This is a genomic window from Rouxiella silvae (assembly GCF_002093625.1).
Taxonomy (GTDB): Bacteria; Pseudomonadota; Gammaproteobacteria; order Enterobacterales; family Enterobacteriaceae; genus Rouxiella; species Rouxiella silvae.
Genome location: NZ_MRWD01000045.1, coordinates 1 through 48470 on the forward strand (window position 1 = coordinate 1; position 48470 = coordinate 48470).

Sequence of the window (48470 nt, forward strand, 5' to 3'; positions counted from 1 at the left end):
ATCTCCTCAGGGGACATAATCAGTATGCCGGAAGATCTCTAAAAGTGAATGGTTCGCTTAAGAGGGATGCTTACACAATGACCGAAATCCATTTGGAATAGGCCGCAAGTACTATTTCACGAACCAATTCCGCATCGTTTTCTTCCGCGCGGCGGAACCCAACGGTGATGTCAGGCGATTTACTCATATAAACTCCTTGAAACTCGGCTGCCACTAAATATGTGCAACATAGCAGGCTGTACAGCTTTTTGATTAATTAACACCGGATTGGCGCCACCAGTTTGACGTTGCAACTGCAAGGTTACTGACACTGGATAGAATAAGCAAAGTGTACAGTTGGAGGGAAAAGAGGTGGGAAAGTATGTTACCGGCCTAGCTGTTAGGATTGACTTGATAATTGAGATCTCACCGTTTGAATCAAATTCAACTGGTCTGCAATGTCCGCTCTTCGCTCAAAGCTGCCCCTCAGCATTTGTCTGCTTAAAAATAGTCTTAGCATGGCTTATTTTGGCTTTTCCAAACGGATCCCTGCCTCAACGAAAAGTAGCCGATTTGAGAACATACCAGCGATATCAAATAGGCGGTTCCGAAGACAACCCACTTTTGAGCGTTCAGGCGCTTTTCTTAAGAGAAACTTTATGAAGGATGAATGTGGGCTAGTTTGACCTGCTCCCCGCTGATTAGTACAACCCGATTTTAGTAATGTCTTCGTTTTGACCCGCTCCAGTGCATCTGAGGGGGCGAAACGGCTCGTATACAACTTACCTTTACCAATGCCCACTCAGTCAACCTTCACAGTTTTGCTGTCCAGAAAACTATCATCGTGAGCGGGAAAGGGTATGATTAAATAGAGGTTTTAAACACATTTAACTTAAAAAAGCTGCAATATGGATAGCGTTTAAGAGAGGAACAGGCTTAAGAGCAGGATACGTTGTGAAAGTCACGAGGCTTAAATCTAACGTCTTACTTGTATTGTGTTTATGAATACTGACTGTGAAGATGACGTACAACGAAAAAAGGGAACCTGTTTAAAGGCTCCCTTCTTGAAGTTTAATGCTTGACCACAACTCAATGTTAATTTGAATTTTGATTTTCACACCAACTTTCTAACGCCAGTCAGAAGCTTTCTCTGACCCACGCTGTATGAATGATGGTGCCCGGACTCGGAATCGAACCAAGGACACAGGGATTTTCAATCCCATTGTTCGAAGGCAGCAATTCATCTACAAATGTCAATTTATCAGAAAGTTGGCATAACTGCATGTGATGTACTCCAATTCTTTATTGGAGTTACTAATGATAATTCTTCCTGTGGTATCCACTAAAGGTGGTGAAGGAAAATCGACAAAAGCGGCAAATTTAGCCGGATTTCTTGCTGATGCAGGCTTAAAAACCCTGTTAATTGATGGGGATTACGCTCAACCTACCGCGAGCAGCATCTATGCTCTTAAATATGAAGCTCCGTACGGTTTGTTTGAATTACTCATGCAATCTGTCGACCTCAACCAACCTCATCAAATAATCTCTCGCACCGTCATCGATAATCTTGACCTTATAATTTCCAATGACCCTCTCGGTCAGTTGAAAACAGCCATGTTGCATGCAACTGATGGCAGACTTCGCCTACGTAACGTACTTCAGCATCCTCTATTCCAAGATTACGATGTCATCATCATTGATTCGCAGGGTGCTCGCTCTGTGATGCTCGAGCTGATTTTACTTGCTGGCACAGAGTCAGCTTTAGGTATAGTCGTTCCAGTTCTGCCGGATGTTCGTGAATTTCTGCGCGGCACGATCACCATGATGGAACAACTTCTCCCACTTACGTCTTATGGGATCTACCTTCCAAAAATCCTGATTCTTATCAACCGTATGAATTACACAACCCTGGCTAAAGAAACCCTTGATTCGTTGAATGAAATTATTAGCCAAGGAAAATACAGTGAGAGATCTGCAGACCTCCCCATCTTTGTACTCAAAACCCAAATTTACGATCTGGATATCTACAAGCGCGGTCACGCCGTTGGTCAACCAGTTCATCGGCTGGAGAGAAATACCTCACGAAAAAGTGATAGCGCAGCCAAAACCATGCACGACCTTGCCTGCGAAATTTTTCCGCAGTGGCAGAGCAGATTTAGAGTTTTGCTCGCAAAAGGGGCTGCACATGTCTGAACCCCAAAGCACCTACTCTCTCGAAGCAGAGCAAAGCGTCCTTGGTGGCTTAATAATAGAAAATCATCGCTGGGACGACATAACTCACGACCTCAGTGCTCAAGACTTTTTCTGTTCGGCTCATCGTGTAATTTTTAATGCCATCGCGAAACTAGTCAGCAGGGATCACCCTTTTGATTTGATCACGCTAAATGAGCAGCTTATTTCACAAAATAATCTTGAGGCCGTCGGCGGATTTGCCTATCTGGCCGAGTTAAGCAAGAACACTCCCAGTGCGGCGAACATTAAGGCCTATGCCTCTATCGTGGTGGAAAAGAGCCGGCTCAGGCAACTGCAGCAATTAGGTAAAGCCCTCTATAAAGATGCCGTCAGCCTGGAAGCAGATTTTAAAACGATAACTGAACAGGTGGAGAGTAAGCTTTTTACCCTTTCAGAAAGTGGAACAAAACACTTACATCACGAGGTTAGCGTTCTTACTGCTCTGGACAATTTGATTGGCCATCTTGAGGTCGTCAATGGTGGTAATGGAGTAACCGGCACGCCAACCGGATTTTGTGAATTAGATTTGATGACCTGCGGATTACAGCCAGGAGACTTAGCGCTGTTGGCGGCACGTCCTGCAATGGGAAAAACTGCACTGGCGCTGGCGGCATGTTTGGGCGCTCTGCGTGCAAGCCCCGATAAAAGCACTCTGATATTTAGCATCGAAATGCCTACAGAACAGCTGATCATGAGGCTTGTATCGATGGAAAGCCGAGTCGAATTGTCGCGTCTTAGAAGTGGTGAATTAGAGGATGAAGATTGGGCCCGTATTTCTCAGGCAATGTCCGACTTTGCCCAATGGAATAATAAGCTCATCATCGATGACAATAGCTTTCAGACCCCCTCCTTACTTCGATCTCGCGCCCGACGCTATGTGCGAAAATATGGGCAACCCTCACTGATCATGATTGATTATCTGCAGCTCATGCGTTCGCCGGCTCAAGAAAATCGCACGCAGGAAATCGCTGAAATATCCCGCAGCCTCAAAGCACTGGCTAAAGAACTTAAATGCCCTGTTCTCGCGTTATCACAGCTTAATCGGCAGGTTGAGAGCCGTATCGATAAACGACCAAATAACGGCGACCTGCGTGACTCGGGCGCATTAGAACAAGATGCAGACCTCATTATGTTTATCTACCGCGATGAGGTCTATCACCCCAATAGCCATGACGATGGCGTGGCAGAAATCATCATTGGCAAACAGCGTCAAGGGCCTACTGGAACCACCAGACTCCTCTTTGATGGCAGGTATACACTATTCTCGAACCCCTCAGAAAGTAGCTCGGTTAAGAAGATGAGGGGGAATAACGCATGAATATGAAGAATCAGGATCTAGGATCAGCAATGCTTCAGCGCGGCCGTTCTTCTCCATCCGAGACCTCACAAGTATTACAAAACGTTGAATTACCGTTGCTGCTCACTCTGGATCAAATTCGGCCCAATCCCGATAATCCACGCACCTCTCGCAATCCAAAGTACGACGAAATTAAAGCGTCAATAAAGGCCCGAGGACTAAGCTCAGTCCCAAAGGTTACACGCGACCCAGAAGGTGATGGGCACTATATGTTCAGCGACGGTGGGAATACGCGATATCAGATACTGCTAGAGCTTTGGCAAGAGACTGCCGATAACCAGTTTTTTCAGTTTCACTGCATATTCAAGCCGTGGCCTGGAAGACTGCAATGTATTATTGGTCACTTGGCTGAAAATGAAGCTCGCGGCGATCTGAGCTTTATAGAGAAAGCATTAGGCGTTCTCAACGCTCAGAAAATCTATGAAAAACAGTTCAAAGAAACTTTGTCTTTCCGAAAATTAGCCACCGTATTAACCGAGCAGGGATTACCGACCCATTACTCTGTTGTTAGCAGAATGACGGATACCATTAATTATCTCTATCCGTATTTACCCACGTTATTGTCGGATGGTCTTGGGAGGCATCAGATAGAACTCTTGCTCGGCCTTCGCAAGGATGCTCAAAAAACGTGGTTGAGCTATCAGACCGGATCTAAGCAAGGGTCAGTTGAACGCTTTTTAGTGGTTTTTGCCGAATGCTGCAGCCAGTTTGATTGCCTTGAGACCTGGTCTCTGCCTATGTTTATTGACGAATTCATTGGGGCTCTGGTCACCGCTTTTCCTCATCCCTCTCTAAACTATGAGCGCTGGTTGCTGGAGCTGAGTCCTAAAGAGCGCAATAGGCGGCAAGTTCTGCAAGACGACAAGCTGCTGCCGGCGATTGAAGACACTGCAACGACTATCAATCTCACGCTGCCAGCAGAAAAAAACCAATTAACCAAAAGTCAGCCCACACTTACCCTCGTCTCATCGCCTCCGGTCATTATTCCCAGCATTCATGAAGAAAATATTCAAATAGATAACGATTTGGCCGTTATCTCTAACGAATCAATCGAAGAACATTGTGACCAATATGCATTTGAAGATTTTCTATCTGAAACCTATGCACAAGCAGAATTAGAGCCTGTTGGCGATATCTGGACAATATCACCGCTTCAGGACGATATTGAGCACCTGCAGGCCATGAGTTTTCGCCTGTCCTTCGAGCTCGCTGAGACTTTAGGCGTCGAGTCCGAGATTTTACCCAGCAGTGAGTCGCAGCATTCAGCAGGCTTTTACCTCCTTAATCCACCAACATCTTCCCCCTTTCCCCAACTCTTATTTTCTCTTACCTGCCCCGCGAGCCCGGCACCGCCTGTCACCCTCACCCAATTTTTCATCGGCACTGACGAAGCTACGATGCTCAGTGATGTGCAAGCCATGAAGCTTATGCGACTGGTTCGTATTCAGCGCCGCCTGCAGCAACTTCAAATATCCGTAATGACACGGAAAAAAGAGAACGTCAAATGAGTGGGAACATAGCGCAGGCGACTAACAGCCTACTGACACAATTAGTTTTAGACCTCAAAAGCGGATATCTGCGTCGATGTGAATCGCTGGGACTTAAAAGGGATCACATGCAAATGCTGCTGAGTTTGACGCTAGAGGATTTGCATTATCTCAGCAACAGCCATGTGTCAGTTATGACCTTTAATATTGACTATGCCATTCTCGAACGCATGATGCAGCAATCACGATTGGAGTTAAAACGGCTTGAAAGCATTGACCGTGCGTTGTCTCTCGGCTCGTCTATCGAACTCATGCAGCACTATTTTGGACTGTCTACTGCCGAAGTGGCAGCACGCAGGCGCATAGCAGGAATAGAAGTGCGAGCAGGCCGTATTCACGTACTGAGCGATGAGAAAGATGCCGAGGTTTGGAAACTCTGGCAGCAAAACAATAGTTCCGACGTCGATACCAGCCAAGGTCTCGCCTCCATGATGCAAATAGCCGAACAAATGGACGTCTCATTAACAGCAACTTGGCACGCCATTCACAACTGGCATCGCACGCAAAATGACGAGCCGTCTATATCAGCAGTCCGGATCGATAAATCACAGTGATGGAGACTACGATGAAGAATAAATTAAGGGAGATCGTTCCAGGATTTATAGCCTCCCCTTCGATTCCAGAGACTTATCGAGTAAAAGCCCTAACGCAGATCCAAAAGTTTCGCCGCGGCATGAGGAATTACACCCGTCTAAAAGACAATGGATCAGGGTATATCAAAATCAACGTTGGCCTTTTTTGGCGACTTTTAAGTCGTAACGACGGACTTACATGGGAACTCATGCACCATGAACGTTACAGCAGTCTGATCCGTAAGCTGTGAGCTTATATTCTGCACTCGGCATTCTGGGTGCAGTAATAAACTCATCGTGTGATGTCATCAAAATAGTGACAAGGAGTCACAATGAATTTTCCAGCTGAAAGCCTAATTCAAAGAACAGTCGCCATTATGAATGCAAAACTCGCCGAGCGAAGGCTGGATAATGATGTTACTCAACTTCGAAGCGGGCTGCTTTATTTAGGCAATGTGCATGATGCCATTCCTCGCCGCCTGTTGCTTGATGCACGCCTTTCTCCATTAGATAAAATGGCCTGGATGATGATTCGCCTCTACGCACAGCAAAATGAGGGGGCAGTTTTTCCGAGCTACGACGACTTACAACTCCAGCTCGCTTCACCCAATAGCGGCAAGGCATCGCGAGAAACAGTAAGTCGCGTACTGCTGATGCTGCGAATCACCGGCTGGCTAAGTTTGTGCAAACGCGTGCGTGACGATCATGGCCGCGTGCGCGGCAATATTTATGCTCAACATGATGAACCGCTGACGCTGAAAGACGCCGAGCTTTTTGACCCCAATTGGTTAAACACCGTCGCCGAGGCATGTCGAAACAAGAATAAAACTATTAGCCTGATGGCCGCCGCAGTTCTGCAAGAAATTAGGCTCGATCCACTAATGCGCCATCATCATAGCCATATCACCCTGATTGAAGCGCGACTCAATTCGCCCCAAACACCGCAGCATATGGCAAAGAAAATTGCTGTCAAACAACTGAGTTCGGATGCCGAACCCAGTCTCAAATTACTGAGTTCGGAAAGCGAACCATGCAGCCTTGATTCAACTAAAGCCCCGAATTCGGAAACCGAACTAAGTGCTAAATCAGCCAGTTATAACAGAGTTCGGGATCCGAACGGTTACGTACGTTCTCTTTCATTAGGTATAAATAAAAATACGTACGTAGTTGGGAAAATTACTCTTCCAGAGTCATTGAAATTAACCAGCGACGACAGGGAAATGCTCGAGAAGCAGCTGTCAGCGTTGCCGGAAAAAGAAAGGGAACAGGTTTTATCGAATTTGAACAATGTGCTCGCCGCGGGGCGGTTAGCGAATCCGGTCGGGTGGCTGTTGGCGATGATGAAGAAGGCAAGAGACGGTCTACTGTTCATCTCGCCAATTTTAAATGCTGGAAAACAGAAGATGACTACGAAAGAAAATATTTATGAAAATAAATCCCATAACAAAACCTCTTCCCCAGAAATGATAAGTAAGGTTCTTGAAGATATTCGTAGGAAATTGGCAGTGAATTAGTTAGTACGATGGTTTTGATAAAATGGAAACTCATTACAAAGAAGTACTACTTCTGGTGGTTGGCTGGCTACTAAAGTAGATTTATTAATCTGCACGCAACTCAATATGAGATGATTATGCTCCTCAGACTGTCCGCATGGAGCGAGGAGCGGAAGTTCGCAGTTGTTCTCAAAGTCAACGGAGGAATATTAAATTAAATGAACTTGTCATTCATAAAACTACCGCATATTAAATTTTGCATGTGTATATTAAATTCCCACCTTGCAAGATTTCTCTTTTTTTTGTGCGTATTAAGTGGAGGCTGTAGCCAATAAATTAATTGTGATTCAATACTATCTAAAATATCAAGTGCAAGTTGTTCAGGCTGTATCCAATCAAGAGACATATATTCGTCATCAATATAAAACCAAGCGGTGCATCTGTAGATATGTTTTGACTTGCTTTGGTACTCAGGTGCATGTAACTTCAATGCTGCGCTATGACCCCCATTGAAGCGCGATGTATTTTTTGTCTTTCCAACATAGACCAGTTCTTCATCATCTCCATCACCACAAGATATAAGGTAGATGGGGAGTGATGGTAAGGGGGCTTCTCCCAATTTAGTTAAGATTTGTTCCTGCTCCCATCCGTCAAGCCATCCGCCTTCAAGCCCACTAATGAGTTTACTAGCACTATTTAAGTAGGACTGAGTATTTGCTCTGACGTCTTTAAAGCTCAACCACTGCATACTCATTACCAAGTGAAGGGGTTCGCATTCCTCGATTGAAATCCAACAGGGCCAATCTGGGTTGGGGACATCTATGTGTCCCGGGTTATAAAAACGCGCTGGTATAGGATGACGCCGGTCAAGCCACCCTCTCAAGGGATTGATCATTTATTCTATATCTCAATCTTTATTAAATGTTAAAAGAAACTAGACGAGTTTGTATCTTGTAATCTAAATGCTATTTATTGAGTATGTCTAACAAATTATATTGATACAGCTTATCACGTGTAATGTCCGTTTCTGGCACGAGGCGGACAGCCAACTGAGCCGTACGTCTGCTGTGAGCGAATAGCGGAAGTTCGCAATTGTTCTCACAACTTGTTAAGCCATTACTGACATTACGACATATTAATTAACGGGGGTTAACGTCAAAAGCGATACTGAGGCACCCTGCCAGCCGACACTACTGCTATGAAGCTCAAGGTATTCAAATCGGACTCGACTGTGCCTCTGGCCATATGATGGCTTGTGCGACAATAACATCCTGACCATTAAACGTCGCGGCTGGGGAACCATAGAGTTGATAACCCAGCGACAGCGCTTCTGAAACACGATGACAAAATTTATCATCATCCTTGCCTGTCAGAATGCGATATCGAGGGAGCCCATCAGGCGGTAAATGCAGGCCATCATTTTCTATTTCCGGATTTATCATCATAAGTAAGCCTATCTCAGCGAGTGCTTTTGTCATTTTCGCAATTCTTATCTTCTGGAAGCAATTAAACCATACGCTCCTACTAATCAGATCACAGTGGATTTATTTATATCAGGAGGCGCTCATGGACATGGCAATAAGCTCTTTTAACCATGCCCGTCCCTGAGGCCAGTCACTGAGTCCGCTGGCTGCGTTGATATGCCCTCGCTCACCGATATTGACCAGACTACTGCCCCAGGCATCAGCACATAGCTGGCTGTAATGGATATCAGCATAAGGGTCATTGGAACTGGCAATCATTATGCTCGGAAATGCGAAACACTTTTCACTAAGGGGAACACTAAACCCCTTAGCCTCTTCTGGAAAAACATTGCGTGTGGGATGCCGTGCAATTTTTCCGCACGGCGTCAGAGTAATGTCGCGTGCTGCTGAGCCCCGTGGTTAGCTGTACTGAATAATCGTGAAACCTTCTGCGGCCACAGGCTCAGTAAAATACTGAGATATCAATTCAAACTGCTCATCAGTGACCTTAAAGCGAGCAGTACCTGACTGATTACGGCTGTGCAACCGGGATTTGCATACATCACTGGAGACATTGAGATAATGCAGACGATGATCTGCACATGACCCATTGATGATGCTCATCATCCATTTGCGGTTTGCCACAGTATTGGCGGGGAAATCCAGGACAACGGATATCCCCGCGTTGAGCAATGAAATAACATGCGGCTTTATGGCGTTTTTAAGCCTGGCAGAGCAGCGAATGTAATCTTCTACCGTCTGCATTTCATCGTTATAAAGCTGAGATAGCCACTGGTCTTCGCTGATCACCACCGTGACAGGTGATGTTGCCAATTTTAATGCAAGCGTCGATTTCCCTGAGGCAATTTTTCCACATAAAATATGCAGGATGGGTGGGCTTTTTTGTACAACGGTGTCGGCGTTGGCTGCGTTTGTCATTATTCACCTCACAGGTTAAGAGTTTGCATTCAGGGCATCAAATTTAAAACATTGCATTGATTTCAGAATATGGCGCGGCATTTTCCATCAAGGGCGCCATGGCATCATCTTGTAAGAATCCGCTGACGAGCTTTGCGTTATGCGCCCATAACGTTTGCGGTAACCACGAACCCACGCTGAGACGGCGCACACCCAAATTGGCTAGTTCATCCACGGGCGGAAGGCCTGGCCAGACGACAACATTGAGCAGCAATTTACTGCTGTCAGCAATAGCTCGCATATCTTTGGCATCGGCCAATCCAAGGACGAAGAGTCCGTCAGCCCCGGCACGTTGGTAGACCTGTGCACGCGCCATGACTTCAGCGGCTTTATCGTCCTGAGAAACCAAATTGCGTGCATAAACGTCAGTACGTACATTGATATACAATGCCACACCCCGCCGGGTGCTCTCTGTTCTTATAGCTTCGACCTTCTTGCACAATAAATGCGGATCTCCCGCACCATCCTCAATATTGATACCGACCACCCCTGCATCGATCAGTCGCGATACGGTTAAGGCCACCGTGGAGGGATCATCACTGTATCCGCTCTCGATATCTGCGGTGAGGGGCACCGAAATGACCCGCGCAATAGACAAAGCCCGCGCGACATACTCCTCCACCGGAAGCGCATTGCCGTCGCGATACCCCAGCGACCATGCCACGCCCGCGCTTGTTGTGGCAATCGCCGCTGCGCCAAGGTTCTCGATCAACCTTGCGCTGCCTGCATCCCAGGCGTTTGGTAATCTCAGGGGAGCGGCGTGCAGATGAAGGGAGTGAAATGCGGATTTTGACGGCGTATTCATGATGTTTCCTCAAAAAAGAAACATTCTAATCATGCTAAATTTGCTTGATAATAGCTCAGAATGACATTCATCAATTCTTTGAGAGCAATAATGAACCCGCCTTCACTGCACCTGGTGCAAGCTTTTATAGCTGTGGTTGAACATAATAGTTTTGCCCGTGCCGCAGACGCGCTCAGTATTACCCCCTCATCAGTCAGTCGTTTCATCAAAACACTCGAACAGCAGTTAGGCACAACCCTCCTGAATCGCACAACGCGCGCGATGTCTTTGACCGAGACCGGCAAACGCTATTTTTCCGAATGTAACCAAGCGCTGGTGCAGCTTAGAAATGCCGCTGAAATGGTGAGGGACGAACAAAAGCTTCCCTACGGTTCACTGATAGTCAGTGCCCCCATTGCTTTTGGTCACACTCATGTGGTGCCTTACCTAGCTGACTTCCTGGCTGCCTATCCGCTCGTGCAACTGGATTTGCGCTTGAGCGATGACTACGCGGATTTGATTACTGACGGCATCATGTTGGCGCTGCGCATCGGCCGCATGAAGGATTCGTCGTTAGTGGCTCATAAAATACTCGCGAACCGCCGTATCTTGGTTGCGGCTCCGGCATATATTGACAGGCGTGGAGCTCCCACAACATTGGAAGATCTTTACCAGCATGAGTGCATCGTCTCGTCGGCCAGTCAAGATGGCATGCTCTGGCGGCTATTTTCTGCGGGAGAGGAGCGCACGCTGGCCCCCAAAGGCCCGGTCAAAGTCAACAACGCCGATGCAGCCCGAAGACTCTGCATAGACGGCCTCGGCATTGCTTTTCATTCAGCGGTTACGATGGAGGCGGCGCTGCACGCGGGTGATTTGGTTCAAGTACTGCCGCGATGGACGGGTCGGGAAACCGGTGTTTATTGTGTGCGGCCAACCCGACGCATCGGGCCTGCCGCTAAAGCCTTTCTTGAATTTATGACCTCATGCTGGCAGCGCTAATCAGAGGTTATATGACAAACAGAGAGCAACACCGTCCTGAAAAATAGGCTGGTTTCGGGGGCGTAGCCATTCCCTTTATCTAACAGCGCCGGCTCTAACCGGAGGGACGCAGACTAAAGGTGACGTTTAGCGGTTTTGGTATGGATGTTTCATGATCAAGCTGCCGCGCATTTTTTTAACTTGTTATTCTATAATGCTTTTTCACCATTATTTCCCTGCCAACCTTTGACCAGTTCAAAGCCAAAGGATTTGTACAGGCAACGGTCTGCGGTCAGTTTATCGAACGTCCAGAGCTGGACAGAAGAGAACCCCTATCCTCATACCCGGCATAGCTTACTCCGTAGGTGGCGTAATGCGGGTCTAGATAACATACGCAGAGCGATTTAACCAGTGTGTTGCATCCATTCGTTGAACTCACACGTCATTGCAGTCATTCAGTTTGCCAGTAATCGACTGCTGCGGCAGGTGCTCATTAAATCGGGTTTTACCTGACTAGTGCCAAGCAGTAAAAGCGGTCCGCTCCACTTTCTGGTAGTGGGTCCGGGCCACGAACCCATCCTAAGGACTCATACAGGTGAACCGCAGCCCCCATGTCGCCCCAAGTATCGAGTTCCAGGTGAGTGAAATTATGGATAACGGCCTGTGCTATCCCCTCGCGCAGCAGCGTTCGGCCGATGCCCTGTCCTTGCATGCTCGCATCGACGTGGAAGCCGAACAGCTTGGCGATAGCCCCCTCCATACGCTGAATTGCAAGGCAGCCGACCAGTTTGCCATCCACCTCTGCCACTAATTCGATTGCGTTAGGGGTGTTAGATTGGCCAAGCGCACCAATGGCAGCATCTAAGGTGTCAAAATCCGCGATTAAACCAAAAGAAGCTAATGATTTCTGTACTACAACCTTGGCACCCGAATTATCGGTAGGAAGAGCTTTACGGATTGACATTGCTACCTCTTGAGTGATTCAGAGCAATGATTCTATGCGAGAGGTCCGCGTCAGTCGAGTGAGCGGCATTCTTCCCATCAATCAATTGAACTCACAGCACATAGCAGACTGTAAAGTAGGAGCTACATTTACATTCAAGATGATTGCTGTCCCGCCTTTACCCGGAGTATGGTTTGCGCTTTCGGTTCACCAGAACCGTTTACTGAAACTGGCACGCGAAGGCAGGAAGATGAGTAGCCGAGACCTGGCTAAATTCACGGATATCCAGTTGGTGATTTTGAAATTTTGTTTTGCCACGTGATACCGCCAGAGGGGCAGGACTTTGGTGATCTGATCCTGATTGCGGCCAAAATTTCGATTTATTCAACAAAGCCATCCGGAGGCGCTCATTGATATGGCAAAAAGTTCTTTCAACCATGCCCGCCCCTGAGGCCAGTCACCGAGTCCGCTGGCTGCGTTGATATGCCCCCGCTCGCCGATATTGACCAGACTACTGCCCCAGGCATCAGCACATAGCTGGCTGTAATGGATATCAGCATAAGGGTCATTGGAACTGGCAATCATTATGCTCGGAAATGCGAAACACTTTTCACTAAGGGGAACACTAAACCCCTTAGCCTCTTCTGGAAAAACATTGCGTGTGGGATCGGGTACCGCAACCAGCAAAGCGCCTCTCACAACCGTGCGGCTATATTGTGCCCAGTTCGCCACCTGCAGGCAGCCAAGACTATGGGCGACCAAAATGACGTCTGGCCCGTTCTTTCTGACGGCAGTTTCTAAATTTTCGACCCACTCTTCGCAGACCGGGTGATCCCAGTTTTGTCCCGAAATGAGGGTCATTGACGCGTCAGTTTGTGTCCATAACGTTTGCCAGTGTCCTGAGCCCGAGTTGCCGATTCCCGGAAGAAGCAATATTGGAGATGTCATGTCTTGATTCCCAAAGAGGTGTTCACATAATGTAGACGAATGACACATCGTTCCTGAATGGCAAGTCATCGAAATACAGCCCGATTAACCGATGATTCATCTACATTTTGTAGCAAAGGATTAGCATGGAGCTTGACAACAAAGACCGGCAAATTTTGGAAGCACTTCAAATGAACGCACGTCAGAGTCTGGCCTCTCTGGGCAAATGCATTGGCCTTTCGCAGCCAGCCATGAGCGAACGGGTCAAAAAACTCGAAAGTGCAGGCATCATTGAAGGATACGGCGCACGCGTCAATTTGCGAGAGATAGGATTGGGATTACAGGCGATCTTGCGAGTACGCACAACCCACCAATACATCAAACAATATCTGGCGTTATTTAACGATATCCCTGAGGTGATAGAAGCTGACAGGATCACAGGAGAGGACTGCTTCATCGTGCGTTGTGTTTTTTCTCAACCGAATGATCTGGAAGCCATCGTCGATGCCTTTGCGGTTCATGGTTCAGTGACCACTTCGTTAGTTCTTTCTAATGCAGTGCGTAAACAGGTGCCTGTACGCCCGAGGTGACCGGCTCACATGTGATCGACATGGCAGGATATTAGCAACGTCCGCTTCTGGCACTTAGCTGCCAGTATCAGAACCAAAGGCAGCTAAGTGCCAAAAGCTGACATCCAATAGCTCTTATAAGCACATTTTTTTCAAGTGCTATCCAACATGAATATTTATTATTGCACGGCCATCGCCAGCCGAATCCCAACTGCAGTAAAGGCCAGCGCTACCCCCCAACGAATGCCGGTCATCACCTTGTGATTTCCTAATACACTATGACTAACAGCCGAAGCAAAAATGCCATACAGAGAAAATACAGGCAGAGTAAACTCGCCGCTGGCAAATTTCCCATCGGAAATATCGCTAAAGCAGCGATTGATAAGCTCAGTATCAAAATAAAGCATCCGCGAGGCTCGTGGACCGCCGAGAGGTGTTCCATCGTGAACTTCCCCCGGGTTAACCGTGCTGATATCACCCGCGTTCGACTCGACATACCCGCGCCCACTCAGGGATTTTTGCCCACCACTGTCCATCAAACCAATGCCGAACTGATCGTGAGTATGCCGCCCAAAAGAGATATCGCTGTTGGCGTTTACCGCCTCGATACCCGCTACAGTAATTGGGAGAAGCTGAATGGTATGTTGACGCACGATGTCAGATTTTTTCCTGTCGCAGTTGGTCGTGTTGCTCGAGCTCATAATCGATAAACGCACCGATCATAGTCCGATAGACCTTTTCGATAATCACTTCAGGAAGTCCTGCTTCAGTGGCCTGTTTACATACCTTGTCGATTACCTGTTGGACGCGGTCTGGAGCACGAACGGCTGAGTGGTCAATTTTGAAAGCTGCTGCAGCTTTAACACATTCGCTGCGTTGCGCGATCATCTTAACCAGTTCACTATCAATTTGATCGATTCGATTTCTAACGTCTTCAATTGACAAAAAATTCATCTTCAGTCCACCTGGCTAGTACATGGGTTTGTTAGGTTACATAAAATTTCGATTAAATACAGTATTGAACCTAAAAGGTTCTAGCTGAGAGGACGATATATCAAGTAAAACTTACCCAGAAGCTCGCTGCTATTGGCATGATGATGAATTGGTGAGTCTGGAGGTCCGCTTCTCGCTCATAGCAGCCCAATAAAATCCTTTTGGGCTGCTTGGTGCCAGGAGCGGACGTAACTAGCACTTCCATTCGTTAATTTTTAGGGTTCAGGTCAGTTGGTTTCCTTTTAAACCAAACTAATGGATTATGGATTCTCACCTTTGTTCTGAAAAGGATTCAAACATGAGTGTTCGCTTTCCACCCAAACTTATACCAGGAGATTTGATTGCTATAACCGCTCCATCCTCTGGTGTTCCTCAACACCTGCACCCCCGGCTGGAACTTGCGATAGGGAACCTTAAGAAAAAGGGTTTCAGAGTTCTCGAAGGAGGGTGCTTGCGTTCGCAGCACAAAAATAAAAGCTCTTGTAAAAACTCTCGAGCAGAAGAGCTAATGTCTTATTTAACTGACCCGGAAATCAAAGCTGTTATGCCACCATGGGGAGGCGATCTTGCCATGGAGTTGCTTGAGTTGATTGATTTTAATCTGTTAGCTCAGTCTGAACCAAAATGGTTTGTGGGGTTTTCAGATCTAAGTACGCTTCATTTTCCACTAACTACGCTTTCTGGTTGGGCAACTTTGCATGGACCCAATTTAATGGATCTTGGTGCTCAAGAGTTAGACTCTACCACACAGGCTGTATGGAATATTTTGGGATCTGCACGAGGAAGTGTAGTTAAACAGAACTCTTCAGAAGCATTTCAAACTGATGAAAATCAGTGGGGGACAGCGACAAATGAAGGTTTCAATCTGACTCAGAAAACGCAGTGGAAACACCTAGATGGCGTTACATCTTCAGCTAGGTTTAGTGGGTGCCTAATTGGTGGCTGCCTAGAAATAATATCCAGATTAGCAGGTACGCAGTTCGGAAATCTGCCTTTGTTTAAGGCACAGAATAGCGGACAAGGAGTGATTCTCTATTTTGAAAATGTGGAAATGGCTCCCTGTGAATTAACGCGCGCACTATTCAGCTTACGCTTACAGGGTTGGTTTAATAATTTAAGCGGTATTCTTATAGGCAGAAGTGCGGTACCCGACGTAAGCGATCCGACTAAACATAACTATATGGACGCCCTAAGGGCCGCTTTAGGAGATATTGCTGTGCCCGTGCTTTATGATGTGGATATTGGTCACATGCCGCCTCAACTTTCTCTGGTGAATGGGGCAAGTGCAACGGTCCTATTCACTGAAAATGGATGTTCAATAACTCAACGACTATAGTAGGAAAAATAATTTTAAACGTAAAAGCGGGCGAGGCTGTGTTTTGCATAAACGTCCGCTCCTCGCTCACAGCGGACAGTCCGTTCGCGACGAGCTGCTATGTGCCAAAAGCGGAAGCCGGAGTGCCAAAGACTCTTAAAGATGATGGTTCTTTTTGCAGGGATGCTTACATTATGACGAGACTTAAGGATATTCCAAGCGTAAGGTGATTTCGAATTACTAATAGGTGACTTTTAACTAAAGATAAGTTATATGTAATATTAAATTTTGATTATCAACTTACTACGTTTATATAGCAAATAATCATAATTTTTAGAGCATATAACATGTCAAAATCTCTTTATTAGAGGGGGTTATGTTGTAAGGTTAATAATTTCTATTAAGTGAATTTAAAATTTAATGGTAAATGTTCAGTGGGAAAAGGTTAGTTATTTTTATGGGAGGAAATATGTCAGAAGATAATTATAATTATGCCATGTATACTTTTCAGGTGGGGACTCACCCTTTTCATGGCGTTGAAATGCTTATCTCGAACATGATAAAAAACTTTAAAGAGGTCACTAGTCATTCGTGTGGATCTTTCAGTACTACTAAAGATAGGATTGGAAGAAATGCAATTAGCGATACAGCGATTGTCATGTCTTACTCGTTACTTGAGGGTTTTTTTGACGAAGAGTATGATTTTTATATAAGTAAAAATAAAAACTCCAAAAAACCAGGGGAGCTAAGTGCTTTAATTAACACTGTGATTTATGATCGAGGTGTTAAAGTGGAAGACTGGAGAAGAAGAAGAAAGGTCATCGATTTGTTTAAGGATGTACGTAATGCTGTTGTGCATAGCAATGGAAGGATAGATGCCTGTGTTTATAGGGGGGGGTTCTTAAAGCTTTTGGGTGTTGATTTATTTGAACATGCTGATGGTTACCTAACGCTGACTTTTGATGCATCGCTATGGCTAATAAATGAATTTAGAAGTATCGCTCAAGAATATGCGGAAGCGGTATTTATGGGAGATAGAGAAATAAAGAGTGACTAGCTTTCATATTTGATGAATTGCGAAACTTAAGCTCTGACCTGCTCCCTGATAATTCACACAAAATACTGTTAGCAATGTCCGATTTTCGCTCAAAGCTGCCTGTCAGGGCTGCTTAAAAAACAGGCTTAACGTAGGATATTTTCCGTTTTCCAAGCGGACCCCTTTAAGGCTGCCATTATATTCAGCAGGAGATTTACCTCCACCGGTTGGCTAATGGTTTCTATTTTTATAATCATTCAATCCAGCCCTCATACGATTTTCCATAGACCTACTGCATCAAACTAGCCAGCTCCGCCTGCTTCAGATAAAAACGATTTTCCCACCGACTAATCGTGACTTTTCTATCGACATAACCTCCATACAGTAAAACCCTTTCATATCGAGACTCAATTTCTGATTGAGCTGAATCCTTTGACTGGCCACTGCAAAAAATATGCGTTTTTGTTGAAAAAAAGCTGATCTACATATTGTGAAATTAAATCCTATTTACAGTATTGACGAATTACTTACACCAACCTAACATAAAAAGCACTGTAATTATGTACAGTACTTTTGCCTGAGATCATCAGACCAAGTAGCGTGCTCTGCTTGCTCGGTAATCACGGACTAATGGATTTTTTCATTTTAACTCAAGGAATTATCATGGCAGATAAGCAAAATTCGCAGGTACAGAACGGCGTCAATGACGACATAACCGAACTTAAATCCCTGACCCAACTTCGAAAACGTGTCATCAGCGATTCTGAACTGGTGTCGATGTCGCAAAATGCATTCAGACTCGCTTATGGCAATCGCGGCGTGCTACTGCGTAACGATGGCAGTGATTTCTCGATGCTGACGACAGAAAACGGTCAGGCTCGTGATGGTAATCCGAACACGCTTCGCCCATTGTCTTTTAATCTGAATACCGGTCGCGTTTCGGTACGAAACGGATTAGATGTAGCCGGAGGGTTGATCACGTCTAACGACGCGGGTATCTCGGCGAGCACCACTGGACCCAATCCAATGATAGCCGGACAGACTTACCTGTCGCCTGCCATCACTTCCGATTTTATCAGCGGTAATGTGAAGACGACCATGCTGATGGGTTCGCGAGTGGTTGCCGGCAAGGAGGATTATGGCTTCGTTTCCTATCGGGATTGGCAGGGCGGATGGAACGAAATTCGAGTCAGGAAAAATCGCGAACTCGAGGCGGGGCAGTACCTTAAGGTTAATCCTGATGGCTGGTTCACCGCGCGCGGTGACTACCTTACCAATAACAACAAAGACCGTACCACCAACGGTTATCGTGTGCAGGGTATTGGCGATTTATTTGCCGACATATATCACTACGAGCGCATAGGAAGTCACCACTTCCTTGCCATGCACGTCGCTAACGGCGGAGGCCAGGGTTGGTACGAGTTCCGTAATAACGGCGATGCGTTTACGAACGGGAGCTGGCATTCCAGTTCAGACGTCAGGATGAAGACCGACATAAAAAAAATTCATAACGCGTTAGAAAAACTCGATCAGTTGCATGGCTATACCTATCTGAAGCAGGGGGTCCCTGAGGCCGGTGTTATCGCGCAAGAGGTCGAACAGGTTCTGCCTGAATCCGTATTACAAACAAGCCTGCGCCTGAATGATGGAACTGAGTTGGAAGATGCCCGGGGAATTAATATCAATGGCGTGGTAGCCCTGCTTGTTGAGGCTCTCCGTGAAGAGAAACAGGCACGCGTTGCCCTGGAAGTTCGCCTGGCATTGCTGGAAACCGCCGCTGCGGGTGGAAAGGAATAACCATGAAAACAAGAAAAATAAAGGGAGAAAACAATGAGCGGATTTGATTATGGTGGCGGGCCCGGCGATGGCACCCCCTGGAGTGAGGAGAGAGGAAAGTTACCTGATCCGGGCGGTGGCAAGGTAGGGAATAGCGGTAATGGTGAATACGGAAGCTCTACGGGAAATACCCTTGCAGATCAGCAGATTTCAGACATTTTAAATGATAAAGATGTTCATCAGAAATTGAGTAATCTGATCGCCGCGGCACGCGGCTTAAATCCATCTGTAACAATGCAGGGAACACTCCTAACGGCAACCGGAACATTGACACTTGCGTTTAACGGATTAAATGTCGAACAGGTGACACAGCTTGGATTGCGTGGGGCAGCCATGGATGTAACCCCTGAAGGGAAGCCTCCTATAGGTTACGGCGATATCGAAACCGGCCATGCTCAGCCCAAGGGAACTCCCATTGCTGGCGGTAACAATGATGTGGGTGCTGACACAATAGGAAAATCCTCTGTGGGGACTTTGGTCTCTGTTGTACAAGGAACAATACCACCAGGCTTTTGGCTGAATAACGGCAAGGTGATGACACAGTTAAAAAAGACAGTCATCACCGGTGGTAACGGTAAAAACGGAACGACGCAAACCAGTGTTGTCACCTATGACAGCGAGGTGCCGCAGCTGACTGAGGCTTACAGTGAAGGGGTAAAACAACGGGCTGAGGCCGCAGCTAAGGCCGAAGCCAGAGCGAAAGCCGAGGCAGAAGCCAGGGATAAAGCAGAAGCTGAGGCGAGAGCTAAGGCGGAGACGGCGAAAAGAGAGGCCGCGGAAGCACAGGCCCGAGCTGAAGCCGAAGCCCGAGTGAAAGCTGAAGCTCAGGCGCGTGCGGAAGCGCTTGCACAGGCAATGAAGAAAGCGGGCATAGAGCCAACACCTAATTGGACGCAAGAAAAAGCCGGCGCGGCTACTGCAGCATTATCCTCCGCGGGGACCCTTGCTTTGAACCGTGCTTCAGGAATGATGCAGCTTGGCATAGCGGGTAAAGGCGTTTTGACCACAACCAGTGAACTGGCTGGTTATATTGCAGGGGCAGTGTGGCGCGGTGCTGTTTCTTTAGGCCGAATTGCGGTAGTTACGCCCGCGGGCGCTGTAATAACGGCAATAGTGGGCGGACTTTGGCCTACTGAAGCAGGAAGTGGCAGCGATAAAGTGCCTGGTCGTGATGTCCCGGCTATTTTTGGGGTACAAGCGGGTCTGATGACGGCTGGGATGGTCAACATTGCACCGGGAATGAAGACGGTAAACTTGCCGGTACGTGGGTCACTGGTTTATGAGGAGGGGCGCCTTGCGGTAAAGTTGGTTAAGACTGGTGGAAGTGTGCCTGCTGAGGTCCAGGTATTGACTGGCGTACGTGATGCGGTAACCGGATTAGACCGTATAACAGTACCTGCAGTTGCGGGGATGCCCTCCAGAACGGTTCTGATTAACCCAGTACCTTTTGGACCCGCAGCTCCGCCAAATACAGGCAATACCGCGCCGGCACCTGTCACGCCCGTACACACAGGGAACACGTTCAGGCAGGCGGACAGTATCGTCACGACAACCCTGCCGATATATGAAGGTGCAGGATTACAGGACTTTATCTACTGGCAACCGGATGCTACGGGGACCGGCGTCGAGCCCGTCTATGTCATGATCAGCGATATCTATGGTGAAACCAACGCCAAGGGAAAGTACAGCGGGCGTGATTATCATACTGAAAAGTCCGGAGGCCCAATTCTAAATCTGGATTGGAAAACTGCGAAGATTGATAGTGTTGGCATTGATAAAGTTAAGTTACATACGAGCCGGTTCCCCCCTTCAGATGGTAACAAAATGATGATCGACCGTTTGGAGAAAATTTTAAATAATAAAATACCAGTGACAGATACAGATAAGCGATTTTATACTCATGAGATTAGAGAGCTAGAGCGATACAGGAATTTGGGTATAAAAGATGGCGAAGTTCCTCAAAGCATTTCGAGGCGAAAAGAACTATGGAATAATACCCATACTGCAACTCTAGAGGATTATAAAATAAACGAAAGAGAACTGAGCCTTTATACTGATGAGGCCCTACAAGCCGATTATGAACAGGAACTTAAAGATGCCTTGGGAGGATAATTCAATGTCTTTAAAAGATATAATCAAAAATGAAAGTGTAGAGGATATATTAACATTTTTAGGACCAACGTCTGACTATCCAAAGTTAGATAAGTTATTTACATACAACCGATATGATGTAATTACCAGTGGAGAACTTTCATCTAAATACGATGAGTTATTTAGAAAAGGTGTACTAGCTGATCAAAATGGGAAAGTCGTAAAAGGCCCAAATTGGAAAACCCCTAAATTTGTTACTGAGAAAAAATACGGTATCGCATAATCGCTAGCGCTATCTGATAAGTGCGCTTTAAGCAACGTCCAGCAAACGAGGGTTTGTTGGACGTTTTCTTTGGCGGTTAGAAAGGGAAACCGAACCTAATTCTGACCAGGATTTCGAACTATTCAACAAAGCGTATAAGCGTATCAATGCTCGACTATTTGGGGTTAACTACATATCTATGAGAAGGATTTTAGATATTAAATGGAGTTAACATGTTTATATCCAGCCACTTTCGGTCGTTGTCGCTTTTACCTCTCTTATTCCTTTTTTCCTGTACGACACAAATCAAAAAAGTACAGAATGAGACTTCTCAGCAGGTCGTATCTGGCGCAACAAGCGTCAATTGCCCTGTAGGTTGTCCTGTGGGCGGCAGTATTCAGACTGTTACCCGCGAAGCTTATACATTGAACAACAATCCTGATACGAAGTTTGCCAACTGGGTTGCCTATACGATAACCAAAACCAGTCAGGCAAGCGGTCGCCCCCGTAACTGGAAACGCGATCCTGCTCTGCCTGAATCAGATACTCTGTCTCCCGCCGCATATACAGGCGCCAACGGTGAACTCGCCGTAGACAGAGGCCATCAGGCCCCCTTGGCCAGCCTGGGCGGTACTGCTGATTGGCCGTCATTAAACTACTTATCTAATATCACGCCCCAAAAGTCAGCGCTCAATCAAGGCCCATGGGCGCGGCTAGAGGATAAAGAACGCGCTTTGGTCAATCAGGACGAGGGCACGGACGTTCACTCAGTGACCGGCCCGTTGTTTGAAAGGGATATAGCGGTTTTACCTGCTGCACCTGCAATACAGATCCCCAGCGGTTACTGGAAGATAATCTTCATTGGCTCTGGGCCGGACAAGGGAAAATACGCCGCGTTTCTGATGGATCAAAGCGTTCCCAGGGCAGCCAACTTTTGTGATTATCAGGTCACTGTCAAACAGATTGAGGCAAAAACCAATCCCAATCTGAATATTTGGTCTTCCCTGCCCCCAGAGATTGCCTTAGGTGTTAAAGAAAAAATAGGAACGCTAGCTAAGGATAAGATGGGATGTCAGTGATGAATTTAGTTATTGGTTGCGCTACGGGGACGGGGAAAACCTCAACTCCGGAAGATTTTTCGGCGAATTCGGATGTTGTCATCCAACCCAGTGCGGAATGGGGACGACACTGGTTCACAGATACAGTGCGCCGACATGTCAAAACAGTAGAAGTAACTCAAATAGAGTGTTGTGATGATGAGCTGAAGAGACTTAGAAACTGGTATAGACCCGAGGTTATTAGTTTGGATCCAATTACTTATGATAAAGATAAATTTAAAAAATGTCAAATTCATGGAGATATTATAATTAATTTGTGTTATGAGGCTTTTCCTTAAAACTAGCATGCTTCACTTGCTACCAGCAGGATTTCGGGATCGAACATCGGAACCATCAAGCCAGTCAATCGGATGAAGGAACAGGATATGACCGACACAACAGCAGTGTTCTGGGGCATAGATAAACCCACCTGGGCGGTAATAGGGGCGATTGCCGCAGTTGCCATTCCGATGATTTACAATATGGTTAACGAAATCATCAAAGCAAGCAGAGAAAGAAAATACGTTATGGTGCAGTTGATTTTCTTGCTCGACAAGTTTACCTCCGGATGTGAAGCTGTGGCCTGGGATGACGGTTTCCCGCCAGGCCACCCAGGAAATGGCGCTGCGCATAAGCAACATAAGTCGCCGAAACTCGGTCTGATCACGGTAAAAGGGGAACTAAAGTTTTTAAAAGCAGCACGACTGCATGAACTCCAGAGCATTGATATCAGACAGCGTCAGATCCAGCAGGAATTACGAGAGGTGGATTGGCAATATGACCACCCTGATTTGAGTAATTATTTTGGACAGCGCCGTAGGCATTATGCCGAACTAGGCATCTTTACAGCTGAGCTGACGAGGAAAATTTGTCGAGAACTCGTCATCACGCAGGATGAGTGGAAGGGTAAAGAAACGCCAGAGGCATCCTGTCAAAGAAGCCTTATAAAGTTGAATCGGCGTCGAGCAGACATGACTATGTCGCGTAAATATAACAAGGCAAAATCGGTGATGAAACGCCAAGAAACGGCAAAAAATGCAAAAAGCAGCAGCGCCAACGACGAATAGTCTTCAAATTTCACTGGAACATCAAATACAAGTTTCATACCGAAATAAAATTAGGAATTAAAGTTGGAAAATATAAGTTGTAAGGAATTTAAAGATGAGCTAACTAAAAATCTTAGGGGTTATGAAGACTCGCTTGGAGATTGTTTAGAGCAAAAAGATGACCTAAATTCGTCAGATACAGACATGCTTGAAGCAACAACATACATAGAGTTGTATTCCATCTTGATAGAAGAATATCAAAGCCAAATTGCCAAACTACCCTGCTAGATATTGAGCCATCACTACGTTGAAATCCTAATAGCCGCCAAAATCTACGTTATCCACGCTGTATTAACCCGCAGCTGTGCGTGAACTGCAAAGTACTTCCCGAGAGCACGTCCAGAGGGCAGTTTGGAGATAGGGAATTCTTGTGCGCTAAAAACATTATTTAACCAATTCATATGGTTAGATTATTTATAAAGTTAATCTAGGTAGCGCGCAAAAAAGCTACGGAGATGTTGTCTTCCAGTGCATTATTGTCGTAAATTAATTCTTCATATACTTTACTCAAAGTATTCTCAGAATGGAGATCATAAATATCATGGTCATCAAGGTGGGACCAAAAGCCATCGGTGCAAATAATCAGGGTTTCACCCGCCGTTTGTTCTCGCTCAAACCACTGGAGCTTATGCTGAAGTGGTCAACAAAAACTGGCCACGGCTTTAGAGTTTTTCCAAAACAATCTTTCTGATTCATTCGGCGTCAAACCACCATTATATTGATGAGGTCTGAGCTGGCTGTAATATCCTGTGATGTAATTCGTTATTGCCGTGCTGGCATGGCTAAAATTAGCGTAGCCATTATCCGGTACCCACTCTGTTTTCAGACTTCTGAAGAACCGTTCCATTGGGCTGTTATCCCAGCAATTTCCCCGGCGACTCAGACTTTGCTTTATCTGATATCTCCACAGTAACTGCCTGAAATTCCTGCTGGTATAGTGACTGCCTTGATCCGAGTGATACAGTAAATTAGCCGGTTTTCCCCGTGCTTCCCAGGCCATCGACAGGGCTTTACCTGTCAGTGCTGAATCAGGGAAAAATGACATCGCCCAGCCAACCGATTTACGGGAAAACAAATCGAGTACTACAGCCAGATAAGCCCAGCGTTTTCCCGTCCAGATATAAGTCACATCACCGCACCAGGCCTGATTAGGCTCGGTAACAGCAAACTGGCGATCCAGATAATTAGGGATCTCAATGTGTTCCTTAGACGCCTTCTTATAACGATGGCCAGGTTGCTGGCAGCTGAAAATATTGAGCGCTTTCATTAGCTTTGTTGCCCGCCAGCGGCTCAGTTTTATACCTTTGGTGGTGACCATCGCGGCAATGCTTCGCGCTCCTGCTGAGCCGTTACTTTCGCGATAAACTTCACGCACAAGGCTCAGTAATGCCACTCTCGTGGCGTCAGGCTTCCTGGGCTGCCGCCAGTATTTATAACTGCTGCGATGAACCCCAAACACGTTGCACACAACGGCAACAGGAAACCGCGCCCTGAGTTTCTCAACTAATGAGAATTGTTCAGGGAGTCTGACATCAAGAGCGCGGTAGCCTTTTTTAATATATCCCTTTCTATTTCAACGCGTTGAAGTCTTTTCTTTAGCTCGCGTATTTCAATCTGCTCAGGTGTCATGGGTGAAGCAGTGGGTGATTTTCCCGCTCGCTCTTCTTTCAGTTGTCGAACCCATTTGTCCATTGTGGATTTGCCGACGTTCATTGCCGTAGCAGCGGCGGCAACGGTGTAATGCTGATCGAGTACAAGCTGGGCAGCTTCGAGGCGAAACTCGGGGCTAAAATTGCGTCTGTTACGTCCGGTCATAATGTCACCTGTTTTTACTGTGAGGTGATGATATCACCTCTATTCAGGTGGCCAAATTCAGTGTGCCACTACACTATGACTGAATCCCATGCAACCTAATCAGTGGTAGAAAGGTCCAGACTACCAAGTTTTCCTTGTTCATATTTCCCTTCTTGATAAATAGTAAAAAGGCTGTTTCGCCTATCAAGTCTGATCAATGAGCTCAAGTTCAGAATCAGGTAGTCGTTTTCCCATGCATTGGAGCTCATTTAATTTCTCGTTGAAGCTTGCCAACTCCTGCTTGGAGAATACGATATTGGTTGCACCAAGGTTTTCATAAAGATGCTTTTCCTTACTAGTGCCAGGTATAGGGATAATCCACGTCTTTTGTGCAAGCAACCAAGCAAGTGCAATCTGTCCAAGCGTGGCCTTTTTGAGAACAGCATACTCTGTAAGGAGGCTAATAAAAGCATAGTTTGAACGCATAGAATCTGGCGAAAACCGTGTACAGTCTGCCCTTATGTCCGTTTTCTCATCAAAACGTCTATCTTGAGAAATTTTACCGGTCAGGAAACCTTGACCAAGGGGTGCCCAGGGAATAAAACCTATTCCAAGTTCTTCACAGACGGGCAATACATCCTTTTCCCATAACCTCGCCCATATAGAATATTCATTTTGGATGGCGGTAACAGGATGAATACTATGAGCGCGTCTGATAGTCGCAGCACTGGCTTCTGAAAGCCCATAATGAAGAATTTTCCCTTCTTCAACGAGTTCTTTCAGTGCCTCAACAACCTCTTCAATAGGTATTGTCGGATCTACACGATGCTGATAATACAAATCCAAATGGTCAGTACGTAAGCGCGTTAATGATTCCTCGACTACTTTTTTGATGTGCTTGGGATTGCTGTTTAAACCAGGATAATTTTCAAGTGTGTACCCAAATTTTGTAGCAACTACGACGCGATCACGAAATGGCTGGATGGCCTCGCCCACAATTTTTTCATTTTCACGTTTGCCATAAACTTCCGCTGTATCAAAAAATGTCACTCCTCGATCATATGCTTCGCGGATCACTTTTATAGCCTGAGATTTATCTGTGGCAGGCCCGTAGCATTGGCTGACATTCATACAGCCGAAACCCAGTTCTGATACCTTCAGGCCGCTTCTGCCAAGTTCACGAGTTTTCATGATTACCTCAATTTGGTTGTTCTAAATTCTTTTAAATAATTGAAAGTGCATCTCTTAAGAAGAATGAAACAATTTCAAATCTATGCAGATATAAAAGTTTAGAATAGTGACTGGATAAAACTATGGCTAAATAGCAATAAGATTTATGAGGTAAATTAATTAATTGACGCCGATGGATACGGACAATTTAAAATAAGAACTGCGGCCATCAGAGGTACGAAAAAGATTATCGCGAGAGCTAGAACTGTCATCATCAGTAGCACGCCGGCCAGCGTTAGCTTCAGGGCTTTGCGTATCATTGCGCGGCGCAAACTATTTTAGATGCGTTAACGGGCACATTATTGAAACTTTTTTCACTAACTAAAATAAAATAGTGAGTAGATTAACGTCAACTGTCATTAAATTTTCTCATATCGGTTATCACAGAAAGACCCTTCTTAAATGTCATGCCGTTCATTAAAGTTACCTTTCACGGCTTAGCCCACCTAGGCCTCTACAATATTTCGTTGAGTGTTTTATTTCTTTTTGAAGCCCACTGTAGAACAGGAAGATTTTTATGCATTGCGCTTTGAAACGGTTACTCATCGCGGCAGATATAGGTTTCCTGATGCCACGTCTACATGCGGCTGAAGAAAAACTCACCCCCCTGTTGCAAATCGATAGTGGGGAGCTAAGAAGTATTGAACAGGAAAACATGAATGCCTACCTTGGCATACCCTACGCAAAACCGCCCGTTGGTAGTCTGCGTTGGATGCCACCGCAAAAAAATACACCTTGGAAAATGCCCTATAGCGCAACAAAGTTCGGAAATTTTTGTGCTCAAAATGCCGAGCTTGGCGTATTTGGTAAAGCGGGTGGGAGTGAAGACTACCTCTATCTAAATGTTTATCGCAGCAAAGATGTAAAAGGGTGCGATAAGAAACTGCCAGTTCTTTTCTGGATCCACGGAGGCAGTTTATGGGTGGGTACCAGCAATGATTATGATCCCAGTATGAATTCGCCGAAAGAACGACTCCGTCATATTTAAAACCGACCACATTCTTTTTAGGAGCTGCCCATGCCTCTGAACTGGCCTACCTTTTCCCAGGATTTCATGGTGGTAATGGCTTGCCTGTGAAGCTGCACGCCCTGCAAACAAAACTTGCGGAGCAGAGCTGGCGCGTTGACGTCAGGCAACTCAACATGGCCGCGATACAACAAATCTGAAGATAACTATATGCGTCTGATATTGCCCGCTGCGGAGATGGGATCTGGCAATTTCAACGAGACTCATTATTGTGCTTTCTGGGGTCAAGCTGGAATTTATTGAGAATTTCAATGCATGAACTGAGAGCTAAAGCCAAATAACATTGCCACTTCGTCGGAACATGCAAGTTGGAGCGGTGTAGTTCGTTAGTACTCAAACAGGTAGGAAATTTATGACCCATAATGTGAATATAGAAGGCAAAGTCATCGTTATTACCGGAGCAAGCAGTGGGCTGGGTGAAGCCACTGCGAGACTGTTGGCCTTAAATGGGGCTAGTCTGGTACTGGCGGCCCGAAGAGAAGATCGCATTCAGGTTCTGGCGGATGAATTAAAGAAAACCAACGGAAAGATCATCGCAGTTAAGACAGATGTGACTCAGTGCGATCAGGTGCAGCGCCTTGTCGATACGGCGGTCAATAAGTTTGGCCAGGTTGACGTCATCATCAATAACGCGGGCGTCATGCCGCTTTCACTGTTAGAAAAATGCGAAGTGAAAGAGTGGGACCAGATGATTGATATCAATATTAAAGGCGTTCTGTACGGGATTGCGGCAGTGCTTCCCTACATGAAATCGCGTAAAAGCGGTCATATTATTAATGTGGCCTCGACGGCGGGCCATCGTGTCATGCCGACATCCTCAGTGTATTCCGCAACGAAATATGCCGTCAGAGTTTTGTCAGAAGGGCTGCGTCAGGAAGTCACGCCTTACAATATCCGCACAACGATCATTTCTCCCGGGGCAAGTTCTACTGGCCTGTTAGACGGGATCAGTGACGGTAATTTGCAGGATACCATCAGGAAAAGCGCATCTGCTTTTTCATTGCCGCCTGAGGCCTTTGCCAAAATGGTTCTGTTTGCGATTGAGCAGCCTGATGAAGTTGATGTTAACGAAATCCTGTTCCGCCCAACCTCGCAGGAAAAGTAGCGGTTCACTTTTTTGAGAACGCAAACCCCTCCCCCCGATGTGTAAAAGCCGGGGAGCATTCGCTACGCACACCCTCTTTATTTAGGCCGCCAAGAGTACATTGCCCGAAAAGTCAGAGAGAATCTGGAGAAATCAATGCCCTATCCCAGCCATGCAACGCCATCATTAGCTGCGTCCACCTCTAGCGTGAGTCATACCAGAGCTTTTTTCCTCAGTATTAGCTTACTGACTGCAGCGATCATTTCAGCACCGGTTAGTGCTAATACTAAAATGCAGCCGGCTCCCCCGGCTCCCATCGTCAATAGTGACAATCACATTCTTAATGCTCGTGATGTGCAGATCATTTTTGTTGATTTACAGCCAGAGCTGATTAAAGGAAGTCAGACGGTAAAACCTGAAGCACTGGCGGGCAATGCCGCCATTCTGGCTAAAGTCGCCAGCCTGACGCACGTCCCAGTGACGTTTTCAATCGTGCCGGTTCAGGGAGAGGCTGGCCACAATATTCCAGAACTGAGCCAGTACGCCACGGTTAACAATACCGTGCCGCGAGTTATGGCTGGAACGTTTATGGAACCCCGACTGGTTTCTGCTCTTGCATCTCATCACCGTAAAACGCTGGTTATTTCTGGCTTCGCGACGGAAGTCGCCGTGCTTCAGACGGCGCTGGATGCACGCAAGGCCGGATATACGGTGTATGTTGCGATGGACGCGACGGGCAGCCGCTCGGGCCGCACGGAAAGTGCGGCGATGCAGCAGATGGAAATGGCGGGTGCCATACCGACATCTGTACTGGCGGTTGCTGCACAGCTTGCCCCTAATTTTTCTAAAAAGCCGGGTTCAGATGTTCTGGCCACATTTGATTCACTCAGTTCCCCTTAAGCGATAATCACAGTCATTACCCTTCGCGGTTTGCCTAAAACCGCTATGCGAATACCCATGTAATCCGAAAGTTATAAGTAAGGAGTATCTAAGATGAAATATCGCAAGCTAGGTAAAACCGGCACTGCCGTATCAGAGCTGGCACTGGGTACGATGTATTTTGGTGAAGAAACCAATGAAACCGATGCGTTTGCCATTCTTGATACATTTACCGACGCAGGCGGCAGCCTGATTGATACCTCAAACGTATACGTCAACGGAAAGTCCGAGGAGGTGCTTGGCCGCTGGCTGGCGGCCCGACCTGCTGAAGTTACAGACCGGCTGGTGATCGCCACTAAAGGCCGCTTCAGCGCCAGCTCCGACGTCAATGACTCCGGGCTGTCACGCCGTCATCTGCAGCGCTCACTGGAAGGTTCATTGAAGCGTCTTGGTTTGGAACAGGTTGACCTTTATCAGCTTCACGCCTCTGACATGGAGACACCCGTTGAGGAAACGCTCCTTTTTCTCAACGATGCCGTACAATCAGGCAAAATTAACTACATCGGCCTGTCTAACTTTACCGCCTGGCAACTCCAGTTGATGATTTCGACCGCTAAAGAGATGGGGTTGTACCTGCCTGTATCGCTCCAACCCCAGTACAGCCTGCTGTCGAGGGAGATTGAATGGGAAATCGTGCCTGCGGCACTTTATAACGGGATCGGTCTGTTGCCATGGTCTCCGCTGGCTGGCGGCTTCCTCGCCGGAAAATATCAGCGTGGTGGCGTTCCGGCTGCGGATACGCGTGCAGGCTCGAACAAAGCACTCTATCAGTTTGTGTCCGGTGAGTATGCGGAATCTGAACGTAACTGGGCAACCATCAATCTGGTCAATCAAATTGCGCAGGAAATGGGCGTTTCATCAGCACAGGTTTCACTGCGCTGGCTGGCCGAGCGACCGGGCGTTATTGCCCCAATTTGCGGCGCACGTACCGTTAATCAACTAAAAGATAATCTGGGAATGGTGAACGTTACGCTGAGCGACGTGGCAATGCATATGCTGGATGAGGTCAGCAAACCGGTTTCAGGTGGCTATCCCTACGGTGAGTTTGGTCAGTGGCAGCGTGAACGCTGGATGCAGGATGGTTCGCCGGAGCCCATACCCGTGGTAACAGCCGGTTCATCGCATCCGTTAGGAAACAAATGACCGCGCTACTAAAAACACGCTGATAACCCACCGTTGGTCCCTTTAGTTGGGGCCAACGGATCAGCACTTCGTCCTATATTTGCTTTCGACGACCTCTAGGCCATATCAGATATCAATCGGGAATAAGCAAAAAATGAAAACCTTTGTCAGTATTGGCACCGGCCCGGGTATCGGTTTTGCTACCGCAGAACGCTTTGCCCGTGAAGGATTTCGAATCATCCTTACCGCACGCAACCTGGAACGTACCACCGGGCTCGCTCAGCGCTTCAGGCGCAAGGCTTTGATGCGGAAGTCTACGCCCTCGACGCCACTGACGCTGATAAAGTTGTCGCTTTAATCGCGGAGATAGAAGCCAGCCATCGTGCTGTGGATGTGCTGCATTACAACGCGGCGAGCTTGCGCAAGGCGACGCTTGCCGTTCAGCCTGTGGAAACCTTCAACAGCGATCTGGCCGTGAATATCGGCGGTGCAATGGCAGCCGCTCAGGCCGTCATGGCTACAATGTCAGCGCGTCAGTCAGGCTCAATTCTTCTGACTGACGGTACGTTAGGTATTAACCCCAGCCCTGGGCATCTGTCACTGAGCATCGGTAAAGCGGGTATTCGCGCACTGACGTTAGGCCTGTTCGATGCCACCAAGGAAAAGGGAGTCCATGTCGCAACGGTTACGGTCGGTGCCTATTATGTACAGCTGGACTCCGGAGAAGCTTCAGAGATTGCTGAAGAGTTTTGGAAATTGCATATTCAGAAGGATAACTGGACAGCTGAAACGATCTATTCCCCTTCAGCAGAATAGACGCACGAGATACTCAGCTTCCAGCATGCCCAGCAGAAAATGGCGATGGGACACGCATCCCGCCAGCGGCAGTAACAGAATTGCCGCTGGCGGGTATTACCGATTTACGTTCTGTTAGTTGTTCATTGCCGGACGAATGCGAAACAGAATTAATGCCGCCGCACAGATAAGCGTGACTGCGCTACCAATGATGGCGCCGTATGCGCCGGTGCGATCAATAAGGAAACCCCCCATGCCTGCACCGACCGTAACAGCCAATTGAATGGCTGCAACCTGCAATCCACCGCCACTTTCGGTCTCGTCCGGTACTGCGCGAGTCAGCCAGGTTGTCCAAGCAACGGGCACGGCACCAAACAGAAAGCCCCACACCACGACTAACAGAGCAACAATGATGGTCGACTGTCCGATCACCACCAGTGCAAAGGCCAGAGCAGACATACACAAGGGCATCAGTGCCAGAGTCATGCGCAGGCTACGTGCCAGCATCATCCCGGCAAAAGATGTTCCGGCAATATTGGCGACACCGAAGCAGAACAACAGTGTCGATACGCCATTAACGCCAAAGCCGGCGGCCTGTTCTAGGAATGGTCGAAGGTAAGTGAAGAAGGCAAAATGTCCGCCGAACACTAATGCCATACCCAGCATACCTGCACCAATTTGCGGCCTTTTCAGCAGGCTGAAAAGTGTGCCTAAACTGGATTGGCTGCGGGGCTGCATCTGTGGCAGCACCCGCCATTGCCAGACTAATCCCACCACACCTAATAATGCAGCTGCATCAAATACGCCGCGCCAGCCGATCAAGCCACCGAGCCAGGTACCCAGGGGAGCCGCTATGGCCATTGCAATCGACACCCCGCCAAAGATGATTGAAAGTGCGCGCGGAATGCTGGCTTCAGGGACCAACCGCATCGCGATGGCCGCCGCCATTGACCAAAAGCCACCGAGCGAAACTCCCAGTAAAACGCGACCGGCAATTAAGGTGGGGTAGCTCGACGAAATGCTGACCAAGGTATTGGATACGATATAAATTAGCGTAAACATCAACAACACCAGACGGCGATCAAGCCGACGGGTTGCCGCTGCAATAAACAGGCTGGCTATCATCCCCACGACCGACGTAGCCGTAACGGCTTGACCCGCCATGCCTTCTGACACATTGAGCGCCGAGGCAATCGGCGTCAGCAGGCTTATAGGCAATAGTTCCGCCGTGACAAGACACACCACGCTAAATGACAGAGAAAATACGGCACTCCATTGCGCATTTGATGGGGCTAATGTCTTTTCTTTTATTATTGAGCTTTGACTCATAATTTACGTCTCTAATGGTTTTGCACTGAAATACGCGGCAGAGCAGTGTGAATAACAACGATCATTTTAAGGAATGCGGTGCCATCTAAGAAGTGTCATACTCAGATTACTGGTATGAGGTAAATTCATAATGAGCACCATAAACTTTAATGGCCTGTCTGTGTTTATCGTTGTTGCACGTGAACGAAGTTTTACCCGGGCAGCGGCGCACCTTGGTATTTCGCAGTCTGCAGTTAGCCATAGCATCAATGCGCTGGAAGAAAGTCTGGGAATGCGGCTGCTAACACGCACAACTCGGGGGGCTGCGCCGACAGAGGCTGGCGAACGGTTATTGTCTAATCTGACACCTTATTATGCCGGGATAGAAGCTGAGCTTTCAGCCTTAACAGCACTTTGCGAGAAACCCTCCGGCACGGTGCGGATCAGCACTCACGACCATGCTGCTACCACCATTATCTGGCCTAAATTGGGTCCGTTGCTGCGGAACTATCCTGATATTACCCTCGAGATCAATATTGATTATGGATTAATCGACATCGTCTCAGAACGTTATGATGCAGGTGTCCGAAACGGTGACCAGATAGCCAATGACATGATCGCGATGCGGATATCCCCCGATTATCGAATGTTAGTGGTCGGCTCGCCTGATTACTTTGCGCAGCATGACGCTCCAATGACTCCTCATGATTTGATAGCACATAATTGTGCCAATCTACGGCTTTCGACTCATGGCGGGATATATGCCTGGGAGTTTGAGAAAGACGGAAAATCCGTAAATGTGCAGGTGCCGGGACAGATGATTTTCAACACATCACCTCAACTCCTCACTGCTGCATTGGAAGGCTATGCTTTAGCGTATGCCCCTGAGGACTTGGTGGAGCCTTATATTAAAGCAGGCAAACTTGTTACCGCTCTCGAAGACTGGAGTCCACATTTTCCTGGCTATCATCTCTATTATCCAAGTCGACGCCACTCTCTGCCTGCCTTTCAACTGGTTCTCGATGCGTTACGTTATCAGGTGGGATAACGGATTACGTGAACACCCATCCAGTACCGACGTCGTCTGAAAACGCTTCAGACTCTGTTTGGATTGAGCACAAATTTCTCGCCGATAGCCCGACGCGCATACTCGCTAATGATATCGGGCCTGCGCAACTCGGTAAACGAAATCACACGCTTGTAGTTGATAGTGAAAGTCGTTTTGATTTCGTTCGCGATGCGTTGCTTCATTTCCCCTACTTCAGCAGGGGGAGCTTGTTGAGTGAAATGAATACTGCTCCCATCGCCCATTCCAGAACGAAGGCGAGGTTAAACCGCCTCTAGCCGTCTAAACCCATCAACTTGCTTGTGCATGCCAGAACCATACCGGCTATAGGTTGCTGCTGATTTATTCAGGACGACTTCATCGCGGCAAGGATCTTAATGAGACTCAGATTTAATGTTGTTCAGGATTGTTGATAACGGCATATTTTTCATGTTTACGCCCGAGCCAGATACTCATGCCCAGCCACAAACAGCTGAAAGGCACGGCGACAATCGCAATACCACTCAGACTTAAACCCGCAGCAATGAATCCGGCATAAGTCCAGCTTGCCAGTTGATCGCCCGCCCGATAGACAAATGTGTCGATAAAGTGTTTAGTTTTATAGCGATCTTCTCTGGAGACTGAGATGAACAATATCTCCCGTGCCGGGCGGGCGAGTGCATAGTTACTGACACGTCTGGCGACCTGAACGGCAATAAACAATGTTACCGAAGAATGGCTAATCAAGGCGGCAAAACCCAGGGCACTAATTAAAGGTAAGGCGCAAAGTGTAAAGGCCACTCCCAGCCATCCCAGTATTCTGCTGGTCAGTAGCAATTGAAACAGCAATGTAAATACGCTCACCCAGAAATCAATATTGGCGAAAAAGGCTGTTCTGCTGTTTCTATCGATGAAAACAGACTCGGCAATACTGGCCTGATGGAAGTAAAGAATGGTGGAGGTGGTGGAGTAAAAGAAAATAAACAGCGCAATAGAAAAGAGGTAAGGAGAGCGAAAAGTATGCGCCACTCCGGTAAAAATGCCACCGCCTATTGGCTGCTGCTTATGGCTGTGCGTGAAATTAATGCCCTGAAGATTATGAGCTTTAGCCAGACGCTGAGAAGCAAAGACCGCGCATTCAATTAACACCATGGCGATAAGTAACAGGCCATTCTGGCCGATCTTATCAACCAACCCTGAAGTTAATGATGATCCGGCCATCCCTCCCAATGTTGCACCTGTTGCCAGAAATCCAAAGAGACGCTTACTCTGCTCAGCAGTGAAAATATCAACGACGAATGACCAAAAAACCGAGACAACGAAGAGATTAAAGACCGAAACCCAGATAAAAAATATCTGTCCAATCCAGACATTCTGTTCAGGTGATGCGAATTTAAGTGCAGCAAGAAATATCAGCAGATGGAGTGAAAAGAAGCGATACGTCAGCTTGATAAATTGCTCCCGACTGCATCGCTTTACCAGCCAGGCGAAAAGAGGATTGACCAACAGCATGGCAAGCAGAGTACCCGTAAAGAGCCATGGGAGATTTTTTACGCCGCCTGCCACCCCGAGCTCATCACGAATGGGGCGCAGGATATAATAAGAGATAAAAAGGATAGAAATATAGAGCCATGACCAAAATAATAATCTGGCTTCGCATGTGGTTACGTGTGTAATATTAAATGTACTACGCGTAGCCTGAATGAGCCGAAAAAAACCAATTCTGTCAGTAGACAAAAGTCGCACCCTCCCTTATGGAAGTTTATTTCAGTCAGCCATTTATCGTAAAAAAATAGCTTTGATGTTACCCAATATATTGAATTATCGCTATGACGTTTAGCGGGCAAATGATATGAGTCAGATTCATAATTAAACTGGCAGGTTCAACCTCTGACCAATTAGAAACCATTGCATTAAATGTCTTTTAATGTCATCAACTGTAAAGAAATCTCAATTTTTATTAATGAAAGCTACTCATGTCTGTATTGCGTTTTTTAGCATAGCGCATATAAACTGACTGATATAACATCAGTTATGAATAGCCCGAACTGGAAAAGAGTTTTTATTTAAAATAAATTTACTTTCATACTGCTATTTAAAATGTGCGAGTTATTTAACTCATGCTATCGGGATGTCTGTATTTTAGGAGGTTGTATGATATTTATTAAACGCGCCAGGCGTTCCTTTGCGTTATTATTTGGTGCCCTTATATTTTCAACAACCAGTCATGCCGCAACGTCTGATGCAGCGCCATTCGGTAACGCTAAAACTCTCAGTGCACGTGATGCAACCCTGGCAGCGGCACGGTGGTCATCGACTGAATTCAATCAAATTATTAAAGCCGATGATCTTCATATTGCGCCCTTTCGGGAAGATGGTATGACCTATGGCACGCCGACATGGATTTGGTGTGTTGAGGTTGACGGTAATCTTTATGTCCGAGCATATAACGGACAACGCTCAAGCTGGTATCAAGCGGCCTTACGAGAAAAAGCGGGGAAAATTATCGCAGCCGGTATGACAAGAGAAGTCAGATTTGAACACGTTACGGGGGCTGTGAATGAACAAATCGATAATGCATATAAGGCCAAATATCAGGGCAGCCGCTACCTCGGCCATATGATCAGTGATGGCTCGAAAAATGCCACCATCAGAATTGTTCCCCTGAACCTGAAAAGTGCTGGCTGATAAATTTCCGCTGATATTTCTCTTCAAATACGGCACCGGTGAACTAAGTCATAGTATGGAGACAAGTGTAATGAACAATTCTGCCGACAGTCGCGCGATTGACAACAGCGATGACCAACCAAACGTCAACGCCCGGCGACGAAACTTGCTCAAAAGTGCGATGACAGCTGCACTTGTCGGCTCTGGAATGGGTGCAGCCTCTTTGATGGCGCCATCTGCCTCTGCGGCCAGCACACCCGCAAGATTAAAGAACCTCGTTGGTCCGATATCCACGAATAACACTATTCCAGCAGTGGGCTATGCCGTATACGCAAGCGATCAGCCAATGCGTGCATTTAAATTTCTTCGTCGTCCTGTTGGGCCAAAAGATGTCGCCATCGAAATACAGTATTGTGGCGTTTGCCATTCAGATATCCATACTGGCCTTGGTCATTGGGGACCACAAAAGCTGCCGCTTATCACTGGCCATGAATTGGCGGGCGTGGTCGTCGCCGTTGGCGGTTCGGTAAGTCGTTACCGTGTAGGTGATCGGGTTGGTGTGGGGTGCATGGTGGATTCCTGCGGCGTTTGCTCAGAGTGTACCGTTGGATTTGAACAGTTCTGTACCAAGGGAACCACCTGGACTTATGGCAGCCCGACCAGCGATCCCACAGGCGTCACACAGGGAGGATATTCAAACGTTGCCGTGGTGAAAGAGCATTTTGTTATTTCAGTACCGGATAACATCGAGCTAGCCGCCGCCGGTCCGATTATGTGCTCAGCAGTCACCGTCTACTCTCCTCTGCGTCACTGGGATGTGCGTCCCGACAGTAAGATTGGCATCGTCGGGTTAGGCGGTTTGGGGCATATTGCGGTCAAGCTGGCGAAAGCAATGGGAGCCAAGGTTATCGTCCTTACTACGTCGTCAGACAAAGTCGCTGATGCTAAAAAGTTTGGTGCCAGTGATGTCATCGTTAATTACGATAAAGCGTCAATGGATAAGTATTCCCGGAGCCTGGACTTTATTTTAGATACCGTTCCCTACAAACATGAGATGGATCCTCTGGTTAGCTTACTCAAACGCGATGCCACACTATGCCTAGTGGGTGTAGGTAAAGCAGACGAGCCCAATCAATTGGCGCCAATCACCAATGTACTTGCAAGAAATTCGTTTGCAGGTTCGTTAATTGGCAGTATTCGGGAAACGCAGGATGTCATCGATTTTTGTTCTCAGCATAATATTAGTCCTGAAGTTAATTTAATTCCTATTCAACAGATCAATAGTGCCTGGCGAGAGGTAATAGATAAAAAAGCACGTTATCGTTTCGTTATTGATATGACTTCACTGAAGAAAGAGATCTAAATTTAATAATTATTGCTGGTCATTAAGCAATTAGCTCCCCGTTTTTGTCAAAAACGACATTTTTAAAAATATTCATTAATCTGGAGATAATGATGGCTCGAATAACCTCTGCGGCACTCTTGATAACCGTAATGGCCAGCGCTTCAGCTATGGCTGACAATAATCCGTCTTCTCAGGATTCGGATAATAAAGCCGTAACTGAGAAAGTCTCCATCAGTAAAAATGGCTCCCGTCCCTGGCTTAAAGGCCCGGAACAAAACTTCACCGGAACCGTCCGCGTTGAACCGCTTTTCACTCAACCGCAATCGCCCGTTCGCACCACGGTTGGACAGGTTAATTTTGAGCCTGGCGCACGGAGTGCCTGGCATACGCATCCACTAGGGCAAACGCTGGTGATTACGTCTGGCTCGGGATGGACTCAGGAATGGGGTGGGGAGAGAAAAACAATCCATGCTGGCGACATCATCCATTGTCCGCCGGGGGTAAAGCATTGGCATGGCGCAACGGCGACCACGGGCATGACGCATCTGGCCATCCAGGAAGGTACGCCTGAAGGTAAAAATGTTGAGTGGATGGAAAAAGTCACAGATCAACAATACAACCGCGAACTGTAAGGGCATCGTTATGCGATTACATGCTTTAACACTCTGTTCACTGGCGCTTTTGCTTAGCGGTTGTGTTCACAATGCAAGTAACAATCAGCCCGTTCCATCATCCCCTTCATTGGCTGAACTGGGCGAGGCGTCGCCTGCGTTAGCGCACTACACACAAAAATACGTTGATGATGATTTATGGAAAAGAACGCAGCTTAGCCCACGCGATCGCAGCATTGTCACCTTAGCTGCGCTGATTGCCCGTAACGATCGTGTTGAATTGCCTTACCATCTCAACCTTGCACTCGATAATGGCGTAAAGCCGGGTGAGATTTCTGAGATTGTCGCGCATCTCGCGTTTTATAGTGGCTGGCCAAGTGCGACATCTGCCGCTGAAATTACGCGCTCGGTCTTTGCACAGCGAGGAATAACCCAAAGTCAGTTACCACCGGTGAATGTCACACTACTGGGTGTAGATGAAAAGGCAGAAACGGCAAGATCGACGCAGGTGGCCAGTAGCTTCAATAGCGTATCTTCTGGCACGGTAGAATTCACGGAGAAAGCCGTATTTGGTGATCTCTGGCGACGTCCGGGACTGACGCCACGCGATCGCAGCATGGTCACTGTGAGTGCGTTAATCACCAGTGGTCAGGTGGAGCAAATTGGCTACCATCTCAATCGCGCAATGGATAATGGCCTTACGCAACGCCAGGCATCAGAAATGCTGACCCAACTGGCATTTTATGCAGGATGGCCAAAAGTGTTCTCAGCTTTACCGGTTGCAAAAAAGGCATTTGAAGCCCGAAACAGTTAAAAAGCAGGCAGGTATTGAGCGCATCAATGCCTGTCTGTTCAGGCCCGATACCGCAAAGCTTCAACCACGAGAGAGAACGCTTTTGACGCGTTACGACGGTTAGGATAGTAAATATGAAGTCCTTCCCAGTAAGGCGTCCACTCTTCCATTACGTTGATTAGCTGTCCTGATTTGATAAATGGCGCGGCCAGTTCTTCTGGTACGTGAGCCAATCCAAATCCGGCGACAGCAGCATTCACGATCTGAAAAACACTGTGAAAAATTATTTGCCCTTCAACCCTGGCCGTCACTTCCCTCCCATCTTTCTCAAATTCCCAGACATAAAAGCCGCCATGTGTTGGCAGACGCAAATTAATGCAGCAGTGCTTGAGTAAATCCGACGGAGAGGTAGGTATAGATTTGCCTGCAAAATAATCCGGAGAACCCACCACCAGAAAACGCAAGTCGGGACCGATGCGCGATGAAATCATACCATTCGCTAACTGCCCGCCCAACCTTACTCCGGCGTCATAACGTTTCTCCACGATATCAGTGAGACCGTAATCATTGACGAACTCAATGTTGATATCGGGATAGGTACGCAGCAAGGGGGACAGTTTTGGCCAGAGAATGGTTTCAATCGCAAAATCCGTTGCTGAGATACGAATAGTTCCTGCTGGTTTCTCTTTTAAATCATGAAGAACGGCCAATTCACTGAAGATGTCATCAAACTTAGGCGCGAGGCTGGCAAGCAACTGTTCACCAATCTCAGTGGGTGAGACGCTTCGTGTGGTCCGGGTCAGCAAACGTACACCCATTTTCGCTTCGAGCGATCGCATGGTGTGACTCAGTGCAGACTGAGATACACCCAGCTGCGCAGCTGCTCGGGTGAAACTTTGTTCACGCGCCACGGTGACGAATGCGACTAAATCGTTGAGGTTATCGCGGGCCATCTTTCGTTACTCCTGCGCCAAAAGGAATGCGATTTAACACCATATTTCTAAACGTGTCCATGAATCAGATAAACGACGATAAAAGTTATTGGTGAAGATTCTTCATGACCGCATTCCGATCCCGGTGCTAATCACTTTGCGTGATTACCGCTACCTTTATGATGAAATCGTTAGCTCCCGACGTTTGAAAGATTGTTGAAAGGAACGTGAATGAAAGCATTGTTAATGGGTTTGTCGATATCATTCTGCGCCGCAATGGCACCGGTGTCTGAGAGACTGGCGGAACAAAAATCGCTGAAAGAAGTGATCAAACCAGTCATCAATAATGACTGGAAAATGGAAGTGATCACCAATGAACTTAATTATCCCTGGAATATTGAAGTTGCTGGCGATCAGCTCATTGTGACTGAAGCGGCAGGAAATATTGTCATGCTGCAGCAGGGAAAACTTCAACGTTACGCGGTAAAGACATCTGACCCCGTCGTTAATGAGGGCGGTGCAGGATTATTGGGAATGGCGCTTGCCAGGGATTTCACCACGAGCGGTGTAGCCTGGCTCTATCATACCTATCGCTCAGATTCGGCGCTTTTCAATAAAGTGATCAAGGTTCATTTCGACGGAAAACAATGGCAGGAAACGGATGTGCTGGTATCACGCATCCCCGGGCATCGTCTGTATAACGGTGGAAGAATTGCCATTGGCCCTGACGGCAACCTCTACGTCACGACTGGCTGGACTGAAACTGAAGAGCGCCCACAGGATTTACAGAGCCTTGCTGGCAAAGTGCTAAGAATGACCCTTGATGGTAAACCTCCAGGAAATAATCCCGTCGGCGGTTCACTCATTTATTCCTGGGGACACCGCAATCCCCAGGGACTGGCGTGGAACCCACGCGGCGAGCTTTTCGTTACAGAACACGGTCAACTCACACACGATGAAATTAATCTGGTTACACCGGGCAGTAACTATGGATGGCCAGTGATACAAGGTGATGAGGAACATGCGGGTATGAAAAAGGCCTGGCTCAATTCGGGCAAGCACACCTGGGCACCCTCCGGCGCGACCTATGTAGGAGAGGAACTGTTGGTTGCTACGCTTGGTGCGAAAGGCTTGTATGCCTATGACAGAGATAACCGCAATTTAAAGCAAATTTTCAGTTCCGGCGATCGCTTGCGGGATGTTACAGCAGTTAATGATGATATCTACGTCATAACGACCAATCGCTCTCCCAGGGCTGCGGGACCTTCTGTGGATCGATTGATTAAACTTACGTTGGTTCGTTAAACCATTATGAAGAAAACGAATTCACAGTTATGAGAATCCTTCATGATTCCATCCCATGGTTGATGGGTAATCATCATAATCCTGTAGTGCTAATATCAATCACTCAGAATCCAGTTAATCAGGGAGCCAATTATGCCTCATGTCATTGTTAAAATTGTCGGACAGTCTGAAGAGAGTAAACAACGGATTTCTGAAAAATTAACGCAGACCCTTACTGATACGCTGAGCATAGATGAACAATTTGTTTCTATTTCGATTGAAGATATCGTCAAAGAGAACTGGGTAGAGGATGTGTACAAACCAGATATTCTGGAGAAGAGTGATTCTCTCTATAAAAAACCTGGCTACGACCCTCTTTAATGATAATGGCCTAAGAAAGACATTACTCATTTAATTAACTCTGCATAAATTACATTCTTTTCACAATGATGACGCACATTGTCGATGACATGTGTTGTCGGCTTCTTATACGTTGAAGACAGGAAAAAACAATGAGCTTTTCATTTAAAGATCAGGTTGCACTGATTACCGGTGCAGCTTCCGGAATGGGACTGGCAACAGCCAACGCTTTCGCAGCAGCGGGTGCTTCGGTTGTCATGGCTGATATAAGCGAAGAAGCGGTAAAGGCAGCCGCCGCTGCGTTAAACGATGCGGGTTACAAAGCGCTGGGTATTCGCTGTGATGTTGCCAATATTGATGAAGTTAAAGCCATGGTCGATCAGGCCGTTGCGACGTTTGGCCGCATCGATGTTGCATTTAATAATGCAGGCGTGCAAAGCCCGGTAGCAGAAACTGCCCTTGCAGACCCGGAAGATTACGACTTTGTTATGGATGTGAATCTTCGCGGTATCTGGAACTGCATGAAGTACGAACTTATTCAGATGAAGAAGCAAGGCAGCGGTGCAATCGTTAACAATTCATCGTTGGGTGGTCTGGTCGGCATTGCCGAGCGTGGTATCTACCACGCCTCAAAACATGGTGTAGTCGGTCTGACCAAAAGCGCCGGTTTAGAATATGCGCCACAAAATATCCGCGTAAACGCCATCTGTCCCGGCATCATTGAAACCCCGATGGTTTCAGGCATGCTGGAAAGCCAGCCTGAAGCCATGGCTGAATTAATGAAAGATGTACCGATAAAACGACTGGGGCGTGCAGAAGAAATTGCAGATGCCGTGCTGTGGTTATGCAGTCCAGCTTCCAGCTTTGTCATTGGTCATGCATTGCCCGTCGATGGTGGCTATACAGTGCGTTAATTTGAAAAAGGTTCGCTTCTTTATTGAGGCGAACCTTTCACTTTCTAAAAATATCCTCGCAAGCCTGAAGCGAATTAATAACACAATACCTGTAAGTAACGTTAATAAAAGGATATTAAAAAATGGTTACGACAAAAAAGTCTGGGGCCGCTAAGGTCGTTACGATAATTCTGGCAATTATTGTGATTGCTGTGGGCATATTTATGCTGGCAGGCGGTATTTATTTAATCAGTCTTGATGGTTCCTGGTACTTTGCGCCAACAGGGTTAGTGATCGCTGTTTCAGGTGTGCTACTGGGCATGCGGCGACCTTCAGGTGCGGCACTTTATCTCTTTGCACTGATCGCGAGTGTCCTGTGGTCTGTCTGGGAGGTCGGCTTTACTTTTTGGCCACTGATCTCTCGTCTCTTTGCGCTGTCAGTATTAGCGTTATTTATTATGTTGAGCGTTCCTCTTCTCAACTTTAAACATCGCACACCGCCAAAAAAGGTTTCTTTCAGTGCTGCTGGCATTATTTTCATTGTCTTAATTGCTGCAGGCTGGAAGGCATTCATACCGCAACCGCTTGTCATGGAAGCATCGCCACCTCAGCCTGTTATGGGTAAAGCCTCTGGTGCTGAACCGGGTGCTGAGTGGCTGCATTATGGTCGAACGCCTGCAGGAACACGCTTTGCTGATGCCGACCAGATTACGCCAGAGAATGTATCTAGGCTGAATGTTGCATGGACATATCGCACGGGTGAGATCCCGAAGGGTCCCCAAGCGCATGTTGTCACCCCGTTGTTTGCTAATGGCATGCTTTACGGTTGTACGCATTCGAGCCAGATATTTGCGCTCAATGCAGAAACCGGTAAGGAAATATGGCATTACAATCCACATGCCAGCGGCAATTTTTTCCCACGCTGTCGTGGCGTCGCTTTCTACGATGCATCAACCGACCCCGTTGCCACATCTCAAGGTATTGACATTGCTGCCGTTTGCCGCCGCCGCGTTATTTCAACCACAGTTGATGCACGTATTGTCGCGCTGGATGCGCAAACGGGTAAACCCTGTGAAGACTTTGGTGAACACGGCATTGTTGACTTACACACCGGTATGGGAACGTTCAAACCCGGATTTTATTTCCCCACTGCTGCACCGACGGTGGTACGCAACCTGGTCGTGGTAGGCGGTCTGGTTCAGGATAATCACGAGACGGGTGAACCTTCTGGCGTTATCCGTGCCTTTGATGTGCATTCAGGCAAGCTGGTATGGGCGTGGGATCTTGGTAATCCCGCCATTACCGCCCTTCCGCCTCAAGGTGAAGGCTACACGCCTGGAACGCCGAATGTCTGGTCGACCCCCGCTTATGACGACAAACTCGGGTTGATTTATCTTCCGACTGGAAATGCCACACCCGATTTCTGGGGCGGTCACCGCACACCTGCGGCTGATAAATATTCTTCTTCAGTAGTAGCTCTGGACATCACAACAGGTCGTGAGCGCTGGCATTTCCAGACTGTTCACCATGATCGCTGGGATTACGACGTACCTTCGCAGCCTGCACTTTATGATGTGCCTGATGGAAAAGGCGGCACGACTCCGGCGTTGATACAGACGACCAAACGCGGTGAGATATTCATGTTAGATCGCCGTACAGGGGTTCCTATTGCAAAAGTTGAAGAACGTCCCGTTCCCCAGGGCGGCGTCAGCGATGATCGTAGCTCACCGACTCAGCCTTACTCTGTGGGTATGCCTTCCATCGGTACAGAGCCACTGAAAGAATCCCGTATGTGGGGAATGACGCCGCTGGATCAGCTGGTCTGTCGCATTGAATTTCGTCAAGCGCGGTATGAAGGCGAGTTCACCCCGCCATCCGAAAAAACCTCAATTTTCTTCCCTGGCTGGGCGGGCGGCATGAACTGGGGTTCATCTTCCATCGCCGAGAACCGGGGTTACCTGCTGGTGAATGATTCGCGCATGGCAGTGTTGAATCGTTTGGTTCGTCGCCAGCAATATGATGCTACCGTTAAGGGCGACGGCACGCATGATGGCGGTGCACCTCAATATGGTACGCCATGGGGTGTTGAGCAGTCGCGCTTCCTGTCCCCGTTAGGTATTCCCTGCCAGGAACCGCCATACGGAACCTTAACGGCTATCGATCTCGCGACCAGAAAGATTGTCTGGTCAGTACCGATGGGTACGGTCGAGGATACTGGACCGCTAGGGATCGCAATGCATTTGCCGCTCCCCGTTGGCTTACCCACCCTCGGTGGACCTGTTTCAACTGCTTCAGGGCTGGTCTTCATGGCGGGTACGCAAGATTACTACATCCGCGCTTTGGACATCAAAACGGGCAAGGAGCTGTGGAAAGGACGTTTGCCTGTGGGAGGAGAAACTACACCAATGACCTATACCGCCCAAAATGGTCGTCAGTACGTGGTAATCAGTGCCGGAGGGAATCGCACAACACCTATCAGGGGGGACTACATCATTGCCTTTGCACTCCCTTAACATGACTAATGCCCTTAACGCCCGCTGAATGGCGGGCTTTTTGGTGATTTTTTTAAGAGATATTCGTTATGCAAAGTGAGTCTATGCAGTCTGATGAATCAATAAGTTTTATGCGGATGCTAATGACATTGATGCTGGTTGTCTTGGCCGGTTTTTTAATTATCGGCATCGCACTACCGGTACTTCCCCGTTACGTTCATTACCAACTGGGATTTGGAACCTTTGCTGTTGGTTTGGTGACGGGCGTGCAGTTCGCCGCATCTTTGTGTACCCGCTTTGCAGCGGGTCGTTATGCCGATCAGTACGGTGGTTGCCGATCCATTTATCTTGGCCTGATTATGGCGATTGTAGGTGGCGTGTTTTATCTGGTCTCAATCCCTTTTACTGCACAGCCTGCCCTGGCTATTACGCTGGTATTACTAGGAAGAGCCGTTGTAGGTGGAGCTGAAAGTTTCATTATTACGGGCGGAATGACGCTCGGACTGGCGCTGGCAGGCGGTAAACAAACTGGCCGGGTGATTGCCTGGGTGGGGACGGCCATGTTCGCCGCTTTTGCCCTTGGCGCGCCATTAGGAACATTTATCTTTGATCACTCTGGTTTTATTGCCATTGCCGTGACAACGGTAGTTCTGCCGTTTGCCGCGATGGCCATGGTACGCGTTCTTCCTGAACGAGTAGCGCCCTCAAATCAAAAAGGAACGCTTTCACAGGCGTTGTCTTCAGTATGGTTACCAGGTTTGGGGGCTGCCTTTAATGGCGTGGGTTACGCCGCCTTGCTGTCATTTTCGGTACTGCTGTATTCCCAGAAAGGTTGGGGGATGGGTTGGTTACCCATCACGGCGTTTGCTGCTGCATTGATCGCTGCACGACTGTTTATGGGACAGCTTATCGATCGTTCTGGTGGCACTCTGGTCGGTGTTTTATTTTCTCTGGTGACCGCTGTTGGTCAGGGACTGCTGTGGGCAGCACCTTCGCCGTGGATTGCAGCAGCAGGCGCAGCGCTGACAGGTGCCGGTTGGGCCATGGTTTATCCCGCATTTGGTTCTGAAGCAGTTAAACGTTTAGGTGGCTCGAACAAAGGCGTGGCGATGGCGACTTACTCCGCATTCCCTGATCTTGCCATTGGATTGACCAGCCCCCTCTTAGGTCTGGTGGTGCCGGCCGGTCAAATGAACATGGCATTTTTATGGAGTGCCATTCTGGTGTTACTTGCAGTGCCTGTTGCACTGCTCGCAGCGAAGAAGTGAACTGTGTTATAGGCCAGAATCACACAAATTATTGGTGAGTAATTCTCATATATGCATTCAGCATTAGAGGGTTAATCGCGAGTAATCTTTTAGGCATACTGGTATCCCAATTTTGCAGTAGACAGTACCGAGCTGAAAGTAATCTTTCTTTCCAGGGCAAAAGCCCTGACATGCCGAATCATCTGCGTATCAAAAATGATTACTTCAAATTTTAAGGAAATGAAATGACTACAATTTTCAAAGCGGGTTCACAGGCATCAATGGTTGGTCCTGCAGACTGGTTTACTGGCACCGTACGTATTGACCCGATGTTTGCCACCGATGAAAACGCACGAGCCAGTGCTGGTCACGTAACGTTTGAACCAGGCGCACGTACAGCGTGGCATACCCATCCACTGGGACAGCGTTTGATTGTGACTTCAGGTTTTGGTTACGTGCAAACCTGGGGCGAGCCTGCACGTGAAATCCGAGCGGGTGACGTGGTTTGCATTCCTGCACATGAAAAACACTGGCACGGTGCCAGCGCGACAACCGCAATGACCCATATTGCCATTCAGGAAGCACAAGATGGCAGCGTCGTTGAGTGGCTGGAGAAAGTCACCGATGAGCAATATGGGGACACTAAATGAGCAATAACATCAACGGAAAAGTCATTGTCATTACAGGTGCCAGCAGCGGACTGGGTGAATGCACTGCACGTACCTTAAGCGCAAAAGGCGCGATTGTTGTTCTTGGGGCACGACGAATTGATCGTCTTGAAAAATTAGTCCATGACATTGAGAGCGGGGGTGGCAGAGCGCTTGCAGTTGCCACCGATGTCACAGATAAGTCTCAGGTTGAGAACTTGATGAAAGCAGCGGTCGATAAGTTTGGCCGGATTGATGTCCTTCTCAATAATGCCGGATTGATGCAGCAGTCCATGCTGGAAAGCCTGAAGGTAAATGAGTGGGATAATATGATAGACATCAACATTAAAGGGACGCTTTATGGTATTGCCGCTGTTCTTCCTGTCATGAAAGAACAGAAGTTTGGCCATATCATTAATGTCTCTTCGATTGCGGGTCATAAAGTGACACCTGCTGGCGTGATTTACTGCGCGACTAAGCATGCTGTTCGCGTCATTAGCGAAGGGCTGCGTTCCGAGGTGAAACCCTATAATCTACGCACCACGATTATTTCTCCAGGCGCGGTAGATACTGAGCTGACGAACCATATCACTGAAGAAGGTGTCGCTGGACAAATCAAGCAATTCTATGACGAGCATGCCCTTCCTCCGTCCTCGTTTGCGAGTGCTGTAGAGTTCGCGATTACTCAGCCAGAGAATATCGATATCAACGAAATTCTTTTCCGACCTACCAGTCAAGAGATGTAATTCAATCCACATGAGCCCAAATGTTTATTTCGGGCTCTTTTTTTCTAATTTAGGATTATTTGACGGTGAAATTGCCTCCCCGTTATTTAATGCTGTGAAGGAGGAAAGATGAAGACGCGTATTTTAGGAAAATCGAACTTAAAAGTTTCACCAATTGGTTTAGGGTGTATGGGATTCTCCCAAAGTTATCCCCCCTATATATCTGACGCAGATGCCATCAAATTTATTCGCACCGCATATGAAAAAGAAGTGACATTTTTTGACACTGCGGAAGTCTATGGCCCCTATATTAATGAAGTTTTACTGGGGAAAGCATTAGCGCCTTTTCGCAATGAGGTCGTGATCGCATCCAAATTTGGATTTGATTTAGCTAAAGGCAACGATACAGATGGCCCTAATGGTCGCGCAGTGGGCCTTTCCAGCCGACCGGAGTCAATACGTGCGGCAGTCGAAGGTTCATTACAGCGCCTGGGGACTTGTAAGCACACCCGTTTTAGTTCCACGCACTTTTTGAGATTTCCGTATTTTCGGCCATCAGCCTGTACTCTTCC

At 47.4% G+C, this 48470-nt stretch carries 50 protein-coding genes and 1 pseudogene; 35 read left to right on the plus strand and 16 right to left on the minus strand.

Annotated elements, in window-relative coordinates; all coding sequences use genetic code 11:
• Positions 1 to 76: 76 nt before the first annotated feature.
• Positions 77 to 187 (minus strand): annotated as a pseudogene (locus BS639_RS25240) (GNAT family N-acetyltransferase); the annotation flags it as partial.
• Positions 188 to 1296: 1109 nt separating this feature from the next.
• Between BS639_RS25240 and BS639_RS17295 the strand changes: the two are divergent.
• The 6 genes from BS639_RS17295 (at position 1297) to BS639_RS17320 (ending at position 7201) form a co-directional block, all read left to right on the plus strand.
• Positions 1297 to 2172, plus strand: a complete 876-nt coding sequence (locus BS639_RS17295) for a ParA family protein (RefSeq protein ID WP_084983757.1) — start codon at positions 1297 to 1299, stop codon at positions 2170 to 2172.
• Positions 2165 to 3529 carry an SPI-7-type island replicative DNA helicase gene (gene dnaB-PI, locus BS639_RS17300; RefSeq protein ID WP_084983758.1) on the plus strand — a complete coding sequence of 455 codons (1365 nt, stop codon included), beginning with the start codon at positions 2165 to 2167 and terminating at the stop codon, positions 3527 to 3529. The genes BS639_RS17295 and dnaB-PI overlap by 8 nt, the downstream gene beginning before the upstream one ends.
• Positions 3526 to 5076, plus strand: a complete 1551-nt coding sequence (locus tag BS639_RS17305) for a ParB family protein (RefSeq protein ID WP_084983759.1) — start codon at positions 3526 to 3528, stop codon at positions 5074 to 5076. Before dnaB-PI ends, BS639_RS17305 begins: the two co-directional genes overlap by 4 nt.
• The gene (locus BS639_RS17310; RefSeq protein ID WP_084983760.1) at positions 5073 to 5669 is read left to right on the plus strand and encodes a DUF2857 domain-containing protein; all 597 of its coding nucleotides are present in this window, start codon (positions 5073 to 5075) and stop codon (positions 5667 to 5669) included. Before BS639_RS17305 ends, BS639_RS17310 begins: the two co-directional genes overlap by 4 nt.
• Positions 5670 to 5680: 11 nt before the next feature.
• Complete coding sequence (locus BS639_RS17315) at positions 5681 to 5938, plus strand: ParE family toxin-like protein (RefSeq protein ID WP_084983761.1); 258 nt, start codon at positions 5681 to 5683, stop codon at positions 5936 to 5938.
• 81 nt (positions 5939 to 6019) lie between these two features.
• On the plus strand, positions 6020 to 7201 hold the full coding sequence (locus BS639_RS17320) for an STY4528 family pathogenicity island replication protein (RefSeq protein ID WP_084983762.1): 1182 nt from the start codon (positions 6020 to 6022) through the stop codon (positions 7199 to 7201).
• A gap of 193 nt (positions 7202 to 7394) precedes the next feature.
• Here the strand turns inward: BS639_RS17320 and BS639_RS17325 are convergent, their stop codons facing one another.
• The 5 genes from BS639_RS17325 to BS639_RS17345 all read right to left on the minus strand — a co-directional run bounded on the left by BS639_RS17325 (position 7395) and on the right by BS639_RS17345 (position 10426).
• The gene (locus tag BS639_RS17325; RefSeq protein WP_139804128.1) at positions 7395 to 7928 is read right to left on the minus strand and encodes a GIY-YIG nuclease family protein; all 534 of its coding nucleotides are present in this window, start codon (positions 7926 to 7928) and stop codon (positions 7395 to 7397) included.
• A 466-nt stretch (positions 7929 to 8394) separates the two neighbouring features.
• Positions 8395 to 8658, minus strand: coding sequence for a DUF1737 domain-containing protein (locus BS639_RS17330; RefSeq protein ID WP_233427697.1), 264 nt, complete (start codon positions 8656 to 8658; stop codon positions 8395 to 8397).
• Between the two features lie 75 nt (positions 8659 to 8733).
• Positions 8734 to 9039 carry an RBBP9/YdeN family alpha/beta hydrolase gene (locus tag BS639_RS17335; RefSeq protein WP_324615968.1) on the minus strand — a complete coding sequence of 102 codons (306 nt, stop codon included), beginning with the start codon at positions 9037 to 9039 and terminating at the stop codon, positions 8734 to 8736.
• 24 nt (positions 9040 to 9063) lie between these two features.
• Positions 9064 to 9582 (minus strand): AAA family ATPase, encoded by a 519-nt coding sequence (locus tag BS639_RS17340; RefSeq protein ID WP_084983764.1) that lies wholly within the window; start codon positions 9580 to 9582, stop codon positions 9064 to 9066.
• A 43-nt stretch (positions 9583 to 9625) separates the two neighbouring features.
• Positions 9626 to 10426 carry an isocitrate lyase/PEP mutase family protein gene (locus BS639_RS17345; RefSeq protein ID WP_084983765.1) on the minus strand — a complete coding sequence of 267 codons (801 nt, stop codon included), beginning with the start codon at positions 10424 to 10426 and terminating at the stop codon, positions 9626 to 9628.
• Positions 10427 to 10516: 90 nt separating this feature from the next.
• Here BS639_RS17345 and BS639_RS17350 point away from each other — a divergent pair, with 90 nt between their 5' ends.
• Positions 10517 to 11404, plus strand: coding sequence for a LysR family transcriptional regulator (locus tag BS639_RS17350; protein WP_084983766.1), 888 nt, complete (start codon positions 10517 to 10519; stop codon positions 11402 to 11404).
• Between the two features lie 484 nt (positions 11405 to 11888).
• On the opposite strand, the gene BS639_RS17355 is transcribed toward BS639_RS17350, so the two are convergent.
• Both BS639_RS17355 and BS639_RS17360 read right to left on the minus strand, forming a co-directional pair.
• On the minus strand, positions 11889 to 12347 hold the full coding sequence (locus BS639_RS17355; RefSeq protein ID WP_084983767.1) for a GNAT family N-acetyltransferase: 459 nt from the start codon (positions 12345 to 12347) through the stop codon (positions 11889 to 11891).
• A 363-nt stretch (positions 12348 to 12710) separates the two neighbouring features.
• Positions 12711 to 13274, minus strand: a complete 564-nt coding sequence (locus BS639_RS17360; protein WP_084983768.1) for an RBBP9/YdeN family alpha/beta hydrolase — start codon at positions 13272 to 13274, stop codon at positions 12711 to 12713.
• Between the two features lie 125 nt (positions 13275 to 13399).
• Between BS639_RS17360 and BS639_RS17365 the strand changes: the two genes are divergently transcribed.
• The gene (locus BS639_RS17365; protein WP_084983769.1) at positions 13400 to 13843 is read left to right on the plus strand and encodes an Lrp/AsnC family transcriptional regulator; all 444 of its coding nucleotides are present in this window, start codon (positions 13400 to 13402) and stop codon (positions 13841 to 13843) included.
• 158 nt (positions 13844 to 14001) lie between these two features.
• Here BS639_RS17365 and BS639_RS17370 read toward each other — a convergent pair whose 3' ends face one another.
• Positions 14002 to 14475, minus strand: a complete 474-nt coding sequence (locus BS639_RS17370; RefSeq protein WP_084983770.1) for an AraC family ligand binding domain-containing protein — start codon at positions 14473 to 14475, stop codon at positions 14002 to 14004.
• Between the two features lie 4 nt (positions 14476 to 14479).
• Complete coding sequence (locus BS639_RS17375) at positions 14480 to 14776, minus strand: chorismate mutase (protein WP_084983771.1); 297 nt, start codon at positions 14774 to 14776, stop codon at positions 14480 to 14482.
• Between the two features lie 337 nt (positions 14777 to 15113).
• Between BS639_RS17375 and BS639_RS17380 the strand changes: the two genes are divergently transcribed.
• The 9 genes from BS639_RS17380 to BS639_RS17420 all read left to right on the plus strand — a co-directional run bounded on the left by BS639_RS17380 (position 15114) and on the right by BS639_RS17420 (position 23786).
• On the plus strand, positions 15114 to 16151 hold the full coding sequence (locus BS639_RS17380) for a S66 family peptidase (RefSeq protein ID WP_084983772.1): 1038 nt from the start codon (positions 15114 to 15116) through the stop codon (positions 16149 to 16151).
• A gap of 448 nt (positions 16152 to 16599) precedes the next feature.
• On the plus strand, positions 16600 to 17187 hold the full coding sequence (locus BS639_RS17385; protein WP_233427700.1) for a hypothetical protein: 588 nt from the start codon (positions 16600 to 16602) through the stop codon (positions 17185 to 17187).
• A gap of 642 nt (positions 17188 to 17829) precedes the next feature.
• Positions 17830 to 18963 carry a tail fiber domain-containing protein gene (locus BS639_RS17390; RefSeq protein WP_084983773.1) on the plus strand — a complete coding sequence of 378 codons (1134 nt, stop codon included), beginning with the start codon at positions 17830 to 17832 and terminating at the stop codon, positions 18961 to 18963.
• 33 nt (positions 18964 to 18996) lie between these two features.
• On the plus strand, positions 18997 to 21114 hold the full coding sequence (locus BS639_RS17395; protein ID WP_084983774.1) for an S-type pyocin domain-containing protein: 2118 nt from the start codon (positions 18997 to 18999) through the stop codon (positions 21112 to 21114).
• 4 nt (positions 21115 to 21118) lie between these two features.
• Positions 21119 to 21376 (plus strand): immunity protein, encoded by a 258-nt coding sequence (locus BS639_RS17400; RefSeq protein ID WP_084983799.1) that lies wholly within the window; start codon positions 21119 to 21121, stop codon positions 21374 to 21376.
• Between the two features lie 212 nt (positions 21377 to 21588).
• Positions 21589 to 22434 (plus strand): DNA/RNA non-specific endonuclease, encoded by an 846-nt coding sequence (locus BS639_RS17405; RefSeq protein WP_084983775.1) that lies wholly within the window; start codon positions 21589 to 21591, stop codon positions 22432 to 22434.
• The gene (locus BS639_RS17410) at positions 22425 to 22751 is read left to right on the plus strand and encodes a hypothetical protein (RefSeq protein ID WP_084983776.1); all 327 of its coding nucleotides are present in this window, start codon (positions 22425 to 22427) and stop codon (positions 22749 to 22751) included. Before BS639_RS17405 ends, BS639_RS17410 begins: the two co-directional genes overlap by 10 nt.
• 87 nt (positions 22752 to 22838) lie before the next feature.
• Positions 22839 to 23519, plus strand: coding sequence for a hypothetical protein (locus tag BS639_RS17415; RefSeq protein ID WP_084983777.1), 681 nt, complete (start codon positions 22839 to 22841; stop codon positions 23517 to 23519).
• Between the two features lie 63 nt (positions 23520 to 23582).
• Positions 23583 to 23786, plus strand: a complete 204-nt coding sequence (locus tag BS639_RS17420; protein WP_084983778.1) for a hypothetical protein — start codon at positions 23583 to 23585, stop codon at positions 23784 to 23786.
• Positions 23787 to 24198: 412 nt separating this feature from the next.
• Here the strand turns inward: BS639_RS17420 and BS639_RS17425 are convergent.
• Both BS639_RS17425 and BS639_RS17430 read right to left on the minus strand, forming a co-directional pair.
• Positions 24199 to 25373, minus strand: a protein-coding gene (locus BS639_RS17425; RefSeq protein WP_139804130.1) for an IS3 family transposase whose coding sequence is annotated in 2 segments (ribosomal slippage) — positions 24199 to 25130 and positions 25130 to 25373 — 1176 coding nt in all. Because the reading frame shifts where the segments join, the coding sequence is not laid out codon by codon here.
• Between the two features lie 183 nt (positions 25374 to 25556).
• On the minus strand, positions 25557 to 26543 hold the full coding sequence (locus BS639_RS17430) for an aldo/keto reductase (protein WP_084983779.1): 987 nt from the start codon (positions 26541 to 26543) through the stop codon (positions 25557 to 25559).
• 556 nt (positions 26544 to 27099) lie between these two features.
• On the opposite strand from BS639_RS17430, the gene BS639_RS17435 reads away from it, so the two are divergent.
• From BS639_RS17435 to BS639_RS17455, 5 genes are all read left to right on the plus strand, one after another.
• Positions 27100 to 27570 (plus strand): carboxylesterase family protein, encoded by a 471-nt coding sequence (locus BS639_RS17435; protein WP_084983780.1) that lies wholly within the window; start codon positions 27100 to 27102, stop codon positions 27568 to 27570.
• 391 nt (positions 27571 to 27961) lie between these two features.
• Entirely contained in the window at positions 27962 to 28714 is a 753-nt protein-coding gene (locus BS639_RS17440; protein ID WP_084983781.1) for an SDR family oxidoreductase, read from the plus strand.
• Between the two features lie 135 nt (positions 28715 to 28849).
• On the plus strand, positions 28850 to 29593 hold the full coding sequence (locus tag BS639_RS17445) for an isochorismatase family protein (RefSeq protein WP_084983782.1): 744 nt from the start codon (positions 28850 to 28852) through the stop codon (positions 29591 to 29593).
• Positions 29594 to 29686: 93 nt separating this feature from the next.
• A complete protein-coding gene (locus BS639_RS17450) occupies positions 29687 to 30775 on the plus strand; it encodes an aldo/keto reductase (protein ID WP_084983783.1) in 1089 nt (362 codons plus the stop codon).
• Between the two features lie 207 nt (positions 30776 to 30982).
• Positions 30983 to 31570: an SDR family NAD(P)-dependent oxidoreductase gene (locus tag BS639_RS17455; protein WP_233427702.1), complete on the plus strand. Its 588-nt coding sequence runs from the start codon at positions 30983 to 30985 to the stop codon at positions 31568 to 31570.
• A 114-nt stretch (positions 31571 to 31684) separates the two neighbouring features.
• Here BS639_RS17455 and BS639_RS17460 read toward each other — a convergent pair whose 3' ends face one another.
• Positions 31685 to 32878 carry an MFS transporter gene (locus tag BS639_RS17460; protein ID WP_084983784.1) on the minus strand — a complete coding sequence of 398 codons (1194 nt, stop codon included), beginning with the start codon at positions 32876 to 32878 and terminating at the stop codon, positions 31685 to 31687.
• Positions 32879 to 33008: 130 nt separating this feature from the next.
• Between BS639_RS17460 and BS639_RS17465 the strand changes: the two genes are divergently transcribed.
• On the plus strand, positions 33009 to 33905 hold the full coding sequence (locus BS639_RS17465; RefSeq protein ID WP_084983785.1) for a LysR family transcriptional regulator: 897 nt from the start codon (positions 33009 to 33011) through the stop codon (positions 33903 to 33905).
• 47 nt (positions 33906 to 33952) lie between these two features.
• On the opposite strand, the gene BS639_RS24930 is transcribed toward BS639_RS17465, so the two are convergent.
• Positions 33953 to 34108 (minus strand): hypothetical protein, encoded by a 156-nt coding sequence (locus BS639_RS24930; RefSeq protein ID WP_158086939.1) that lies wholly within the window; start codon positions 34106 to 34108, stop codon positions 33953 to 33955.
• Positions 34109 to 34313: 205 nt separating this feature from the next.
• Complete coding sequence (locus BS639_RS17475; protein ID WP_206601164.1) at positions 34314 to 35639, minus strand: NTP/NDP exchange transporter; 1326 nt, start codon at positions 35637 to 35639, stop codon at positions 34314 to 34316.
• A gap of 417 nt (positions 35640 to 36056) precedes the next feature.
• Between BS639_RS17475 and BS639_RS17480 the strand changes: the two genes are divergently transcribed.
• From BS639_RS17480 to BS639_RS17495, 4 genes are all read left to right on the plus strand, one after another.
• Complete coding sequence (locus BS639_RS17480) at positions 36057 to 36590, plus strand: DUF2255 family protein (protein ID WP_080496746.1); 534 nt, start codon at positions 36057 to 36059, stop codon at positions 36588 to 36590.
• Positions 36591 to 36660: 70 nt separating this feature from the next.
• Positions 36661 to 37932: an NAD(P)-dependent alcohol dehydrogenase gene (locus BS639_RS17485; RefSeq protein WP_084983787.1), complete on the plus strand. Its 1272-nt coding sequence runs from the start codon at positions 36661 to 36663 to the stop codon at positions 37930 to 37932.
• 89 nt (positions 37933 to 38021) lie between these two features.
• Complete coding sequence (locus BS639_RS17490) at positions 38022 to 38546, plus strand: (R)-mandelonitrile lyase (protein WP_407690316.1); 525 nt, start codon at positions 38022 to 38024, stop codon at positions 38544 to 38546.
• Between the two features lie 10 nt (positions 38547 to 38556).
• Positions 38557 to 39339 carry a carboxymuconolactone decarboxylase family protein gene (locus BS639_RS17495; protein WP_084983789.1) on the plus strand — a complete coding sequence of 261 codons (783 nt, stop codon included), beginning with the start codon at positions 38557 to 38559 and terminating at the stop codon, positions 39337 to 39339.
• A 38-nt stretch (positions 39340 to 39377) separates the two neighbouring features.
• On the opposite strand, the gene BS639_RS17500 is transcribed toward BS639_RS17495, so the two are convergent.
• Positions 39378 to 40271 (minus strand): LysR family transcriptional regulator, encoded by an 894-nt coding sequence (locus BS639_RS17500; RefSeq protein WP_084983790.1) that lies wholly within the window; start codon positions 40269 to 40271, stop codon positions 39378 to 39380.
• Between the two features lie 210 nt (positions 40272 to 40481).
• On the opposite strand from BS639_RS17500, the gene BS639_RS17505 reads away from it, so the two are divergent.
• The 8 genes from BS639_RS17505 to BS639_RS17540 form a co-directional block, all read left to right on the plus strand.
• Positions 40482 to 41555, plus strand: a complete 1074-nt coding sequence (locus tag BS639_RS17505; protein WP_084983791.1) for a PQQ-dependent sugar dehydrogenase — start codon at positions 40482 to 40484, stop codon at positions 41553 to 41555.
• Between the two features lie 132 nt (positions 41556 to 41687).
• Positions 41688 to 41915 carry a tautomerase family protein gene (locus tag BS639_RS17510; protein WP_084983792.1) on the plus strand — a complete coding sequence of 76 codons (228 nt, stop codon included), beginning with the start codon at positions 41688 to 41690 and terminating at the stop codon, positions 41913 to 41915.
• A 131-nt stretch (positions 41916 to 42046) separates the two neighbouring features.
• On the plus strand, positions 42047 to 42808 hold the full coding sequence (locus BS639_RS17515) for a glucose 1-dehydrogenase (RefSeq protein WP_075336884.1): 762 nt from the start codon (positions 42047 to 42049) through the stop codon (positions 42806 to 42808).
• A gap of 122 nt (positions 42809 to 42930) precedes the next feature.
• Positions 42931 to 45300: a membrane-bound PQQ-dependent dehydrogenase, glucose/quinate/shikimate family gene (locus tag BS639_RS17520; protein ID WP_084983793.1), complete on the plus strand. Its 2370-nt coding sequence runs from the start codon at positions 42931 to 42933 to the stop codon at positions 45298 to 45300.
• Between the two features lie 68 nt (positions 45301 to 45368).
• On the plus strand, positions 45369 to 46547 hold the full coding sequence (locus tag BS639_RS17525; protein WP_084983794.1) for an arabinose transporter: 1179 nt from the start codon (positions 45369 to 45371) through the stop codon (positions 46545 to 46547).
• A gap of 224 nt (positions 46548 to 46771) precedes the next feature.
• Positions 46772 to 47176: a (R)-mandelonitrile lyase gene (locus BS639_RS17530; protein ID WP_084983795.1), complete on the plus strand. Its 405-nt coding sequence runs from the start codon at positions 46772 to 46774 to the stop codon at positions 47174 to 47176.
• Complete coding sequence (locus BS639_RS17535; protein WP_084983796.1) at positions 47173 to 47919, plus strand: SDR family oxidoreductase; 747 nt, start codon at positions 47173 to 47175, stop codon at positions 47917 to 47919. The genes BS639_RS17530 and BS639_RS17535 overlap by 4 nt, the downstream gene beginning before the upstream one ends.
• A 108-nt stretch (positions 47920 to 48027) precedes the next feature.
• Positions 48028 to 48470: aldo/keto reductase (locus tag BS639_RS17540; RefSeq protein WP_139804131.1), on the plus strand; the 443-nt coding region annotated here is incomplete at its 3' end.

Excerpts from the sequence above, each read along its gene's own strand:
- BS639_RS17295 (WP_084983757.1), top strand. The coding sequence starts at position 1,297 with ATGATAATTCTTCCTGTGGTATCCACTAAAGGTGGTGAAGGAAAATCG.
- dnaB-PI (WP_084983758.1), top strand. The coding sequence starts at position 2,165 with ATGTCTGAACCCCAAAGCACCTACTCTCTCGAAGCAGAGCAAAGCGTC.
- BS639_RS17305 (WP_084983759.1), top strand. The coding sequence starts at position 3,526 with ATGAATATGAAGAATCAGGATCTAGGATCAGCAATGCTTCAGCGCGGC.
- BS639_RS17310 (WP_084983760.1), top strand. The coding sequence starts at position 5,073 with ATGAGTGGGAACATAGCGCAGGCGACTAACAGCCTACTGACACAATTA.
- BS639_RS17315 (WP_084983761.1), top strand. The coding sequence starts at position 5,681 with ATGAAGAATAAATTAAGGGAGATCGTTCCAGGATTTATAGCCTCCCCT.
- BS639_RS17320 (WP_084983762.1), top strand. The coding sequence starts at position 6,020 with ATGAATTTTCCAGCTGAAAGCCTAATTCAAAGAACAGTCGCCATTATG.
- BS639_RS17325 (WP_139804128.1), bottom strand. The coding sequence starts at position 7,928 with ATGCAGTGGTTGAGCTTTAAAGACGTCAGAGCAAATACTCAGTCCTAC.
- BS639_RS17330 (WP_233427697.1), bottom strand. The coding sequence starts at position 8,658 with ATGACAAAAGCACTCGCTGAGATAGGCTTACTTATGATGATAAATCCG.
- BS639_RS17340 (WP_084983764.1), bottom strand. The coding sequence starts at position 9,582 with ATGACAAACGCAGCCAACGCCGACACCGTTGTACAAAAAAGCCCACCC.
- BS639_RS17345 (WP_084983765.1), bottom strand. The coding sequence starts at position 10,426 with ATGAATACGCCGTCAAAATCCGCATTTCACTCCCTTCATCTGCACGCC.
- BS639_RS17350 (WP_084983766.1), top strand. The coding sequence starts at position 10,517 with ATGAACCCGCCTTCACTGCACCTGGTGCAAGCTTTTATAGCTGTGGTT.
- BS639_RS17355 (WP_084983767.1), bottom strand. The coding sequence starts at position 12,347 with ATGTCAATCCGTAAAGCTCTTCCTACCGATAATTCGGGTGCCAAGGTT.
- BS639_RS17360 (WP_084983768.1), bottom strand. The coding sequence starts at position 13,274 with ATGACATCTCCAATATTGCTTCTTCCGGGAATCGGCAACTCGGGCTCA.
- BS639_RS17365 (WP_084983769.1), top strand. The coding sequence starts at position 13,400 with ATGGAGCTTGACAACAAAGACCGGCAAATTTTGGAAGCACTTCAAATG.
- BS639_RS17375 (WP_084983771.1), bottom strand. The coding sequence starts at position 14,776 with ATGAATTTTTTGTCAATTGAAGACGTTAGAAATCGAATCGATCAAATT.
- BS639_RS17380 (WP_084983772.1), top strand. The coding sequence starts at position 15,114 with ATGAGTGTTCGCTTTCCACCCAAACTTATACCAGGAGATTTGATTGCT.
- BS639_RS17385 (WP_233427700.1), top strand. The coding sequence starts at position 16,600 with ATGTCAGAAGATAATTATAATTATGCCATGTATACTTTTCAGGTGGGG.
- BS639_RS17390 (WP_084983773.1), top strand. The coding sequence starts at position 17,830 with ATGGCAGATAAGCAAAATTCGCAGGTACAGAACGGCGTCAATGACGAC.
- BS639_RS17395 (WP_084983774.1), top strand. The coding sequence starts at position 18,997 with ATGAGCGGATTTGATTATGGTGGCGGGCCCGGCGATGGCACCCCCTGG.
- BS639_RS17400 (WP_084983799.1), top strand. The coding sequence starts at position 21,119 with ATGTCTTTAAAAGATATAATCAAAAATGAAAGTGTAGAGGATATATTA.
- BS639_RS17405 (WP_084983775.1), top strand. The coding sequence starts at position 21,589 with ATGTTTATATCCAGCCACTTTCGGTCGTTGTCGCTTTTACCTCTCTTA.
- BS639_RS17410 (WP_084983776.1), top strand. The coding sequence starts at position 22,425 with ATGTCAGTGATGAATTTAGTTATTGGTTGCGCTACGGGGACGGGGAAA.
- BS639_RS17415 (WP_084983777.1), top strand. The coding sequence starts at position 22,839 with ATGACCGACACAACAGCAGTGTTCTGGGGCATAGATAAACCCACCTGG.
- BS639_RS17430 (WP_084983779.1), bottom strand. The coding sequence starts at position 26,543 with ATGAAAACTCGTGAACTTGGCAGAAGCGGCCTGAAGGTATCAGAACTG.
- BS639_RS17435 (WP_084983780.1), top strand. The coding sequence starts at position 27,100 with ATGCATTGCGCTTTGAAACGGTTACTCATCGCGGCAGATATAGGTTTC.
- BS639_RS17440 (WP_084983781.1), top strand. The coding sequence starts at position 27,962 with ATGACCCATAATGTGAATATAGAAGGCAAAGTCATCGTTATTACCGGA.
- BS639_RS17445 (WP_084983782.1), top strand. The coding sequence starts at position 28,850 with ATGCCCTATCCCAGCCATGCAACGCCATCATTAGCTGCGTCCACCTCT.
- BS639_RS17450 (WP_084983783.1), top strand. The coding sequence starts at position 29,687 with ATGAAATATCGCAAGCTAGGTAAAACCGGCACTGCCGTATCAGAGCTG.
- BS639_RS17460 (WP_084983784.1), bottom strand. The coding sequence starts at position 32,878 with ATGAGTCAAAGCTCAATAATAAAAGAAAAGACATTAGCCCCATCAAAT.
- BS639_RS17465 (WP_084983785.1), top strand. The coding sequence starts at position 33,009 with ATGAGCACCATAAACTTTAATGGCCTGTCTGTGTTTATCGTTGTTGCA.
- BS639_RS24930 (WP_158086939.1), bottom strand. The coding sequence starts at position 34,108 with ATGAAGCAACGCATCGCGAACGAAATCAAAACGACTTTCACTATCAAC.
- BS639_RS17480 (WP_080496746.1), top strand. The coding sequence starts at position 36,057 with ATGATATTTATTAAACGCGCCAGGCGTTCCTTTGCGTTATTATTTGGT.
- BS639_RS17485 (WP_084983787.1), top strand. The coding sequence starts at position 36,661 with ATGAACAATTCTGCCGACAGTCGCGCGATTGACAACAGCGATGACCAA.
- BS639_RS17490 (WP_407690316.1), top strand. The coding sequence starts at position 38,022 with ATGATGGCTCGAATAACCTCTGCGGCACTCTTGATAACCGTAATGGCC.
- BS639_RS17495 (WP_084983789.1), top strand. The coding sequence starts at position 38,557 with ATGCGATTACATGCTTTAACACTCTGTTCACTGGCGCTTTTGCTTAGC.
- BS639_RS17500 (WP_084983790.1), bottom strand. The coding sequence starts at position 40,271 with ATGGCCCGCGATAACCTCAACGATTTAGTCGCATTCGTCACCGTGGCG.
- BS639_RS17505 (WP_084983791.1), top strand. The coding sequence starts at position 40,482 with ATGAAAGCATTGTTAATGGGTTTGTCGATATCATTCTGCGCCGCAATG.
- BS639_RS17510 (WP_084983792.1), top strand. The coding sequence starts at position 41,688 with ATGCCTCATGTCATTGTTAAAATTGTCGGACAGTCTGAAGAGAGTAAA.
- BS639_RS17515 (WP_075336884.1), top strand. The coding sequence starts at position 42,047 with ATGAGCTTTTCATTTAAAGATCAGGTTGCACTGATTACCGGTGCAGCT.
- BS639_RS17520 (WP_084983793.1), top strand. The coding sequence starts at position 42,931 with ATGGTTACGACAAAAAAGTCTGGGGCCGCTAAGGTCGTTACGATAATT.
- BS639_RS17525 (WP_084983794.1), top strand. The coding sequence starts at position 45,369 with ATGCAAAGTGAGTCTATGCAGTCTGATGAATCAATAAGTTTTATGCGG.
- BS639_RS17530 (WP_084983795.1), top strand. The coding sequence starts at position 46,772 with ATGACTACAATTTTCAAAGCGGGTTCACAGGCATCAATGGTTGGTCCT.
- BS639_RS17535 (WP_084983796.1), top strand. The coding sequence starts at position 47,173 with ATGAGCAATAACATCAACGGAAAAGTCATTGTCATTACAGGTGCCAGC.